The organism is Aminobacter sp. BE322, assembly GCF_050433525.1.
In the GTDB taxonomy this organism is placed as follows: Bacteria; Pseudomonadota; Alphaproteobacteria; order Rhizobiales; family Rhizobiaceae; genus Aminobacter.
Genome location: NZ_JBNPXB010000016.1, coordinates 55,770 through 112,900, shown reverse-complemented (window position 1 = coordinate 112,900; position 57,131 = coordinate 55,770). Strand labels below are relative to the sequence as shown.

Sequence of the window (57,131 nt, the reverse complement as noted above, 5' to 3'; positions counted from 1 at the left end):
GCGAGTGCCCGCGCGGCACGGTCGGCCGGTATCCGAACTGCCGTCCGGTCCGCCAGCCGCCGACGCTGCAGATCCCGATCAACCCGGATGTGTTCCGCGGCCTCATTCCGCAACGGCGTGAGCAGCCGAGGACCAACAACATCATTCCGCAGTGATCGGCCGACCTTGCGGAACCCCGCCGGATTTTTCCGGCGGGGTTCTGCTTTTCGGGCCGCCGCGGCGAAAAGGGCGGCATTCCTTTCTCGACATTCGCGCCGCGCGCTATTAGGCAGTCCAAAAAATCGCTCTGCCGCTGAAAGGCCTGGACGTGACCAACAAAACCCTGATCGCCCCTTCGGTGCTGTCGTCCGACTTCTCCAAGCTCGGCGACGAGGTCGAGGCCATCGTCGCCGCCGGCGCCGACTGGATCCATCTCGACGTGATGGACGGCCACTTCGTCCCCAACATCACCTTCGGCCCGCCGGTCATCAAGGCGATCCGCAACCGCACCGACAAGGTGTTCGACTGCCACCTGATGATCCAGCCCGCAGACCCGTATCTCGCGGCCTTCGCCGATGCCGGCTGCGACATCATCACGGTGCATGCCGAGGCCGGCCCGCATCTCGACCGCTCGCTGCAGACGATCAGGAATCTCGGCAAGAAGGCCGGCGTGTCGCTCAACCCGTCGACGCCGGAATCGGTGATCGAATACGTACTCGACCGCCTCGACCTGGTGCTCCTGATGACGGTGAACCCGGGCTTCGGCGGCCAGGCCTTCATCTCGGCGGTCATCGACAAGGTCAAGCGCGTCAGGGCGCTGATCGGCAACCGCCCGATCGACATCGAGATCGACGGCGGCGTGACGCCCGAGACCGCACCGCTGGTCACCGCCGCCGGCGCCAACGTGCTGGTCGCCGGCAATGCCGTGTTCAAGGGCGGACCGTCGGCCTATGCCGCGAACATCGAGGCGATCCGGGCCGCGGCGGACAAGGCTGCGATCTGAACTGACCAAACAGAAATTGCCCCTCACCCTTACCCTCTCCCCGTGAAGAACGGGGAGAGGGGGGCGTCGGCGTTGGAGCTTCGTCCTTCTCCCCGTCACTACGGGGAGAAGGTCCGGCAGGGGATGAGGGGCGGCGGCGAAATTTGGCGGGCTTGTGTGCCGGCACCAGCAGAGTGCAGGACAGTTTGCTAAAGTACCCCCACCCCTGACCCCTCCCACAAGGGGGAGGGGGACCTCGCGGCACGACCTCTCCAAAACTTGAGGGCCTTCGCTACAACGCAGGCGGAATCGCCCCCTTGTGGGGGGGGTGGGGTGTGGACAAAGCCGCGTGCCCGCTCGCTGACCTAAGCCGAAAACACCTTCTTGCCGTCGATCCAGGTGCCCGAGACGTCGAGCCCGTCGGTCAACTGCACGGCGTTCGCGGCATAACCCTTGGCCAGCCGCCCGAGACGGTGGTCCTGCTTCACCGATTCCGCCGGATAGAGCGACGCCATGCGGATCGCCTCGCCGAGGTCGTAGCCGATCTTTTCGTGCATGAAGCGGATGGCCGAGATCATGTCGAGGTCGGCGCCGGCGAGCGTGCCGTCCTCCAGCGTCAGCCGTCCGTTCTCGCGCCTGATGGTGCGGCCGTTGAGCTGGAACGATTTCAGGTCGGTGCCGATGGTCGCCATGGCGTCGGTGACGAGGAAGATGCGCGCCGGGCCATTCTTGGCCTTGAGCGCGATCTGCATCGTCGCCGGGTCGACGTGGACGCCGTCGGCGATCAGCCCGGCCGAGAAGGTCGGGGTCTCGATGGCGGCACCGGCAAGCCCCGGCTCGCGGTTGCCGATCTGGCTCATGGCGTTGAACAGGTGCGTCGCCATCGTGGCGCCCGCCTCGGCATAGGCCCGCGCCGTGCGGTAGCTGGTGTCGGTGTGGCCGAGGCTGACGACGATGCCGGCCTTCGCCAGCGCCTTGACCTGCTCGGCCGTGACCGACTCGGTCGCCACCGTCGTGAGCAGCACCGGCATGGCCTTGCGCGCGGCGACGAGCGCCGCCTGGTCGTCGTCGTCCATCGGCCGGATCAGCTTGGGATCGTGCGCGCCCTTGCGGGCGAGCGACAGGTGCGGACCCTCGAAATGCAGGCCGAGGAAGCCGGGCATCTTGCGCTTCGCCGCTTCCGCGCCCGCCGCGATGGTGGCACGGGTGATCTCGCGGGTGTCGGTGATCAGCGTCGGCAGCACCGCCGTCGTGCCGAAGGGCATCTGCGCCTTGCAGATGACCTCCAGCGTGTCGACGTCGGGCTTGTCGTTGAGCATCAGCCCGCCGCCGCCATTGACCTGCAGGTCGATGAAGCCGGGGACGAGCATGGCGCCCGCCTCCGCCACCTTCACGCCGGCGGGAACATCGCTGCGTGCGACGATGCCCTCGACCAGCCCGTCTGCGACCAGAAGCGCGGCATCCTCGTGCCAGGCGTCACCGTCGAAGATGCGCCCGGCAGCAATGGCAAGACGTTCGCTCATATCGTTTCGGTCACTTTGCGCAGGTTGGGCGGGCTGTCGGGGTTGAGGCCGCGGTGGCGGGCAAAGGTCTCGACGAAGCCGTAGAACGAGGCGATCAGCATCAGCGGATCGGTGAGCGGGTGGCCGGTGGCGACATGCTCCAGCACGCGTGCCTTCCTGGCCAGCGACGAGGTGATGTAGATCGCAGCACCGCGGTCGGCGAGGCCGTCGGCGGCCTCGGCGATCGACGGCTCGGAGGCGTCGCGGGCGGCCAGCGCCAGCACCGGGAAGCCGGGACGCACCAGCGCCAGCGGGCCGTGCATGACCTCGGCCGCGCTGTAGGACTCGGCGTGCATGGCGCAGGTTTCCTTGAACTTCAGCGCCGCCTCGTTGGCGATGGCGAAGGACGGGCCGCGGCCGAGGATGAACAGCGAGTTGCCGTCGGTCAGGGCTTCCGCGATGCTCATCCAGTCGCAGTCGACCGCCTTGGCGAAATGCTCGGGCAGGGCCTTCAGCGCCGCGAGCAGCTTGTCGTCGCCGGTCCAGTGGCCGAGCACGGCGAGGCCTGCGACCGCCGAATTGACGAAGGTCTTGGTGGCGGCAACGCTCTTCTCTACGCCGGCGCGGATGTCGATGGCGTGCTCCGAGGCGACCGCCAGCGGCGAGCCGGCGGTGTTGGTGAGTGCGACCGTCAGCGCGCCGCCAGCGCGGGCGCCCTCGGCCATGGCGACGATGTCGGGGCTCTTGCCCGACTGCGAGATGGCCAGGCAGGCGGAATCGGCGAGCTTCAGCTTGGCGCCGTAGATCGACGAGATCGACGGGCCGATGGAAGCGACCGGCAGGCCGGCGGTCAGCTCGATGGCATATTTCAGGAAGGAGGCGGCGTGATCCGAGGAGCCGCGGGCGACGGTGGTGACGAAGCGGGGCTGGGCGCGCTTCAGGTGCAGGCCGGTTTCGGCCAGTTCCTTGGCCGACCCTTCGAGCAGGCGCGCGGTGGCCTCGGGGATTTCGGCGATCTCGCGCCGCATATGGGTAGTCGCGTTCAAGTACTTTCTCCTTCTGGCCCTTCCGCCCCGGACAGCCTCAGTTCGGCGACGAAGTCGTAGGCGTCGCCGCGATAGACCGACTTGGTGAACTCGATCACCTTGCCGGTGGCGAGATAGGATATGCGCTCGATCTGCAAACAGGCCGAGCCCGCCGGCACGTCGAGCAGCCTGGCGTCCGCTTCGCCCAGGTTGACGGCCGAAATGCGCTGCACGGCGCGCACCGGCCGATGGCCGGTCTTGCCAAGAGCCATATAGAGCGAAGATGTCACTTCGTGAGGGTCTGGCAGCACGGAAGCCGAAATAGTTGCGCGCTCGATGGCCAGCGGCGTCTCGTCGGCGATGCGCAGGCGGCTGAGCCGCGACACCAGCTCGCTCGCCGACAGGCCGAGCACCATCATCTCGTCCGGCGAGGCGGTGTAGATGCCGCGGTCGAGCCATTGCGAGCGTGCCGTCATGCCGCGCCGCGCCATGTCTTCGCTGAACGAGGTGAGCCGCGACAGCGACTGCTCGACGCGCTCCATGCGCGGGGCGACGAAGGTACCGGAGCCGTGCCGCTGCACCAGGACACCGCTCTTGACCAGGTCCTGCACCGCCTTGCGCACGGTGACGCGCGAAATGTCGGCGCGGGCGGCGATCTCGCGTTCGGCCGGCAGCGCGTCGCCGGGGCCGATCAGGCCGCGCCGGATGGCTTCCTCGATGTTGCGCTTGAGCTGCAGGTAGAGCGGCGCGCCGCTCTGGCCGACCTCGCGCAAGGTCTCGAAGATGCGTTCGGCGGCATCATCCATGGCCGCCTCCCGGCTTGCCGAATTTCCTGACCGCCATCTGCACGGCGCCGGCGATGGCATCGCCGAGCGGCGGATGCAGGATCGCCCGGTAGCGTTCCGAGAGCAGCGGCGCATAGAGGCCGGCGAGCCCGCCCAGAAGGCACAGGCGCTCGGGTGCCGCCAGGTCGAAGACGGCAAGCGTTTCCTCGACCTCCGCCACCACGCGGTCCACCAGGCGCCCGGCGACCGCGTCGCCCTCGGCTGCCGCCGCGAAGACCATGGGTGCGAAGGCGCCGTAGTCGACCGGCTTGGCCGCGGTGGTGAATTCGACCATCTCGCCGGGATTGCCGTTGAAGCGCTTCAGAATGGCGTCGCTCAGGGCGGAGCCGCGGCGGATGCCGTCATGGGCAAGCAGGGTTTCCTGCAAGAGGTCGCGGCCGATGCGGGCGCCGCTGCCGAGGTCGCCGATCTGGAAGCCCCAGCCGCCGACCGGGTGCAGCCTGCCGCGCCGTCGCGCCAGATAGACGGTGCCGGTGCCGAGTGCCGCGATGGCGCCGTCATGGTCGCCGAGCGCGCCTTCGAGCGAGATCAGGGAATCGTTTTCGACGTCGCTGTTGCGGAAGGGCAGGATCGCTTCCAGCCGCTGCCTGTAGTCGCCGACATTGGCGCCGGCGAGGCCGAGCACGGCATCGGTCGAACTGAACAGCGCCGGGTCGACGCCGGCGTCGGCGAAGGCCAGGCGGGCGGCCTCGACGACGTTGTCGCGCGAGCCTTCGAGGTCCGTGCGGATGTTCGCCGGCCCGCCTTTGCCGCGACCCAGAACGGCGCCGGCAGGGGTGGCCACAGCCGCCCGGCAGCCGGTTCCGCCACCATCTATCCCGAGCACAAGATCCACGGCGTTGTCTCCTCGCCATCGATAATACCAATAAAATACCAATAGCCAAGCCTTAAATTCCCGCGACTGGTATCGCGCCGCCATTCTGTTGAGTTTTATCGATTTTTTGGCCTGGCTAGCGTTGCGGTAAAGGAATTTGTTAACGCGTCTGGACAAGTGGTATTTTTTTGGTATTGTCGAGATCAAGGGAGAGATGGAATGGCGCCACGGCGTACGGAAGCGGTGCACAAAGATGCCTCGGGGATCGATGCCCGGGCACCCGAAGCCGTTCTGGCGCTGCTCGCCGACGCCCAGCTCGAAGCCGCCGCCGTCGTGCGCGCCGCAATCCCCGAAATCGCCGAGGCCGCCGACAAGATCGCCGCCAGCCTCGCGGCGGGCGGACGTCTCGTCTATGCCGCGGCCGGCAGCTCCGGCCTGATGGCGCTGGCCGACGCGCTCGAGCTGCCCGGCACTTACGGCATCCCGCGCGATCGCGTCTTCATCCTGCTTGCGGGCGGCGCGGACGCGCTCGTCAATCTCGCCGGCGCGCCCGAGGATGATGCCGGCCAGGCCGTGCGTGACGTCGCCGCGACCGGGCTCGGCGCGGATGACTGCCTGATCGCGATCTCGGCAAGCGGCTCGACGCCCTTCGCCATGGCCGCTCTCGAAGAGGCTCGCCGCTGCGGCGCGGCGACCATCGCCGTCGCCAACAACGCCGGCGCGCCGATGTTCGGCATCGCCGGCACCTCGGTGCTTTTGGCGACGCCGCCGGAGGTCGTCGCCGGCTCGACCCGCATGGGCGCCGGCACGGCGCAGAAGATCGCGCTCAACATGATGTCGACCATGGCCGCGATCCGGCTCGGCCACGTCCATGACGGCTACATGGTCAATCTGCTTGCAGACAACATCAAGCTGCACGAACGCGCCGCCCGCATGGTTTCGGCCATCGCCGGCTGCGACACGGCCGAGGCACAGGCGCTGCTCGAAAGGAGCGGCGGCTCGGTCAAGATTGCGATCCTGCTGGCTGCGGGGGCAGCGAGCCTGGAGGCGGCAAACCAACTTCTGGATGGGGCGGACCAGAAACTCAGGTCCGCACTGTCGAAGCTCGAGGGGAGCAAAGGCTCTCGTCAGTAGAGGCCTTGGAAGGTCAACAGGGAGAACGGAAATGAAATACAGGTTGCTTACTGGACTTCTGATGGCGTCCAGCATCCTCGGTTCCGCCGGGGTCGCTCTCGCTCAGGAAGCCACCCTCACCATCGAAAGCTGGCGCAACGACGACCTCGCCATCTGGCAGGAGAAGCTGATCCCGGCGTTCGAGAAAGCCAATCCGGGCATCAAGGTCACCTTCTCGCCGTCAGCGCCGACCGAATACAATGCCGCCCTCAACGCCAAGCTCGAAGCGGGTTCGGCCGGCGACCTCATCACCTGCCGTCCGTTCGACGCCTCGCTCGAACTCTACAACAAGGGTCAGCTGGCCGACCTGACCTCGCTGAAGGGCATGGAGAACTTCACCGACGTCGCCAAGTCGGCCTGGCAGACCGACGACGGCAAGGCCACCTTCTGCGTGCCGATGGCGTCCGTCATCCACGGCTTCATCTACAACAAGGACGCCTTCGAGAAGCTCGGCATCGCCGTGCCGGCCACCGAGGACGAGTTCTTCGCCGCCCTCGACAAGATCAAGGCCGACGGCACCTACATCCCGATGGCGATGGGCACCAAGGACCTCTGGGAAGCCGCGACCATGGGCTACCAGAACATCGGCCCGAACTACTGGAAGGGCGAGGAAGGCCGCCTGGCGCTGATCAAGGGAGAGCAGAAGCTGACCGACCCGCAGTGGGTCGAGCCGCTGGCGACGCTGGCCAAGTGGAAGCCCTATCTCGGCGACGGTTTCGAGGCGCAGACCTATCCGGACAGCCAGAACCTGTTCACCCTCGGCCGCGCCGCCATCTATCCGGCCGGCTCGTGGGAGATCTCGACCTTCAACGCCCAGGCGCAGTTCAAGATGGGCGCCTTCCCGCCGCCGGTGAAGAAGGCGGGCGACACCTGCTACATCTCCGACCACAACGACATCGGCATCGGCCTCAACTCCAAGAGCAAGAACGCCGAGGCCGCCAAGACCTTCCTGAGCTGGGTGGCGTCGCCCGAATTCGCCACCATCTACGCCAACGCGCTGCCGGGCTTCTTCAGCCTGAACTCGGCGCCGGTGAAGATGGAAGACCCGCTCGCCCAGGAATTCGTCTCGTGGCGCGAGAAGTGCAAGCCGACCATCCGCTCGACCTACCAGATCCTGTCGCGCGGCACCCCGAACCTCGAGAACGAGACCTGGGTGAAGTCGGCCAACGTCATCAACGGCACCGAGACCCCGGAAGCCGCTGCCGGCGCGCTGCAGAAGGGCCTCGACAGCTGGTACAAGCCGGCCAAGTGATGCGGCGGGCTTGATGCTCGCAGGAGCGCGCCGTTCGCGGCGCGCTCCATCCCCTCACGAATTCGGACCTCGCGGGTTCGTCAAGGGGCTTGAATTGGCGCACCTGAAGATGCGCTACTGCTTCCGGCGGCCATGATGGCGGGAAGCGCCGCCCGGGGGTACATCCTCGCCAGCCATTTCAACGGCCCCTCGGGGCCGGACCAAGGAACTCGACATGTCGGAGCAAAGCCTGGTGCATAGCCAAGACAGACGGCCGACGCGGTGGCATATCGCCGTATTCCTGGCGCCCGCCGTACTGGTCTACACCGCCGTGATGATCCTGCCGCTGTTCGGCACGCTGCAGCTTTCGCTGTTCCGCAACGTCGCCAACAGCCCGGTTTTCGTCGGGCTCGACAATTTCCGCACGCTGTTCGGCGATCCGCGCTGGTCGGCCTCGTTCTGGAACGCGCTCGGCAACAACACCTGGTTCTTCATCATCCACATGCTGGTGCAGAATCCGGTCGGCGTCGTGCTCGCAGCCCTTCTGTCGAGCCCGAAGCTGCGCTTCTCGGCCTTCTACCGCACGGCGATCTTCATCCCGACCATCCTGTCCTTCGTCATCGTCGGCTTCGCCTGGAAGCTGATCCTGAGCCCGCTCTGGGGAGTTGCGCCCAACCTGCTCGACCTCGTCGGCCTCAAGAGCCTGTTCGTGCCGTGGCTCGGCAAGGAGGAATACGCGCTCACAGCGCTCAGCCTGATCTCGGTGTGGCAGTTCGTCGGCATCCCGATGATGCTGATCTATGCCGCCATGCTGTCGATCCCCGACGAGGTGATCGAGGCCGCCGAATGCGACGGCATCACCGGCATGTCGCAGTTCTGGAAGATCAAGCTGCCGCTGATCCTGCCGTCGATCGGCATCATCTCGATCCTCACCTTCGTCGGCAACTTCAACGCCTTCGACCTGATCTATTCGGCGCAAGGGGCGCTTGCCGGCCCGAACTACGCGACCGACATCCTCGGCACGTTCCTCTATCGCACCTTCTTCGGCTTCCAGCTGCAGATCGGCGATCCCAACATGGGCGCCACCATCGCCTCGATGATGTTCTTCATCATCCTCGCCGGCGTGTGCCTCTACCTCTTCCTCATCCAGACGCGGCTTCGCCGCTACCAGTTCTGAGGGTGTCATGAGCAAGGCTGCCTCCTCCCTGCCGCGCACCGTCGGCGCACATGCGATCCTGCTGGCCTACACGGTCATCGCGCTGTTCCCGGTGATCGTCATCGTCGTCAACTCGTTCAAGTCGCGCAACGCGATCTTCCGCTCGCCGCTCACGCTGCCGACGGCGGAGACCTTCGACCTCATCGGCTACAAGACGGTGATGGCCCAGGGCGATTTCGTCCAGTATTTCCAGAACAGCCTGACGGTCACCGTCGCCTCGCTGTTCTTCGTGCTCCTGTTCGGCGCCATGGCGGCCTTCGCCCTGTCGGAATACCGCTTCAAGGGCAACACCATGATGGGCCTCTACCTGGCGCTGGGCATCATGATCCCGATCCGCCTCGGCACGGTCGCGATCCTGCAGCTGATGGTGGCTTCGGGCCTGGTCAACACGCTGACGGCGCTGATCCTGGTCTATACGGCGCAAGGCCTGCCGCTCGCGGTCTTCATCCTGTCCGAATTCATGAAGCAGGTGTCGGACGACCTCAAGAACGCCGGCCGCATCGACGGGCTTTCGGAATACCGCATCTTCTTCCGCCTCGTCCTGCCACTGGTGCGCCCGGCGATGGCGACGGTCGCGGTCTTCACCATGATCCCGATCTGGAACGACCTGTGGTTCCCGCTGATTCTCGCCCCGTCCGAGCAGACCAAGACCATCACGCTCGGCGCCCAGGTGTTCATCGGCCAGTTCGTCACCAACTGGAACGCGGTGCTGGCAGCGCTTTCGCTCGCCATCCTGCCGGTGCTGGTCCTCTATCTCTTCTTCTCGCGGCAGCTCATCCGCGGCATCACTTCCGGAGCAGTCAAGTGACCACTGAAAAGCCCCTTCGAGTCGTCGTCGCCGGCCTCGGCAACATGGGCCGCAGCCACGCGCTCGCCTACCACAACAACCCGGGCTTCGAGATCGCGGCGCTCGTCAACCGCTCCGACGTGCCGCTGCCCGCGGGCATGGAAGGCTACGGCATCCAGCGCTCCTTCGAGGGTGCGATCCGCGAGCTGAAGCCCGACGTCGCCTCGATCAACACCTATTCCGACAGCCATGCCGACTATGCGGTGATGGCCATGGAGGCGGGTTGCCACGTCTTCCTCGAGAAGCCGCTGGCGACCACGGTGGCGGATGCCGAACGCGTCGTCGCCTGCGCCAAGGCCAACGGCCGCAAGCTGGTGATCGGCTACATCCTGCGCCACCACCCCTCGTGGATCCGGCTGATCGGCGAGGCGCGCGGGCTCGGCGGGCCGTATGTCTTCCGCATGAACCTCAACCAGCAGTCATCCGCCCACAAGTGGGACACCCACAAGCAGCTGATGAAGACGACCTCGCCGATCGTCGACTGCGGCGTGCACTATCTCGACGTCATGTGCCAGATCACCGACGCCGAGCCGGTCGAGGTGCGCGGCATGGGCCTGCGCATGACCGACGAGATCGCGCCCGACATGTACAACTACGGCCACCTGCAGGTGCTTTTCGCCGACGGGTCCATCGGCTGGTACGAGGCCGGCTGGGGCCCGATGATGTCGGAGACGGCCTTCTTCGTGAAGGACGTGATCTCGCCCAGGGGCTGCGTGTCGATCGTCGTCAACGAGGCTGCCACCAGGTCCGACGACGTCGATTCCCACACCAAGACCAACATGATCCGGGTGCACCGCGCAGATCTCGGGGCGGACGGCAATTTCCTCCACGCCGACCAGGATCTGTCGATGAAGGACGAGCCCGGCCATCAGGGCCTGTGCGACCGCGAGCAGGCCTTCGTGCTGAAGGCCATCCGCGAGGACATCGACCTCACCCGCCACATGGCGGACGCCGTCAAATCGCTGCGCGTGTGCCTGGCCGCGGACGAAAGCGTCCGCACCGGCCGCCCCGTCAAGCTCTAACAGGAAGGAACTGCCTGTGGGATCTCTCAAGATCGAGAATGTGAAGAAGTCCTTCGGTCCGGTCGACGTGCTCAAGGGCATCGACCTCGACGTCAGGGACGGTGAGTTCGTCGTCTTCGTCGGCCCGTCCGGCTGCGGGAAGTCGACGCTGCTGCGCATCATCGCCGGCCTCGAAGACGCGACCTCCGGCGATCTCCTGATCGACGGCCAGCGGGTCAACGCCGTACCGCCTGCCAAGCGCGGCATCGCCATGGTGTTCCAGACCTATGCGCTCTACCCGCATTTGACCGTGCGCGACAACATGGGCCTCGGCCTCAAGCAGGCCGGCGCGCCGGCGGCCGAGATCGACAAGCGCATCGCCGCCTCCTCGGCCATGCTTTCGCTCGAACCCTATCTCAAGCGCCGTCCGGCCGAGCTGTCGGGCGGCCAGCGCCAGCGCGTCGCCATCGGCCGCGCCCTGGTGCGCGAACCCAAGCTGTTCCTGTTCGACGAGCCGCTGTCGAACCTCGATGCGGCGCTGCGCGTCAACACCCGCCTCGAGATCGCCCAGCTGCACAATCGCCTGAAGTCGACGATGATCTACGTCACCCACGACCAGGTCGAGGCGATGACGCTGGCCGACCGCATCGTCGTGCTCAATGCCGGCCGGGTCGAGCAGGTCGGCGCGCCGATGGAACTCTACAACAAGCCGGCCAACCTCTTCGTCGCCGGCTTCATCGGCTCGCCCAAGATGAACTTCATCGACGGCGCCCGCCTCGGCGAGACGGTCAAGACCGTCGGCGTCCGCCCCGAGCACATCGCCGTCAGCGACACCTCCGGTGCCTGGAAGGGCACGGTGGTGCATGCCGAGCATCTCGGCGCCGACACCAATGTCTTCCTCGAAACGGAAAAGGCCGGCCTGGTCACCATCCGCCTGTTCGGCGAATACCGGACCGGACCGGGCGCGACACTCTACGCCACGCCCGACGCGGCCCGGACCTACAGGTTCGATGCCGACGGCAAGGCGATGGCCTAGGCGCCTCCGAACGCAAGGCCGGTGGTCCCGAGGCTGCGGGGCCGCTTCAGCGCCGGCATGGGCCAGGCGCCGCTTTTTTGTCGCCAGACGCTTGATCGCCACTGCGCTATATCTCAAATCTAGCGACATGGTTGCGACACCCTCGCCATTGAGGGCGGTCGCGCCGAGGAGGGCAAGGGCAGCATGGCAAGGACCGACATCGCAAGAAGGGTGTACAACCACACCTGGAAGCTCGATCCGATCGTGCGCAGCCTGCTCGACACGGACTTCTACAAGCTTTTGATGCTGCAGATGATCTGGGGCATGCACCCCAAGGTCGACGCCACCTTCTCGCTGATCAACCGGGCGACCTCGGTCAAGCTCGCCGAAGAGATCGACGAGGGCGAGCTGCGCGAGCAGCTCGACCACGCCCGCACGCTGCGCTTCTCCAAGAAGGAGATGATCTGGCTGGGCGGCAACAACTTCTACGGCCGCAAGCAGATCTTCGAGCCGGAATTCCTGGCCTGGCTGGAGGATTTCCAGCTGCCCGAATACCATCTGGAAAAGCGCGACGGACAGTATGAGCTCACCTTCGCCGGGCCGTGGATGTATACCTCCATGTGGGAGATCCCGGCGCTCGCCATCATCAACGAGCTGCGCTCGCGCTCGGCGATGAAGGTCTTCGGCCAGTTTGCGCTCGACGTGCTCTATGCCCGCGCCAAGGCCAAGATGTGGGACAAGACGGAGCGGCTGAAGAAGCTGCCGGGCATCAAGATCTCCGACTTCGGCACGCGCCGCCGCCACTCCTTCCTGTGGCAGCGCTGGTGTGTCGAGGCGCTGAAGGAGGGCATCGGCAAGGCGTACACCGGCACCTCCAACGTGCTGCTCGCCATGGACACCGACCTCGAGGCGCTCGGCACCAACGCGCACGAGCTGCCGATGGTCTATGCCGCGCTGGCCAACAGCGTCGACGAGCTCAAGCAATCGCCCTACAAGGTGCTGCGCGACTGGCAGCGCTACTATGGCGGCAACCTGCTGATCGTGCTGCCCGATGCCTTCGGCACGGCGGCCTTCCTGCGCGACGCGCCCGACTGGGTCGCCGACTGGACCGGCTTCCGCCCAGACAGCGCCCCGCCCATCGAGGGCGGCGAGCGGATCGTCGAATGGTGGCGCAAGAAGGGCCAGGACCCGAGGTCCAAGCTCCTGATCTTCTCCGACGGCCTCGACGTCGACACCATCATCGAGACCTACCGCCATTTCGAGGGCAAGGTGCGCATGTCCTTCGGCTGGGGCACCAACCTCACCAACGACTTCGAAGGCTGCGCGCCGAGGGAAACCGACCGGCTCAACGCGATTTCGCTGGTCTGCAAGGTTACCGAAGCCAATGGCCGCCCGGCGGTGAAGCTCTCCGACAACCCGGCCAAGGCGACGGGCGACAGGCGAGAGATCGCCCGCTACCTGCGCATCTTCGGCGAGAAGGACCGGGTGGAGCAGCTGGTGAAGGTGTAGGCCGCGGACGCTGGGCGATCGGATCGCGCCCGCAAGGGGAGATCGGCAGCTCCGGCGCAGGCGCCTGTCCTGCAGGGCCGCAGCGGAACTGCCGGCCCATTGCATAGCCGGCGCAGCATTGGGTCAGGCGGCGAAGATACTGGTGCTGGCGGCGCTACCGGGGCCGCGCTGGAGCCGCTCGCGGCGGGCTCTATTGCCACTCCTCCGGATTGGTGATCTAGTTTGTACACATGCGATTTTCAGCCCGGTCGCCAAGGCCGGGCAGGGCGTCAAACCCGCACGATCGTTGGTCAAAACGCGCGACAAGGGGACAGGCATGACTGACAGCAATCGCTTCTTCGACCTCGGCAAGAAAGGCATCTCGCGCCGCGGCGCGCTCAAGGGCATCGCCGCCGGCGCGGGCCTGATGGCCGCTCCCGGCTTCGTGCGCTATGCGCAGGCACAGTCCTCCACGCCGATCAGGATCGGCTTCCAGGCCCACCGCACCGGCATCGGCGCCGCCTATGGCCGCTGGTACGAGAAGACCACCAATGCGGCGGTGAAGCTGATCAACGACGCCGGCGGCATCAACGGGCGGCCGGTCGAGATCGTCGTCGAGGACGACGGCACCGACCCCAAGCGCGGCGCCGAAGTCGTCGGCAAGTTCGCCAGCCAGCACAAGACCGACGTCGTCTACGGAACGCTGTTCAGCCATGTCGTCGTCGGCTCCGCACCCACGGCCGGCGAGCTCAAGATCCCCTATTACGTGGTCAGCGAGGGCTACCACGTCGCCTCGGGCAAGCTGAACCGGTGGGTCTTCCAGCCCGGCATCACCGACGTCCGTTCGCAGGTCACCTCGGTCGCGCCCTGGGTCGCGGCCAACCTCGGCAAGAAGGTGACGATGATCTATCCCGACTATGCCTTCGGCTACGACCATCGCGACTACTTCACCCCGGCGATCAAGGCGCAGGGCGGCGACGTGGTCGCCCAGATCCCGATCCCGCCGACCGAGAGCTCTTTCACCAAATACCTGCCGCAGATCCCCGCCGACACCGAGGTGCTCTACCACGTCATGGTCGGCCCCGGCGTGCTCACCTTCGTCAAGGAACTCGGCGAGTTCTACGGCTCGAACAAGCCGCAGCTGTTCGGCTTCATCGACTCGCTCGAGGCCGTCGACATCAACAGCCCGGGGTTGGAGTTCCTCGACGGCAGCCACTTCTGGGAAGGTTCGCCGCGCTATGCCCAGGAAAACGACAGCGAGGCGCAGAAGGCCTACCGCAAGGCCGTCGGCATCGACGACAACGGCGCCTCGGTGAGCGACCCCAAGGACATATCGACGGCGGCCCACATGTTCGGCTGCTGGGAAACGCTCTACGTCATCAAGAAGGCGATGGAGGATTCGGGCTACAAGGGCCCCGAGGACCGCGCCAAGCTGGTCGAGGCGACCGAGGCGCTGAAGGAGTTCAAGGAAGGGCCGGAGCATCCGCAGGGCGACAAGATCTTCAACGGCAAGATCCACCAGGTCTTCGGCCACCAGAACATCTCCAGGGTCGAGGGCGGCAAGCTCAAGGTCGTGCATCGCACCTCGATCGAGGACGGCATGTACCAGCCGGAGGCGGACTACACGACGCAGCCGTTGTGATCAGCGCTGCCGAATGTGCCATAGGTTGAGTTCCTTCACACCCCCCTCTGGCCTGCCGGCCGTCTCCCCCGCAAGGGGGGAGATCGGCTTTCATCTGCCTGCCAGCCAATCGCGGACGTTGCAGACTGGCTGCGAGACCGCAGTTGCCGATCTCCCCCCTTGTGGGGGAGATGGCCGGCAGGCCAGAGGGGGGCGCGACAGAGCGCATCCTCTCACCAGAGGCCGCACCTGAATGGCCTTCGGACCCCACCTCCTGCTCGCCACGCTCGAAGGCCTCGTCACCGCCGCGGTGCTGGCGCTGACCGCGCTCGGCCTGTCGCTGGTGTTCGGCGTCATGCGCATCGTCAATGTCGCTCATGGCGAGTTCTTCATGCTGGGCGCGGTGCTCGCCTGGGCGATCACCACCACCGTCGGCGGCAACCCGGCGCTCGGCTTCGCGGCTGCCCTGGTGCTGGCGCCACTCATCGTCGGCGCCATTGCCTGGGTGTCGGAGCGGCTGGTGCTCAGCCGCATCGAATACAATCCGGAGGCGACGATCGTCGCCACCATCGGCCTGCTCTACATCATCCAGCAGCTCGCGCTCACCTTCTACGGCCCCGAGGCGCGGCCGGTGGCGCCGCCCTTCAACTACCGCATCCAGCTGCCGTGGTTCGGCTATTCCGGCTACAAGCTGTCGATCATCGCAGCCTCGGCACTCCTGCTGCTCGCCACCTGGTTCGTGCTGACCCGCACCCGCATCGGCCTGGTGATGCGCGCGACCCAGTATGACCGCGAGACCGCGCAGGCCTTCGGCATCCCTGTCGGCCGCGTCTACGGCGCGGTGTTCGCGCTCGGCGCCATGCTCGCGGCCGTCGCCGCCGTGCTGATCGTGCCGATCAGCCAAGCGCATTACCTCATGGGGCTCGACCCGCTGCTCCTGTCCTTCATCGTCGTCATCATCGGCGGGCTCGGCTCGCTGCGCGGCACGGTGGTGGCGGCGCTGCTGATCGGCGTGTCCGACGGTATCGTCTCGGTGTTCTTCTCGCCGACGCTGGCCAAGATCATCGCCACCCTCGTCGTCGCCATGGTGCTGGTATTCCGGCCGCAGGGCCTGTTCGGAACGGCGGCGAAATGACCGAAGCTTCGACGGCAAAGATCTACGGCCTGCATGTCGCCGTGGTGGCGGCGCTGCTGGCGCTCAACTTCGTGCTCCCCGAATACCACCACGCCGTGCTGGCGCGCGTGCTGGTGCTCGCCGTCTTCGCCATGGGCTACAACCTCTTGTTCGGCTATGCCGGGCTGCTCAGCCTCGGCCACGCCATGTTCTTCGCCGCCGGGCTCTATGGCGCCGGCCTGCCGCTCTATCACCTTGGCTGGGGCGTGCCGGCGGCCTTCGCTTCGGGCATCGCCGCAGGGTTGGTGGTCTCGGCCGTCATCGGCCTGCTTGCGCTCAGGACCACCGGCGTCGCCTTCATGATCGTCACCATGATGTTCGCGCAGGTGTTCTACCTGGTGACGCTCTATTTCGGCGAATGGACGCGCGGCGACGAGGGCCTGGTGCTGCCGCAGCAGGCGCGGCAGGTGACGCTCGGCGCGGCCACGCTCGACCTCACCAATCCCGGCACGCGCTACCTCCTGGCGGTGGCGCTCTTCGCCGTCGCCCTCTTCGCCACACTCGCCATCGTGCGCTCGCGCCATGGCCGCGTTCTGGTGGCGATCCGCGAGAACGAGGAGCGCACGCGCATGCTCGGCTACGACACCTTCGCCAACAAGCTGGCGGCAGTTGTGGCCTCGGGCGTCATCTGCGCGGCGGCGGGGGCGGCCTACGCGCTGCTGTTCGGCTATGTCGGCTCGACCTTCGCCTCGGTGCAATACTCGATCCTGCCGCTGCTCTGGGTGCTGCTCGGCGGTGCCGCCACCACCCTCGGCCCGCTCGTCGGCACGCTGTTCATGTATTACGTCGTCGACATCACCAGCGGCTACACCTCGGCCTACATGCTGGTGGTCGGCGCGGTGCTGATCCTGCTCGTGCTGTTCTTCCGCAAGGGCCTGCTCGGCAGCATGCGCGAGCGCTGGGCGAGGTGGCTGCCATGACGCCGTTGCTGGTCACCAGGGGCCTTTCGCGCCATTTCGGCGGCCTGCGCGCCGTGGACGGCGTCGACTTCTCGATCGAGCCCGGCGAGATCAGGGCGGTGATCGGGCCCAATGGCGCCGGCAAGACAACCTTCGTCAGCCTCGTCTGCGGCCGCTACGAGCCGAGCGCCGGAGCCATCGTCTTCGATGGCGAGGACATCACGAAAATGCCGGCGCATCTCAGGGTCCGGCGCGGCATCGCCTACACCTTCCAGATCACCAGCGTCTTCGCCAACCTCTCGGCCTACGACAACGTCGCGCTGCCGGTGCAGCGCACGCTGACCGACGGCCGCTCGCGCGGCGCCGTGCGGCACGGCGTCATGGAGGCGCTGGATCGGGTCGGGCTGGCGTCGCGCGCCGGCGTGCAGGCAGGCGCGCTCGCCTACGGCCACCAGCGGCTGCTGGAGGTCGCCATGGGGCTGGCGCTCAAACCGCGGCTGCTCGTCCTCGACGAGCCGACGCAAGGCCTGTCGGACGGCGAGATCGACGAATTCATCGGCCTCGTCCGCGAGATCGCGAGTGACGCGACCGTGCTGCTGATCGAGCACAACATGCCGGTGGTGATGGAACTCGCCCACCGCATCACCGTCTTCAACGCCGGCAGGATCTTGGCCGAAGGCACGCCGGCCGAGATCCGCGCGAACGCGGACGTGCAGGACGCCTATCTCGGCACGGCGCAGGAGGCGGGCGCATGAGTGCCGCGCTGACAATCGAGGGCCTCGACTGCTTCTATGGCGAGGTGCAGGTGCTGCATGGGCTCGACCTCGAACTGCGCAGCGGCGAGGTACTGTGCCTGCTCGGCCGCAACGGCGCCGGCAAGACCACGACGCTGAAGGCGATCATGGGGCTGGTGCGGGCGCGGTCGGGATCGATAAGGCTGGGCGGGCGGGAACTCACCGAATTGCCGGCCCATGAGGTGCCCAGGGCCGGCGTCGCCTACGTGCCGCAGGGCAGGCGGCTGTTCGCCGAACTCACCGTCGCCGAGAACATCGAGATCGGGCTGAACGCGCGCAACAAGGGCGCATCGACCCGCAAGGCCGTGCTGGACCTCTTCCCGGTGCTGCGCGAGCGGCTGAGCCAGCGTTCGGGGACGCTGTCGGGCGGCGAGCAGCAGATGCTCGCCATGGCGCGTGCGCTCTGCCTCGAGCCCGAGGTGCTGTTGCTCGACGAGCCGACCGAGGGGCTGATGCCGTCGATGATCGCCAGGGTCCGCGAGACTGTCGGCAGGCTGTGCGGGCTCGGCGTCTCGACCATCCTGGTCGAGCAGCGCGTCGATGCAGTGCTGCCGGTCGCCGACCGGGTGGCTTTCATCGAGAACGGCCGCAACCGCGAGACCGTCGATGTCGCGCGGCTGCGCGAGGATCCGGCACTCGTCAGGCGCTATGTGGGGGTGGGGTAGGGGAGGAACTGCCTTCAACCGAAGCTGAGTTTATCCAGCGGCAGGTGCGCCTGCGAGCTTACCCCCACCCCTGACCCCTCCCCACAAGGGGGAGGGGGACGGCAAGCGCCTCGGTCCGACTGCCACAGGCAGGGCGCACAGACGCATTGGCGGCCCCCCGGTGCGGCAGCCGGGGTGGAATCCCCCTCCCCCTTGTGGGGAGGGGTCAGGGGTGGGGGTGCAGGCCCTCACGTCCTGGCTCACCGGAAGAACACGAACCCCGCGATCAGGAAGGTCGGGATCAGCACCGCGCCCGACCACAGCATGTAGCCGAAGAAGCCGGGCATCTTCACTCCGCGCTCGCGGGCGATGGCGTAGACCATGAAGTTGGGCGCGTTGCCGATATAGGTGTTGGCGCCCATGAACACCGCGCCCGCCGAGATCGCCACCAGCGTTGAGGCGAAGCTCGTCATCAGCGCCTGCGGTTTGCCGCCGGCGAGCTCGAAGAAGACGAGATAGGTCGGCGCGTTGTCGAGGAAGGACGACAGCGCCCCGGTCAGCCAGAAATAGGCGAGGTCGTTGGGCGCGCCGGAGGCCGTGGTCACCATCGACACCAGCGGGCCGAAGGCGCCGTCGAGCCCGGCGCGCAGGATGGCGATGACCGGCACGATGCAGACGAAGATGCCGGCGAAGAGCTTGCCCACCTCCAGGATCGGCCCCCAGGAGAAGCCGTTGGCGGCGCGGTATTCTTTCCGCGTCACCCGCAGCGAGACGACGGCGAGCACGAGGATGATCGCGTCGCGCACCAGGTTCTGCCATTCGAGTTCGACGCCCTGGATGGTGAAGGCGACGCCCGGCTTCCACGACGCCGACAACAGGATCGCCCCGATCACCCCGGCGAGCAGGATGAAATTGGCGCGGCCGCGGATGCGCACCTTGGAATCCGGCGTCGGGTCCTTGATCTTCGGCTGGCCCTTCTCGCGGATGTGCAGGATCCAGTCCAGCGCCAGGAAGGCGGCAAGCACGATGCCGCCGACAAGCAGCGTCTCGCGCCAGAGATTGGCCGTCGTCCAGAAGAAGTCGACGCCGCGCAGGAAGCCGACGAAGAGCGGCGGATCGCCGAGCGGGGTCAGCGAGCCGCCGATGTTGGACACCAGGAAGATGAAGAAGACGACCACGTGGGCGTTGAACGGCCTGTTGTCGTTGGCGCGGATCACCGGCCGGATCATGATCATCGAGGCTCCGGTGGTGCCGACCACCGAGGCGAGCAGCGCGCCGATCAGCAGCAGTGCCGCGTTGACCAGCGGCGTGCCGTGGATGTTGCCGGCCACCAATATGCCGCCGGCGATGGTGAACAGTGCAAACAGAAGGATGATGAAGGACATGTATTCGAGCAAAAGCGTGTGCAGCACCGCCTCGGCCGAGATGCCGACGCCGAACACCGCCATCAGCGGCAGGATGACCAGTGCCGCCCAGGCGGCGGTGACCTTGCCGTAGTGGTGCTCCCAGAAATGCGCGTAGAGCAGCGGGCCGGTGGCGATGGAGATGAGCAGCCCGACGAAGGGCAACGCCCACCACAGCGACATGGCGGCGCCCGGCAGTCCGTCCTCCGCCGCCAGCGCAGGGCCGGCACCCAGATAGAGACCGGCCGCACCCACGGCAGCCAATCGCAGCAATTTCATGAATGTCCCCTCAGTCCCGGCGCGGACGCCGCTTGCCCCACAAAAGCGGTTGTTCAAATCAGCGTGACGCCGGCGTCGCGCATCTTGCCGATCATCGTGTCCAGCGAGCCGCTTAGGTCGATCGCGCGGCAGGCGTCGAGCCGGACGGTGGTGGCAAAGCCCTGCTTCACCGCGTCGAGCGCCGAATAGGCGACGCAGAAGTCGGTCGCCAGGCCGACCAGCGTGACCGCGCCGATGCCGCGCTCGCGCAGGTAGCCGGCGAGGCCGGTCGGGGTCAGGCGATCGTTCTCGAAGAAGGCTGAGTAGCTGTCGATGCCGGGGCGAAAGCCCTTGCGGATGACGAGCTCGGCCTTGCTCCAGGCCAGCCCGGTGTGGAATGCGGCGCCCTTGCTGCCCTGGATGCAATGGTCGGGCCACAGCGTCTGCTGGCCGTAGGGCATGTCGATGCTCTCGAACGCCTGCCGCCCGGGATGGCTGGAGGCGAAGCTCGAATGGCCGGCCGGATGCCAGTCCTGCGTCAGGAGCACGTGCTCGGTGTGGCGGATCAGGTCGTTGACCAGCGGCACGATCTCGTCGCCGCCGGCCACCGCGAGCGCGCCGCCCGGGCAAAAGTCGTTCTGCAGGTCGACGACGATGAGTGCGTCCGCTGCCATGGAGCCTCCTCGGTATTCGCTATGGTCGGGGCGCCGAAACTGGGTCAGATGCCGCCGCCCGTCAACCCTCCAACTCGCCAGGACGCCCTCCGGGCCTTGCCGCGAAAGGCTGCTTTGACAAAAGGTCGCGGCGGATTATCATTTGCATGCGAATGAATTGACCGGCCCGGGCCGGGAGGCATTGCGTGACCCGCTACGCGAGACCCACGACGCTCGACGAAGCACTCGCCCTCTTGGGCGAGGGGGCATGGCGGGTCGTGGCCGGCGCCACGGATTTCTATCCCGCGCTCGGAAGTTCCCCCATCCGGCAGAACATACTCGACGTCAATTCCATCGCCGAACTGCGCGGCATCGCAGCCACCGAAACGCATGTCGTCATCGGCGCCCGCACCACCTGGACGGAGGTTCGGCAGGCGCCGCTGCCGCCCGCCTTCGACGCGCTGAAGCAGGCCGCGCGCGAGGTGGGGTCGGTGCAGATCCAGAACGTCGCCTCGGTGGCCGGCAATCTGTGCAACGCCTCGCCGGCGGCGGACGGCGTTCCGGCGCTGATGGTGCTCGATGCCGAAGTGGAGCTGCGCTCGTCTCTGGCGACGCGCCATCTGGCGCTGCCGGACTTCATCCTGGGCAACCGCCGCACCGCGCTGCAGCCCGGCGAGATGATGACCGCCGTCCGGGTGCCCAAGGCTGCGACCGGTGGCCGTTCGGCCTTCCTCAAGCTCGGCGCGCGGCGCTATCTCGTCATCTCCATCGCCATGGTGGCGGCGAGGGTGACGCTTGATCGTGACGGCCGGATCGAGGCCGCGGCCGTCGCGGTCGGCGCCTGCTCGGCGGTCGCGCAGCGGCTGCGGGTGCTGGAAGCGGAGCTGCAGGGCAAGCGGCCGGATGACATCGAGGACGTGGTCGCCAGGGCGGCTCTCGACGAGCTTGTACCGATCGACGACGTGCGCGGCAGCGCGCACTACCGGCGGTCCGCGGCGCGCGAGATCGTCGCCCGCGCCCTGCTCGCGGCGGCAGCCGATCCGCAACGGCGGGTCGCCGCATGAAACCCGACCGCGTGCCGATCAGCTTCACGGTCAACGGCGCGCCGGCGTCGGTCTCGGCCGCCCCGATGCGGCGGCTGTCGTCCATCCTGCGCGAGGAACTCGGCCTCACCGGCACCAAGGTCGGCTGCGATGCCGGCGATTGCGGTGCCTGCACCGTGCTGCTCGACGGCACCCCCGTCTGCGCCTGCCTTGTGCCCCTGGCCTCGGCCGAAGGCGGCTCGATCCGCACGGTCGAGGGCCTCGGCGGCGCCGGCCTGTCGGCGCTGCAGGCCTCGTTCCTTGCGCATGGCGCGGCCCAATGCGGCATCTGCACGCCGGGCATGCTGATGGCGGCCACGGCGCTGCTCGAAAGCTGCCCGAAGCCGAGCGAGGAGGAGGTGCAGGAGGCGCTCGGCGGCGTGCTGTGCCGCTGCACCGGATATCGCAAGATCATCGAGGCGGTGATGGAGGCGCATCGCTTCGTCTTGCCCGCCTGCCCTGAGCCTGTCGGGCATACGGCCGGCCTCATACCACCACCCCTAACCCCTCCCCACAAGGGGGAGGGGGACCAAATCGCCGCCCTTGCCACCAAAATCGCCGACGGTTGGCGCGTGACGGCCGTGCCACAAAATCCCCCTCCCCCTTGTGGGGAGGGGTCAGGGGTGGGGGTGCCCTTGGCCTGGGAGTTGGGCAACTTCACCCTTCCCCCCGCCGGCAATGCGGTGGGCGCATCGCCGGTCAGGCTCGACGGCGTGGTGAAGGTGACGGGCGCGGACAGGTTCGGCGCCGATGCGTTCCCGGCCGATGCGCTGTCGGTGCTGGTCGTGCGTTCGCCGCACCATCGCGCGGCCTTCAGCTTCGGCGATCTCGGCGCCTATGTGGCGCGAAATGCCGGTGTCGCAGCCGTGTTCACCGCGGCGGATATCCCGGGCATCAACAGGTTCGGCGTCATCCCCGCCTTCGCCGACCAGCCGGCGCTGGCCGAGGGGGAAGCGCGGTTCCGCGGCGAGGCGGTGGCGCTGGTGGCCTGCGAGGGCTGGGCCGCGCGCGACATCGACCTGGCGGAATTCCCCATACGCTGGCGGGAACTGCCGGCTCTCCTTGCGCCGGAGCGGGCCGAGGAAGACAGAGCGCCGCTTGTCCATGCCGGGCGCGCCGGCAACATACTGGTGCGCGGCCATGTCGAGCGCGGCGACCCGGAGGCGGCACTCGCCGATGCCTCCGCCGTCGTCTCGGGCGAAATCGAGACGTCGTTCGTCGAGCACGCCTATATCGAGCCGGAGGCGGGTCATGCCGTCTTCGACGGCGACACGCTGACGGTCGTCGCCTGCACCCAGGCGCCCTACATGGACCGCGACGACACCGCGCGGGTTCTCGGCCTGCCGCCGGAGAAGGTGCGCATCGTGCCGACCGCCACCGGCGGCGGTTTCGGTTCCAAGCTCGACCTCTCGGTGCAGCCGCTGATCGGCCTGGTGGCGCTGAAGACGGGGCGGGCGGCGTCGCTGGCCTATAGCCGGCGGGACTCGATGGTGTCGACCACCAAGCGCCACCCCGCGCGGATGCGTGCGGCGCTGGGGGCCGGTGCGGACGGCGCCATCGCCGGCATGGTCTTCGACGGCGCGTTCGACACCGGCGCCTATGCCAGCTGGGGCCCGACGGTCGCGAACCGCGTGCCGGTCCATGCCTGCGGGCCCTATTCCACGCCGAACTATCGGGCGACGAGCCGCGCCGTCCACACCAACGGCCCGGTTTCCGGCGCCTTCCGCGGCTTCGGCGTGCCGCAGGCGGCGATCATGCAGGAGACGCTCTACGACGAGCTGGCCGATGCGCTCGCCATGGATCGCCTGCAATTCCGCCTGAAGAACGCGCTTCGGAACGGAGACGAAACGGTCACCGGCCAACTGCTCGAGGCCGGTGTCGGCATCGTCGCATGCCTCGAGGCGCTCGCGTCGCGGTGGACGCACGCCCTGGCGGAGGCCGCGTCGTTCAACGCCGGCAGCGTCGCGAGGAAACGCGGCGTCGGCATAGCCTCCTGCTGGTACGGCTGCGGCAACACCTCGCTCCCCAACCCGTCGACCATCAGGCTCGGCATCGCGCCCGCTGGCAAGGTCGTCCTCTACCAGGGGGCGGTGGACATCGGGCAGGGCTCGAACACTGTGATCGCACAGATCGTCGCCGACGCGCTGGGGCTGTCGCTTGCGGATGTCGAACTTAGAAGCGCCGACACCGCATCCACTCCCGACGCCGGCAAGACATCGGCCTCGCGCCAGACCTATGTCTCGGGCAGGGCAGCGGAAAAGGCGGCGCACAGGCTGCGCGACGAGATCCTGCGCTTCGCCAACGTTTCGCCCGCCGCGCGGCTGCATCTCGAAGCCGGCGTGCTGACGGTGTGGGAGGGCGAAATGCGCCGCCACATCGACCTCACGCAATTGCAGGCCGATGGCCGCGGCCTCGTGTTCGCAGCCGAGGCGACCTACGATCCGCCGACCACGCCGCTCGATGCGAAAGGCCAGGGGCGGCCCTACGCGGTCTACGGCTTCGGCGCCCAGATCGCCGAACTCGAGGTCGACATGGCCCTTGGCACGGTGCAGCTGGTGAGATTCACCGCCGCCCATGACGTCGGCAAGGCGATCAATCCGCTGCTGGCCGAAGGGCAGATCCAGGGTGGCATCGCCCAGGGCATCGGCATGGCGCTGATGGAGGAATACATCCCCGGCCGCAGCGAGAACCTGCATGACTACCTGATCCCGACCATCGGCGACGTGCCGCCCATCGAGACCATCCTGGTGGAAGTTCCGGATCCGGAAGGACCCTTCGGCGCCAAGGGTTTGGGCGAGCACGTGCTGATCCCGACGGCGCCGGCGATCCTGAATGCCATCCGCCACGCCACCGGCGTTTCGGTGCGCAGGCTGCCGGCGACGCCGTCGCGCATCCTTGCCGCCATCCGCGGGGAAAGCCGATGAGCGCGCTGTCCAAACGCTTCGAGACCCACGATCCCGGCGACAAGCAGGCCGGTGAGAAGCTGCGCTGCGATGCCTGCCCGGTGATGTGCTACATCGCCGAGGGGCGTACCGGCGCCTGCGACCGCTATGGCAATTTCGGCGGCCGCATCGTGCGTTGCGATCCCGTGCGGGTGCTCGACTATGCGGTCGAGAGCGGCACGGCCGTCGTGCCTTTTTCGGTCGAGCCCTGGGACGGCGAACTCGTCAACACCGGCCGCCGCTTCGTCACCGCCATCGGCGCCGGCACCACCTATCCCGACTACAAGCCGGCGCCCTTCATCGTCAGCCAGGAGGTCGAGGGCGTCGACCTGGTGACCGTCGTCACCGAGGGCATCTTCTCCTATTGCGGCGTCAAGGTGAAGATCGACACCGACCGCCATATCGGACCTGAAGCGGCGACGGTGCGCGCCCAGGGCGAGGCGGTCGGCCATGTGACCACGGGCGAATACGGTTCGCAGATGCTGTCGCTCGGCGGCGTCAACCATCTCACCGGCGGCTCCAAGCCGGAAGGCCGCGTCACCTGCGGGACGCTGATGGACCTGTGCAACAGGAAGCCGGTGGAACTCGCCATCGACGGCGGCGCAACCGTGGTGGTCGAGGCCGGCAGGCCGCCGGTGATCGACGGCACGACTGAGCACAGGATGCGCGTCGGCTGCGGCTCGGCAACGATCGGCATGTTCGCCAGCCAATGGCGCGGGCTGGTCGACGAAGTGGTGGTGGTCGACGACCACATCACCGGCGTGGTCTCCGAGCACCAGGCCGGCAAGGTGCTGGGCTGGGAAGACACGGGGATAAGGATCCTCGGCCGGCGCTCGACGCCGGGGCGCTATTTCAAGGTGTCCGAACCGGGGCTGGGCTGGGGTGGCACCACCATCTCCGATCCGCTGGCGATCCTCGGCGACTGGAACCCGAAGAAGGGCGCGCGGCCGGGGCTGTCGCTGCTGATGGTGTCGACCACGGGCGAACAGTTCGCCTATTACGAACTCGACGGCGACCTGCGCCCGGTCGAGAAACCCTTCCCCGACAGGCTCAGGAAATCGGTCGGCCTGATCGAGGACAATTGCGAGCCGGCGCTGTGCACGGTGCTGTTCGTCGGCGGCGCCGGCGGCAGCCTCAGGGCCGGCGTCACCGAGAATCCGGTCAACCTGACGCGCTCGGTGCATCGGCTCGAGACCTATGTCACGGTCGGCGGCGCGCCGGTCTATGTCTGGCCGGGCGGCGGCATCACGCTGATGGTCGACGTCTTGCGCGTGCCCGACGGCGCTTTCGGCTACGTGCCGACGCCGGCGCTGGTAGCGCCCATCGAGTTCACCCTGCGCAAGGACCACTATCTGGCGCTCGGCGGCTACGAGGCCGAGATCAGGACCGTCGCGGACGTGCTCGGACGCGGCGGCGAATATTTCAACGACCGCGCCACCGGCCCGGCCGCTTCCGCCAATCCCTGGCCGCCGATGGCGCAGCTGCGGCGCATGCGGAGCACCGAACGATGAGCGGCCCGCAGGCCAACTGGCTGCCCGACGGACGGCGGCTGCATCTCAACCACGGGCCGATCGACCTGATCGTCGAGGCATTCGGCGAGGCCGCCGAGCTGCGGGCGGCTTACCGCCAATGCGTGGCGCGCTTCGAGACGATTTTGACGGAACTGGTGGACGAGTTGCCTGAGCTCCGCCGGCCGGCATGCCGGCAGCCGCGCCCATTTGCCGGCGCGACGGCACGGCGCATGGAGGCCGCGGTGGTGCCGCTGGCCGATGTCTTCATCACGCCGATGGCGGCGGTCGCCGGTTCTGTAGCCGACGAAATGCTTGCGGCGACGGTTCTGGGTCGCGACCTCGAACGCGCCTACGTCAACGACGGCGGCGACATCGCGCTGTTCATCGCGCCGGGCGGGGGGATCGACGCGGCCATCGCCGGCACCGGCCGAGCCGACCGGCTGACGATCCGCGCCGAGGACCGTGTGCGCGGCATCGCCACCAGCGGCTGGCACGGCCGCAGCTTTTCGCTCGGCATCGCCGATGCGGTGACCGTCCTGGCCGATAACGCTGCGGCGGCCGACGCGGCGGCGACGCTGATCGCCAATGCGGTCGACCTGCCCGGCCACCCGGCAATCGGGCGCCGGCCGGCGCGGCAACTGGCGCCCGACAGCGACCTCGGCGACCGGCTGGTGACGACGGCGGTCGCTCCGCTGGGCGCGGGCGAGGTTGCGGCGGCGCTGGATGCAGGGCTGCAGGCCGCGGAAGATTTCCGCCGGCGCGGCCTGATCGAGGCCGCGGCGCTGTTCCTGGATCGCGATGCGCGCTTCTCGGGGCTATTGCCCCCTCAGCTGGACCCCGATGGGGGAAGGGCAAAGCGCCGCGCCGACCCGCTCCTCTCCCGCCGGGGAGAAGTCGGCCGAGCACGGCCGGGGAAAGAGACCGTATCGATGCCAACCAAGGAAATTGACCATGCCTGAGTTTCCGGTCCGCAAGATCGCGGTGACGATCGAGGAGATTTTCCACGATGGTGGTTTGCCGGCAAAGGAGCCGCGCCGGCGGGCTGCTGCGCTTGCGGTGGTGAAGAACCCCTTCGCCGGCCGCTATGTCGAGGAACTGCAGGCGGCGATGGAGGACCTGAAGCCGCTCGGGCTGATGCTGTGCGACCGGCTGATCGCCGCCCTCGGCGGCGACGCCAAGGCCATCGACGGCTACGGCAAGGGTGCGATCGTTGGCTCCGCCGGCGAGCTGGAGCATGGGGCGCTATGGCACGTGCCCGGCGGCTATGCCATGCGCGAGCGCCTCGGCGAGGCCAAGGCGATCGTGCCGTCTGCCAAGAAGCTCGGCGGTTTCGGCGCGCGCATGGACGTGCCGGTCGGCCATGTGAATGCGGCCTATGTGCGCAGCCATTTCGATGCCATGGAGGTGGGCGTTCCCGACGGACCGCGGCCGGACGAGATCGTCTTCGCGCTGGTCATGACCTGCGGCCCGCGCATCCACAACCGCATGGGCGGGCTGAAGGCCGAGGACATCTCGGCCTGGGACGGATTGAGATGAGCCCGGACGATCCCGGCCATGACGGTTACCGCCTGCAGGACCAGGTCGGCTTCATCCTGCGCAAGGCGCACCAGCGCCATGTGGCGATCTTCGCCGCGCATATCGCCGACCTCACCCCGCCGCAGTTCGCCGCACTCGCCAAGCTGCGCGACGTCGGCGAGACCTCGCAGAACCAGCTCGGCGCGCTGATCGCCATGGATGCGGCGACGGTGAAGGGGGTGATCGACCGGCTGGCGGCGCGCGGGCTGGTGCGGCTCAGCAAGCACGAAATTGACAAGCGCCGGCTGCAGGTACGCCTGACCGAAGAAGGCCGGCGGTCCGTGGAAGAGCTGGTGCCGCTGGCGCAGAAGATCACCGAAGAGACGCTCGCGCCGCTGTCGCCGAAGGATGCGGCGACGCTCGTGGCACTGCTTGCGAAGATAAGTTAGGGGAGTAAGGCAGTAAGGCAGTATGGTTTTCTCCTTACTGCCTTACTGCCTTACTGCCTTACTGCCTTACTGCCCTACTGCCTTACTGCCCTACTGCCCTACTGCCTTACTGCCTTACTGCCCTATTCCCTCAGTCCCCGTACGGGACCCAGACGTTCTTGACCTCTGTGGCGCGGCGGAGGAAGGCGTCGCCTTGGGCGGTCGGCCAGTCGAGGCTGCGGCCATGGCCGGTCCAGACGCGCTTGAGGTTGCCGATGGATTCCGCTTCCGCCCTGGCACAGATATCGGCCTCGGCGACGACCCAGAGGCCGTCGACGTCGTCGTGCTTGGCGAGCACGGCCGCAAGCTCCGCCGCATGGCCGGTGACGATGTTGATCGCGCCGGCCGGGACGTCGGAATATTCGATCACCTGGTAGAGGTCGGTGGCGACGAGCGGGGCGGTGGCCGAGGGCACCAGCACCACCGTGTTGCCCATGGCGAGCGCCGGGGCGACCAGCGAGACCAGCCCGAGCAGCGGCGCCTCGTCGGGGGCTATGATGCCGATGACGCCGACGGGTTCGTTGAGCGCCAAGGTCACCGTGCGCGCCGGCGGCTGGTGCACCCGGCCCTCGAACTTGTCGGCCATGCCGGCATACCAGAACAGCCGCTCGATCGAGGCTTCGACCTCGGCCTTGGCGGCCTTGTGGCTGGCACCGGTCAGTTCCGAGATGCGGGCGGCGAATTCTTCCGTGCGGCCGGAGAGGTTTTCCGCCAGGTAGTAAAGCACCTGGGCGCGGTTGTAGGCGGTCGCCTCCGGCCAGGCCTTGCAGGCGCGCGCCGCCGACACCGCGTCGCGGATGTCCTTGCGGCTGCCCAGGCCGACCTCGCCCGCGAGCTTGCCCTTCGGCGTCAGCACGGGAAGCGCGTAGTTGCCGTCGGGGCGCACCTGCTTGCCGCCGATGAACAGCTTTGCCGTGCGGTCGATGCCGTGGCTTTCGCCATTGTCGCGCGCGGCAGCCTTTGGCGCCGCCGCCGGCTTGATCACCGGGCCATGCGGTTCGGAGGGCGCCAGGTACTCTTCCAGCCCCTCGCGCCCGCCCTCGCGACCAAAACCACTCTCGCGATAGCCGCCGAAGCCGCAGGCGGCGTCGAACATGTTGGTGCCGTTGACCCAGACGACGCCGGCCTTGAGCTGCGGGGCGACATGCAGGGCGAGGTTGATGGTCTCACTCCACACCGAGGCGGCCAGCCCGTAGCGGGTGTTGTTGGCGAGTTCGACCGCCTCCTCGCTGGTGCGGAAGCTCATGGTGGCGAGCACCGGGCCGAACACCTCCTCCTGGGCGAGGATGTTGGCGGGCGCCACGCCCGTCGCCAGCGTCGGCAGATGATAGTAGCCGGTCTCAGGCACCTCCTGGTCGGTCTGCCAGCAGACGGCCCCCTGTCTTGCGCCCTCCTCGACCAGCCGCCTGACCCGGTCGAGCTGGGTCCTGTCGACCAGCGGGCCGATGTCGGTGTTCTTGTCGAGCGGCGGACCGACACGCAGCCGGCCCATGCGCGTCTTGACCTTGGCGATGAAGGCCTCAGCGACGCTTTCCTGCACCAGGAGCCGCGAGCCGGCGCAGCAGACCTGGCCCTGGTTGAACCAGATGCCGTCGACAAGCCCCTCGACCGCGCTGTCGAGATCGGCGTCCTCGAAGACGATGAAGGCCGACTTGCCGCCGAGTTCCAAGGACAGCTTCTTGCCCGAGCCCGCCGTCGCCTTGCGGATGATCTTGCCGACCTCGGACGAGCCGGTGAAGGCGATCTTGTCGATGCCGGGATGGTTGACGATGGCAGCCCCTGCCTCGGGTCCGCCCTGGACGATGTTGACCACGCCCCTGGGCACGCCGGCGCGCTCGCAGATCTCGGCGAAGAGAATGGCCGTCAGCGGTGTGAACTCGGCCGGCTTCAGCACCACCGTGCAGCCGGTGGCGAGGGCGGGCGCGATCTTCCAGGCCAGCATCAACAGCGGAAAGTTCCACGGGATGATCTGGCCGACGACACCGGCGGCCTTGCGGCCGGGGAATTCCTTGTCGAGCGACTGGGCCCAGCCGGCATGGTGGATGAAGTGGCGGATCGCCAGGGGCACGTCGATGTCGCGGCTTTCGCGGATCGGCTTGCCGTTGTCGAGGGATTCCAGCACCGCAAACAGGCGCTGGTGGCGCTGCATGGCGCGGCCGATGGCATAGAGCACCCTGGCGCGCTCGTAGCCCGAGGCAGCGCTCCACTTGGGCAGCGCCTTGCGCGCGGCGGCCACCGCCGCCTCGATGTCGGCGGCACCCGCCTCGGAGACTTTTGCCAGGACCTTGCCAGTGGAAGGGTCGGCGGTGTCGAAGCTCCCGCCGTCGAAGCCGGCGCGCCAGTCGCCGGCGATGAACAGCGACCTGGAGAAGTCGCGGGCCGCCAGCCAGGCATCGGCTTCGCTGCGGGCCTCGGGTGCGGGGGCGTAGTCCATGGCGTGGTATCGTTCGAGGATGTTCATCGGGCTGTTCCCAGCAATTCGTTGCGAGGTCGGCGATCCTTCGCACCCCCCTCTGGCCTGCCGGCCATCTCCCCCACAAGGGGGGAGATCAGCCCGCGCTGACGTCGCCGCCAATCGCCGAGGTTGGAGGAAAGGCGTGGGGGACGAAGCTGCCGATCTCCCCCCTTGTGGGGGAGATGGCCGGCAGGCCAGAGGGGGGTGCGAAGAAGCTCCACGGCCATTGCTTTCGCGCCCATCGCCTCACGCCATGGCGTGGCGGTGGTTGGCCGAGTAGCGGCCGCTGACGTGGTGTTCGAGCTGGCGCTCGATGTCGGTCAATAGGCTCGACGCGCCGAAGCGGAACAGCTCGGGTTCGAGCCAGGGCCGGCCGAGCTCCTCCTTCATCAGGATAAGCCAGTCGAGCGATGCTTTCGCCGTCGAGATGCCGCCGGCCGGCTTGAAGCCGATGAGATGGCCGGTCTGCTCGTGATAGGCGCGGATGGCCCTGACCATGGCGAGGCCGACCGGCAGCGTCGCGTTGACGCTTTCCTTGCCGGTCGAGGTCTTGATGAAATCGGCGCCCGCCATCATCGCCACCATCGAGGCGAGCGTGACGTTGCGAAGGGTCGCGAGGTCGCCGGTGCCCAGGATGACCTTCAGATGCGCCTCGCCGCAGGCGGCGCGCATCTGCCTGATCTCGTCGTAGAGCTCCTGCCACTTCGCCCCGAACACCAGCCCGCGCGGAATGACGACGTCGATCTCGTCGGCGCCGTCGGCGACCGACGCCTCGATCTCGGCCAGCCGGGTCGAAAGCGGCGCCAGGCCGTGCGGAAAAGCCGTCGAGACGGCCGCGACATGGATGCCCGAGCCCTTCACCGCCTCGACGGCGGTGGCGACGAACGGATGGTAGACGCAGACCGCCGCCGGCCGGATCAGCGTGTCGCCCAGCCCCAGCGCCTCGGCCAGGTCGCGCCGCAGCGGGTTCAGCGCCTTGGCGCAGAGCCGGCGCACGCGCTCGTCGGTGTCGTTGGAATTGAGCGTCGTCAGGTCCATCAAGGAGATCGACCGCAACAGCCACGCCGCCTGGTTGTCGGCCTTGATCGAGCGCCGCTTGGTCAGCGTCGCCACCCGGCGCTCCAGCGCCGAGCGGTTGACGCTGCGCATCGATTCCAAAAACCCCAGATCCAGCGCCATCCCCGGATTGCGCACGATCCCGTGGCCCTCAACCGCATTCGCCGCCAGACGCGACGCCAACGGCGTGACGATGGCTGTAGATTGGGTCTCGGCTTCGCGCAGCTTGCCGCTCATCTGACTGCCTTTCCTCCGGACGCCCTGCCACCAGCGTGAGACTGTGGTCGGCGTAACATCTCAGGCACCGCCTGCAGCGGCACGACAAAGAATAGCCCGTGGCGCCAGGCACCACGAGTCCCCGAGGGCGGAAGATAGACGAAAATTCGGAAACGCGCAGCGCTATTTTGACCGGATGGTCAAGATCGGTTTGAGGCTTGATTCGGCATAACTGGAAGTCGCAACCTAACGAGAGTAAATTGCAGGCATGACGAAAGACGAACTCATAGCGAGGCTGCTTACCCTAAGACCTGCGCTGGAAGCGGAAGGTGTGCGCCACGTTGCTTTGTTCGGCTCACGTGCTCGCGGCGACCATGCCGACGACAGTGATGTCGACATACTGCTCGATGTCGCACCTTCCGCGCGGTTTTCGCTGCTCAATCTCGTTGGAGTGGAACAAATCGTCCTGGACGGCACCGGAATTCAGGCGAATGCAGTCATGCGGCGTGGGCTCGACGACGATTTCCGCGACACGATCCGCAAAGACTTGGTCGAAGTCTTTTGAGTCTCGCGGAGAACCGAGTTCTGCGCCGGCTTCGCGACATCGCTGACGCCATCGCGCAGATTGAGGTCATGCTGGACGGCAAGACCTACGATGATTTTCGTTCCGACCGGATTTTGAGGGCCGCCTACGAGCGGTTCATCGAGATCATCAGTGAGGCGTCGCGCCATATCCCTGCGGAATTGCAGGCCAAGGCACCGGAAGTTCCCTGGGCACGCGTGCGCGCCATCGGCAATCCGCTGAGGCACGCCTATCACGAGATCGACGGCGAGACTCTCTGGAACATCTATAGCAGTGGGGAACTCGCTATCCTCGGCAAGGCGGTCCGACAGCTCATTGAAATCGCCGGTCGTGGTGACGAGAACGATCGGCGATAAGGCCGGCCCAAATCACCCGACGAAGGCGCGTTCGACGACGAAGCTGCCCGGTTCGTTGAGCGAGCCTTCGACGAAGCCGAGGCTTTCGGCCAGTTCCTTGACGTCCTTGAGCATGTGCATCGAGCCGCAGATCATGATGCGGTCGGTTTCGGGGTCGAGCTTCTCGATGCCGAGATCGGTGTAGAACTTGCCCGACGAGATCAGCGCCGTGATGCGGCCCATGCACTCGGACTGTTCGCGCGTGGTCGAGTTGTACAGCGTGACGCGGCCCTGGGTCAGTTCGCCGATAAGCGGGTCGTTCTCGAGATCGGCCACCAGTTCGCGGCCGTAGTTGAGTTCGGCCACGTCGCGGCAGGTGTGGGTGAGGTAGACGTGCTCGTAGCGCTCGTAGGTGTCGGGGTCGCGCAGCAGGCTGGCGAAGGGGGCGATGCCGGTGCCCGTCGAGATCATGAACAGCCGCTTGCCAGGGGTCAGCGCGTCGAGCACCAGCGTGCCGGTGGCCTTCTGGCGGATCAGGATGGTGTCGCCCGGCTGGATCTTCTGCAGCTCCGAGGTCAGCGGACCGTCCGGCACCTTGATCGAGAAGAACTCGAGCTCGTCGTCCCAGGAGGGGCTGGCGACCGAATAGGCGCGGTAGACCGGCTTCTCGGCGTTCGGCAGGCCGATCATGACGAACTCGCCGGAGCGGAAGCGCAGCGTCTGCGGGCGGGTGACGCGGAAGGCGAACAGGCGGTCGGTATAGTGCTTCACCGATACCACGGTCTCGGCGTAGACATTCGCCGGGATGGGGAACTGAAGCGGCTTGGCTTCGGCCGTGTTCAGCGCAGCTTGGGTGTTCATCGATCAACCTCTCGCCAGCGGGCGGCAATCATGCTCGTCGGCGCGGCGGCGATTTTCATCCGGCGCGCTGCGGAAATGCGGGCAAATAGTGGGGCCTTGTCGAGGATATTAATTAGTATACAAATGATATGAACGTCAAGGTTTTGGCTTAAAACGCCTTTCCAAACTGGCACATGAACGTAGTCCGCGCGTTTCGGGTTTAGTCCATGGTCGAGAAAATTCCCGCTAAGGCGGGAGACGTGGTGGCGGGCATCGACGTCGGCGGGACGTTCACCGACCTGCTGCTCCTCGACGGCACCGACGGCGGCTCGGTCCGCATAGCAAAAACCCCCACCACCGTCGACAACCAGGCGCATGGCGTGATCGCGGCGCTCGACCAGGCCGGTTTCCCGATCGCCGGCATAGACCTCATCGTCCATGGCACCACCACCACCACCAACGCGGTTCTGGAGCGACGGCTCGCCCGCACCGGCATGATCACCACGCGCGGCTTCCGCGACGTGATCGAGCTCGGCCGCCGGACGCGGCCGCAGGCCTATGGCATGACCGGCACCTTCGTGCCCGTGATCCCGCGCGACCTCAGGCTGGAGGTCGGCGAACGCATCGAGGCCTCGGGCCGGGTGCGCGAGCCGCTCGACGAGGAGGGGATGCGCGCTGCGGTGCGGCTGCTGCTCGATGCCGGCTGCGAGGCGCTCGTCATCCATTTCCTGCATTCCTACGCCAATCCGGCGCATGAGCGCCGCGCCGCCGAGATCGCCGCCGAGACCTGGCCCAACGGCCACATCACCACCGGCCATTCGCTGCTCTCGGAGGCGCGCGAGTTCGAGCGCGGCGTCACCGCCTCGGTCAACGCCGCCGTGCAGCCGATCCTCGAACGCTACGTGGCGCGGCTGAGGCAGGAGCTCGGCGCGCGCGGCTACGGCCGCGAATTCCTGGTCATGAACGGCAATGGCGGCATGATCTCGGCGCGCTTCGTCACCGCCGAGTCGGCCAAGACGGTGATGTCCGGCCCGGCCTCGGGCGTCATCGCCGCCGCCTATACCGGCCGCCGCGCCGGCTACGACAACCTCGTCACCTACGACATGGGCGGCACCTCCACCGACGTGGCGCTGATCCGCAACGCCGAGCCCGCCGTTTCCAACGAGATCGAGATCGAATACGCGATGCCGATCCATGTGCCGATGGTGGCCGTGCACACGGTCGGCGCCGGCGGCGGCTCCATCGCCCGCGTCGACGCCTCGGGGCTGATCCAGGTCGGGCCGGAAAGTGCCGGCGCCAATCCCGGGCCGATCTGCTACGGCCGCGGCGGCACCGAACCCACCATCACCGACGCCAATCTGGTGCTCGGCCGGCTCGACCCGGCAACACTGCTTTCGGTCGAGAACCCCGTCACCGTCGAGGCCGTGCGCGCGGTGTTCGAAGAGAAGATCGGACGTGCCACCGGCCTCGACGGTGTCGCCGCGGCCGGTGCGGTGCTGAGGCTCGGCAACATCAAGATGGCGGGCGCGATCCGCATGGTGTCGGTGTCGCGCGGCCACGACCCGCGCGACTTCACGCTGTTCGCCTTCGGCGGCGCCGGCCCGCTGCACGCTTCCGCGCTCGCCCGCGAACTCGGCCTGCCGCGGGTGCTGGTGCCGGCGCGGCCGGGCATCACCAATGCGCTCGGCTGCGTTGTGGCCGACATGCGCCACGACTTCGTCAACACGGTCAACCAGCCTGTCGCGGCGCTCGACGAGGCGCGCATGCGCGCCGTGCTCGCCCGGCACAGGGCGGAAGGCGAGGCGCTGATCGCCAAGGAGGCGATCCGCCCGGCGCGCATCCGCGTCAGCCATTCCGCCGACATGCAATTTCTCGGCCAGACCCATCTCATCAACGTGCCGCTGCCGTCGGCCGAGATCAGCCGCACCATGCTGCAGGAGCTGTTCGAGAAGGCCTATTTCGCCCGCTTCAAGGTCGAGCTGCCCGAGATCCGCGCCAATCTCGTCAACCTCAATACCTCCGTCACCGGCGTGCGGCCGGCAATCGACCTTTCCAGGCTGATCGATCCGGCCGGGCGGGCAGGGGAACTCGCAGGTGCCTTGCGCGAGGTGAGGCCGGTCTGGTTCGACGGCACCTGGCACGACACGCCGGTCTATGCGCGCGAAAGGCTGCCGCTGGCGGCCGTGCTCGACGGGCCTGCCATCCTCGAACAGATGGACGCGACCACGGTGCTCGAGCCGGGTGACCGGGCGAAGTCGGACAAGGATGGGAACATTGTCGTCGAGGTGGGCTCGTCATGAGCGGCTTTCCGCGACCGGCTGAAGGTACCCCCACCCCTAACCCCTCCCCACAAGGGGGAGGGGAACGCCTTCGCCGCCGCTTCCTCTGGCCTTCGACGTTTAGGTGCAGTGACGGTACGGCAAAGTCCCCCTCCCCCTTGTGGGGAGGGGCTAGGGGTGGGGGTACCGGGACGGTAGAGCCTCCGCGAGCCTCTCCAGCCGGTCGCGTGGCGGCGCTGGGCCGGAGTACCCAAACCGGGGGTGGACCTCCCCTCCTCAGTCGGCCGGCCCCATGACCCTCGACGCCATCACCCTTTCCGTCATCCAGGCCGCGCTGCAGCAGACCTGCGACGAGATGGATTTGACCTTCTCGCGCGCAGCCTTCTCGCCGGTCATCGCCGAGGCCAACGACCGCTCCGACGGCATCTATTCCGCCGTCGACGGCGCGCTGATCGCGCAGGGCTCGGAAGGCCTGCCGGTGTTCGTCGGCGTCATGCAGCACTCGACCAAGACCATCATCGAGATGATCGCGGACGGCCGCGTGTTGCCGCCCGAGCCGGGCGACATCTACATCGTCAACGACCCCTATCTCGGCGGCACGCATCTGATGGACGTGCGTTTCGCCATGCCGGTGTGGCGGGACGGAAGGATCTTCTGCTGGCTGTCCAACACCGGCCATTGGCCCGACATCGGCGGCGCGGTGCCCGGCGGGTTCTCCGCCTCGGCGACGGCGGTCGAGCAGGAGGGGCTTCGGCTGCCGCCCGTAAAACTGTTCAAGAAGGGGGTGATGGACCCCGAGATATTCGCCATCATCTGTTCCAACATCCGCGTCGCCGACCAACGCATCGGCGATATCCGCGCCCAGGCCGCCGCCCTCCATGTCGGGCAGCAAAGACTGTTGCAGATCCTGGATCGTTACGGCGACGAAACCGTGGTTGCGGCGATCGCCGAGCTGCGCCGCCGCGCCGCCGAGCAGATGCGCGCCCATATCGCCGCGCTGCCCGAGGGCAGCTGGCGGTCGAAGGCCTATGTCGATTCCGACGGGGTGGTCGACGCGCCGCTGACCATCGCGCTCACCGTCGAGAAGCAGGGCGACACGCTGGTCTTCGACTTCGCCGGCTCGTCGAAACCCTGCGCCGGGCCGATGAACAGCGTGCTGGCGACGACGCTGTCGGCGGTCTACCTCGCCATGCGCCACATCTTCCCCGACGTGCCGATCAGTGCCGGGGCCTTCGAGCCGCTGATGGTCAGGCGACCTGAAGGCACGTTCCTCGACGCGAAATATCCACGCCCCGTCTCGGGCTGTGCGGCGGAAGTGTCGCAGCGCATCGCCGAGGCGGTGTTCGCGGCGATGGTCCAGGCAGCACCCGACAAGGTGACGGCAGCACCTGCCGGCTCGAGCGGCAATTTCGCGCTCGGCGGCCACGATCCGGCGCGCGGCCGCGACTACGTCATGTACCAGATCTCCGGCGGCGGCTATGGCGGCAATGCCGGCCATGACGGGCTGTCCAACGGCTGCTCGACCATCGGCATCTCCAAGTCGCCGCCGGTCGAGATCATGGAGCAGGCCTATCCGGTGCTCTACCGCCGATACGCCCTGCGCGAAGGCTCGGGTGGCGCCGGCCGCCGGCGCGGCGGCTTCGGCCTCGCCTACGAGATCGAGCTGCTGCGCGGCGAGGCCCGCGCCTCCTTCGTCATGGACCACGGCCGCTTCGGGCCGCAGGGCGCGCTCGGCGGCGCCGACGGCATGGTCAATTCGGTGACGGTGTTCCGCGACGGCGAGCCGCATGTGCCGCCGCATCTGTCGAAGGAGCAGGACATCCCGCTCCGGGCCGGCGACCGCGTCTTGGTCGGCACGCCCGGCGGCGGCGGCTATGGCGACCCGTTCAAGCGCGATCCCGAGCTGGTGCTGCGTGACGTGACGCTGGGCTACTACACCCCGGCCCAGGCGGCCGATATGTTCGGCGTGGCGATCGGCGACGGCAGCGTGGACGTCGCGGCGACCGAGCGGCTGCGGCGAGGCTGAGCGCGGCTCATCCGGCCGCCGTCGCCCTGGTTCCCCGGCGCTTGCGGATGCTGATCTGGCCGGTCACGGCCTGGTCGGGCCGTGCCGAAAGCTCCTCGCGCTGGGCGAACAGCCAGTCGATGAAGACCTGGACGATCGGCGCCGAGCGCACTTCGTTGCGGCAGACGACATAGAAGGCGTCGACTGCCGGCACCGACAGGTTGAAGGGCGTGACGAGCTGGCCCTTGGCGAGCATCGCCGAGGCGGTGACGCTGTCGCCGAGCGCCACGCCGTGGCCGTGGATCGCCGCCTCCGTGGCCAGCCGCGCGTCGGCCATGCGGTGCCGCTGCAGCGGCTTGACGTCGAGCGCGTCGGCCGCCGACAGCCAGGTCTGCCACTCGTGGCCGTCGTCGCCATGCAATTGCACGTGGTCGGCGAGGTCGCGCACGCTGCGGATCGGCCGGTTGTTGATGAGCGTCGGGCTGACCACGGGAAACAGTTCGATGCCCGACCACTTCTTCAGCCAGCAATCGGTCCAGCTGCCGTCGCCATAGAGCAGGCAGATGTCGACGTCGCCGTCGTGGATGTCGCGCGGATCGTTGGAGGCGTTGAAGGTCAGGCTGATGCCCGGATATTGCCCCATGAAGCTGCCGACCCGCGGGATGAGCCAGAGCGACAGCAGCGCCGGCACGCAGCTGATGGCGAGCTTGCCCGAGCTCGTCGGCCGCGTCATCCGCTCGGTGGCGGCGGCGATGCTCTCGAAGGCGCCGGATACCGCGGGCAAGAGTTCCGCGCCCTGCGGCGTCAGCTTGAGCCGGGCACCGGCGCGTTCCAGCAGCTTGACCTTCAGCGTCGCCTCGAGCGCGCGGATCTGGTGGCTGACCGCGCCGTGGGTGACGTTGAGCTCGCCGGCGGCCTTGGTCAGCGAGCCGTGGCGGGCCGTCGCCTCGAAGGCGCGCAGCGGGTTGAGCGGGGGCAGGCGCCTGGACATCGGGGGCTCCGGCGGATTGTCTTCTTGTGAGAATTCCTCACAGCCGGGAGCTTAACAATATCAATTGCCATTTCAACGGCACTGCCTGAAACTTGCGTCAAAACAACCATAAGCACACGGGGAACATTCAGCTGATCGGGCGCCGAACCGGGGCGGCCGACGAAACCGTTTCCCGATTGCTGCAGCTGAGCGCAGGAGGCGATCATGGGTTTCGACGTCAAAAAACTCGACGAGTTGCGCAAGAAATATGGCGAGGGCCATGGCGGCGATCTGTTCGATCCGAAGTTCCGCCGCGTCGCCGACAAGATCTTCACCAAGAGCGGCACGCGCCTCGCACCCTATTCCGGCATCCCGACCTTCCTGACCGCGCCCTATTTGCCGGTCGACAACGACAATCCCGACTTCGGCGACCTGCAGGTGGCGATGATCGGCATGCCGATGGATCTCGGCGTCACCAACCGCCCGGGCTCGCGCTTCGGCCCGCGCGCCCTGCGCGCCATCGAGCGCATCGGCCCCTACAACCACGTGCTCGAATGCGCTCCCGTGCAGGAGCTGCGCGTTGCTGACATCGGCGACGTGCCGTTCCGCAGCCGCTACCGCCTCGAGCTCAGCCATGAGGACATCGAGCGCCGCGTCGGTCAGGTCGTCGACGCCGGTGTGGTGCCGCTCTCGGTCGGCGGCGACCACTCGATCACCCACCCGATCCTCAAGGCCGTCGGCAAGAAGCGCCCCGTCGGCATGATCCACATCGACGCCCATTGCGACACCGGCGGCGCCTACGACCTCACCAAGTTCCATCACGGCGGGCCGTTCCGCAACGCCGTGCTCGACGGTGTGCTCGACCCGACCCGCGTCATCCAGATCGGCATCCGCGGCTCGGCCGAATATCTCTGGGAGTTCTCCTACGAGTCTGGCATGACCGTCATCCATGCCGAGGAGATCACCGGCATGGGCATTCCGGCGGTCATCGAGAAGGCGAAGAAGATCGTCGGCGACGGCCCGACCTACCTGTCCTTCGACGTCGACAGCCTCGACCCGGCATTCGCGCCCGGCACCGGCACGCCGGAGGTCGGCGGGCTCACCACGCGCGAGGTGCTGGAGATCATCCGCGGACTGAAGGGGCTCAACTTCGTCGGCGGCGACGTCGTCGAGGTGGCGCCACAATACGATTCGACCACCAACACCGCGCACGCCGGCGCCCAGGTCCTGTTCGAGATCCTGAGCCTGATGGTGTTCAGCCCCTTCGTTACCGGCAAGCGGGCGTGAGGTGATCGTCGCCAACCGGCCACCGCACGATTGCGATGGCCAAATGCCCTTGAGCGGTGCTTTGATGGGAGCCGACTTGAGTGTTGCGATTTCTGGAGGCCGAAACAGCCGCAGACACTGACCGCTGTACTTACCTCACGAAAATCAAAGGGAACAACCGGCACAAAGCCGGCAACAAATGAGGAGAACGAAGATGTCCAAGATACTCGATAGCCGGATGAGCCGCCGTGCCGTGCTGGGCGCAGGCGTCGCATCGGCCAGCCTGCTCGCCATGCCCTCGATCCTGAGGGCGCAGGAGAAGTCGATCAAGATCGGCGTCTATGGCGGCTACTTCAAGAAGTCCTTCGACGAGCACATCTTCCCCGAATTCACCAAGGCGACCGGCATCGCCGTCGAATCCGTCGCCGAGCCGACCGGCGAAGCCTGGCTGGTGCAGCTCGAGCAGGCCGCCAAGGCCGGGCAGGCGCCGGCCGACCTGTCGATGATGTCGCAGACCTCGCTGCTCAAGGGCCAGTCGACCGAACTCTGGGCGCCGCTCGACCTCGCCAAGATCAAGAACAGCGCCAACCTCATCGAGCACTTCGTCAACAAGTATCCGGACGGCCGTGTTGCCGGCATCGGGGCGGTGGCCTGGTACATCACGCTGGTCACCAACACCAACGTCTACCCGACCGCGCCTGACTCGTGGGCGGCCTTCTGGGACCCGGCCAACGCCGACAAGCTGGGGCTGCTGGCGCTCGCCTCGAACTCGTTCCTGCTCGAAGTGACGGCCAAGACCTTCATGGGCGGCACCAACGCGCTGGACACCGAGGAAGGCATCGAGAAGGCCTTCGCCAAGCTCGCCGAGGTCAAGCCCAACGTCAGGCTATGGTATCGCGACGAGGCGCAGTTCGAACAGGCGCTGAAGTCGGGCGAGATCCCGATGGGCCAGTATTATCACGACGTCACCGGCCTCGCGGCCGCCGACGGCCAGCCGGTGCGCTCGACCTTCCCGAAGGAAGGCGGGATCCAGGATTCCGGCTCCTGGGTGCTGTCGAAGGCCTCGAAGAAGACCGAGGAGGCGCATGCCTTCATCGACCACATGTGCCAGCCCGCCGTGCAGGCGCTGATGTCGCGCAAGGTCGGCACCTCGCCCACCGTCAAGCGCGAGCTGCTCGATCTCAAGCCGGAGGAGTTCGCCGCCGTGTCGTCGGACATTGCGCCGATCATCCCGCGCTACGACCTCTACACCACCAAGGCCGACTGGATTAACCAGAAGTGGACCGAGCTGATCGTCGGCTGATCAGGATTACCCTCCCCCTTGTGGGGAGGGTGGCCCGCAGGGCCGGGTGGGGGTACTCACGAAACTCGGAGTTCGCAGACCCCCACCCCGTCGCTTCGCGCCGACCCTCCCCACAAGGGGGAGGGTAGCACCGGCGCCCAGCCGTCCATCTCATCGCGAGTGCGGCAATTCTATTTCTTCCCTTAGGGGACACAATCAGGCGAGGGTCTCCCATGTCCGGACTCGAGATCAAGGACATCACCAAGTCATTCGGCAACTTCACCGCTGTCGACAACGCCAACCTGTCGGTGCCGCATGGCAAGTTCGTCTGCCTGCTCGGCCCGTCCGGCTGCGGCAAGACCACGCTGCTGCGCATGATCGCCGGCCTCGAGGATCCGTCCGGCGGCGCGATCCTGCTCGACGGGGAGGACATCACGCCGGTGCCGACCCACAAGCGCAACCTCGGCATGGTGTTCCAGTCGCTGGCGCTGTTTCCGCATCTTACGGTCGGCGACAACATCGCCTATCCGCTGCGCATCCGCGGCGCCTCGCGCGAGGAGCAGAAGAAGCGGGCCGGCGACCTGCTCAAGCTCATCCATCTGTCCGGCTACGAGGACCGGCCGGTGTCGAAGCTCTCCGGCGGCCAGCGCCAGCGCGTCGCCATCGCCCGTGCGCTGGCGCTGTCGCCGCGCCTGTTCCTGCTCGACGAGCCGCTCTCGGCGCTCGACGCCAAGCTGCGCGAGGCGATGCAGGTGGAGCTGCGCCAGCTGCAGCAGCGGCTCGGCATCACCACTTTCGTCGTCACCCACGACCAGCGCGAGGCGATGACCATGGCCGACCTCGTCGTGGTCATGGGCAACGGCAAGATCCTGCAGGCGGCACCCCCCATCGAGATCTACCGCAGGCCGGCCGATGCCTTCGTCGCCGACTTCATCGGCATGACCAACCTGCTCGACGCCACCACCGACGGCGCCGGGCGCGTCTCGGTGCTCGGCCAGGCGATCCCCGGCCTCGGCATGCCGGGCGGCACGACCAAGGCCACGCTGTCGATCCGCCCCGAGGACGTCCATCTCGGCCCCGCCGGCGGCAATGCCATCACCGGCACGGTGACCTTCGTGCGCGACCTGGGCGGCACCATCGAGACCTTCGTCGAAGCGGGCGGCAAGAGCATCATCGCGGTCGCCACGCCGCGGGAGCGCCCCGACGTCGCTGCCGGCCAAGAGGTCGGCGTGACGCTTCCGGCCGAAGCCTGCGTGGTGCTCAAGTCATGAAACGCGAGGCGCCGAAATCGCTGGCCGACTACAGCCCGCTGTTCTTCCCGGGGCTGATGCTCGTCGTCTTCTTCGTCATCCCGTTTTCGACGATGATTGCGGTGAGCTTCTTCCAGCGCGATCCGTCGGGCTTCTACACGCCCGACTTCGTGTTCTCGAACTACGCCCGCTTCCTCTCCGCCTTCTTCGGCAAGGTGCTCGGCTTCTCGCTGATGCTCGCGGTCATGGTGGCGATCGTCTGCGTGGCCATCGCCTTCCCCTTCACCTTCCTGCTCACCAAGCGGCCGCGCAAGGTCCAGACCGTGTGGCTGGTGTGCCTGCTATCGGTGCTGTCGCTTTCGGAAGTCATCATCGGCTTTGCCTGGTCGACGCTGTTCTCGCGCACCGCAGGCATCACCAACCTGTTCGTCGCCATCGGCCTGATGAAGGAGCCGGTGGCGCTGTTGCCGAGTTTTTGGGCGGTGCTCACCGGCATGGTCTACCAGGCGCTGCCCTACACCATCCTGGTGCTCTATCCCGCGCTGGTGCGCCTCGACCCGACGCTGACGGAAGCCGCCCGCACCCTTGGCGCCTCGCCGGTGAAGGCCTTCTTCAACGTCGTCGTGCCGGCGCTGCGCAACACCATCGTCGCAACCCTGATCATGGTCTTCGTCTTCGCGCTCGGCTCGTATCTGTTGCCGCAGATCCTCGGCCGGCCGTCGCACTGGACGCTTTCGGTGCTCATCACCGACCAGGCCATCTACCAGTCCAACATGCCTTTCGCCGCGGCGATGGCGGTGTTCCTGGTGCTGATGTCGCTGGCGCTGGTGGGGCTGACCCTGCTTGTCGGACGCAAGGAGAACGCGCTGTGAAAGAGGCTTTCCTTCGCCGGCTCTATTTCGTCGCCGTCGCCCTGTTCCTCGCGGCACCGCTGGTCGTCGTGGCCGGCGTCTCGGTCAACGAGAAGCAGGATCTCGCCTTCCCGCCGAAGGGCTTCTCGCTCGCCTGGTACGGCCAGATCTTCCTCGACGCGGAATGGCGGGCGGCCCTTTTCGCCTCCGTCACCCTCGCGGTCACGGCGGCCGCACTCGCGGTCGCCATCGCGCTGCCGCTGGCCTGGTTCCTGTGGCGGCGCATCGCGCCTTGGGCCAACGTCTTCCAGGTGCTCGGCCTGGCGCCCTTCATCCTGCCGCCGGTCATCACCGCGCTCGGCATGCTGACCTTCTGGGCGACGACCGGCTTCTACGGCCAGCCGTGGACGGCCGTCATCAGCCACGCGATCTTCTTCGTCACCCTGCCGCTGGTGACCCTGTCGCTCGGCTTCGCCTCGATCGACCGCTCGCTGGTCGAGGCCGCCGCGACCATGGGCGCCGACGAGCGCACGGTGCTGAAGACCGTCGTCTTGCCGCTGATCCGGCCCTATCTCGTCTCCGGCTATGCCTTTGCCTTCGTGCTGTCGCTCAACGAATACATCGTCGCCTACATGACGGTCGGCTTCACCATCGAGACGCTGCCGATCAAGATCTTCAACGCCCTGCGCTACGGCTACACGCCGACCATGGCCTCGGTGTCGGTGTTCTTCGTGGCGGTGGCGGCGCTCGTCTTCGGCCTGATCGCCAGGTTCGGCGACATCCGGCGGCTGCTGGGCGCGATGTCTTCCGAGACCTGAAACGAAGCGGCCGCGGGCCCGCGGCCTCGTCGTCAGATCACCGGCTTGTCCATCAGGCCGAGCTTCTCGCGCCTGAGCCAGCGCCACAGCAGGAGCAGCGCAACGGCGGCGAGGCCTGAGAACAGGCCGATCCAGATGCCGCGTCCCTCGAAGCCGAAGCGGAAGGCGAGCAGCACGCCGAACGGCAGGCCGATGCCCCAGTAGCCGATGGCCGCCAGGATCATCGGCACGGTCGTGTCCTGCAGCCCGCGCAGCATGCCCGACGCCACCGCCTGGGCGCCGTCGGCGACCTGGAACAGCGCGGCGAAGACCAGGAAGGTGACCGCCAGCGAAATCACTTCCGCATTGGCCTGGTCGTCGATGTCGATGAAGGCGCCGATCAGCACGCGCGGCCAGAACACCATCACCAGGGCCATCAGCGCCATGAAGGCGACGCCGAGCGCATAGGCGGTCCAGCCGGCGCGGGTGATGCCCTCGTGGTCCTTGGCGCCATAGGCCAGCCCGACGCGCACGGTGACCGCCTGTCCCAGGCCCATCGGGATCATGAAGGTAACCGAGCAGATCTGGATGGCGATGGCATGGGCGGCGAGCGAGGCCGAATTGATCAACCCCATCAGGAAGGCGGCGGCGTTGAAGATCGTCACCTCGAAGGCGAGGATGCCAGAGATCGGCGCGCCGAGCTTGAGCAGGGCCTTGAAGCGCGGCCAGTCGGCCCGCCAGAAGCGGCCGAACAGGTGGTAGCGGCGGAACTTCTTCTCCAGCGAGACCACGGCGACCATGCCGAAGAACATCAACGCGCTGGCAATGCTGGTGGCGAGGCCCGAGCCGGCGATGCCCATCTGCGGGAAACCCCACTTGCCGAACACCAGGAGCCAGTTGCCCACGGCGTTGACCACCACCGCCACGGCCATGATGACCAGCGCCCAGCCGGGACGCTCCAGCGCCGAGATGAAGGAGCGCAGCACGATGTAGCCGTAGAAGGGCAGCACCGCCCATTGCAGGTGGCGGACATAGATGCCGGCCTGCTCGGCGAGCTTCGGCTCCTGGCCCATGGCGAGCAGGATGGCCTCGGCGTTCCACAACAGGATCCAGATCGGGATGACCACGATGACGGCGAGCCAGAGGCCCTGGCGCACGGTGCGGCGCACGTCGCGCACCGAATGGCGCATGCGCCCGAGCTCGGCCGCCATCATCGGCGAGGTCGCATACATCAGGCCGAGGCCGAAGATCAGCGGCGCGAAATAGAGGTTCGAGCCGAGCGCGCCGGCAGCCAGCGAGTCCGGTCCGAGCCGGCCGATCATCATCACGTCGGTGGCCGTCATCGCCGTCTGCGCCAGGTTGGTCAGCACCATCGGCCAGGCAAGCGCCAGCATCGCGCGGAGCTCGCCACGCCAAGGAGTAGCCGGTGATTGCGCGCCGGTTTCGATCACAGACATCTTTCCGTCTTTCGGTGCGATACCGCGAATCCGAGCGCCGATATCGTGGGTTCTGGCCGCAAACTCCGCCGATTTGCCGCAGCCGTCCGGGTATTTGAATCAAAGCGCCCCAAGTGGCAAGCCGTCACAGCCGCCAAGGATTGTACCAGACCGGGCCGCAGGCTTCAGCCGATGGCGTCGAGCGCCTGCCGCTGGCGGTGCATCTCGAGGAACACCCGGTAGTCGCGGTCGAAGCGCGGCCGTGCCGCTTCGTTGGGCCGCCGCGCCCGGCCTTCCTGGCGCATTCCCGCGCAGGCCGCCTCGAGGCCGGGGTAGAGCCCGGCCGCGGCCGCCGCCGCCATCGCCGTGCCGAGCAGCACGGCGTCGCTGCCCATCGGTTCGACGACGGTGCAGCCGGTGGCGTCGGCATAGAGCTCCATCAACAGCGGGTTTCTGGTGTGGCCGCCGGTGACATGCAGCGTGTCGATGCCGTAGCCGTTGGCATTCAGCGCGTCGAGCACGTGGCGGATGCCGAGCGCGATCGCCACCGCCGTGCGCCAGTAGAGCCGGCACAGGCTGTCGAAGGAGGCGTCCAGCGTCAGCCCGCTGATCACGCCGAGCGCATGCGGATCGGCCAGCGGCGAGCGGTTGCCGTGGAAGTCGGGCAGCACGTGCAGCCGTCCGGCGAGGTCGAGGCCTTCGGCGGCGCGCAGCTGCATGATGCGATCGGTGATCCTGCGATGCATCGCAGCGTCTGGCTCCCCGCCGGCGCCGTGCCAGCGGATGATGTGGTCGAGCAGCGCGCCGGTGGCCGACTGGCCGCCTTCGCTCAGCCAGAGATCGGGCAGGGCGGCACCGTAGTACGGCCCCCACACGCCGGCGAAGGCGCGCGGCTCGGCCGACATCGCCATCAGGCAGCTCGACGTGCCGGCGATCAGCGCCAGGTGCCGCTCTATCCCCGGCCGGCCGCCGATCACGCCCAGCGCGCCGGCAAAGGCGTCGATCAGCCCGGCGCCGACCCTGCAATTGGTTGTCAGCCCCAGCGCCGCGGCGGCTTCGCGCGACAGCGGGCCGAGGTCCGAGCCGACCGGGCTGGCGCGGGCGGGCAGGGCGGCATGGTCGAAGATGTCGGCGAGGCCGACGGCTGTGAAGAAGTCGTGACGCCAGCCCTCGCGCTCATGCGCGAGATAGGTCCACTTGGCCGTCAGCGTGCATTGCGAGCGGGCGAGCGAGCCGCTGGCCTTGTGGGTGAGGAAGTCGGCGAGGTCGAACAGCTTGCCGGTGCGGGCCCAGCTTCTCGGCAGGTTGCGCTTCACCCACATCAGCTTCGGCGTCGCCATTTCAGGCGACATCACGCCGCCGACATAGTTCAGCACCTCGTGCCGGGTCCCGGTGCATTCGTCCGCCTCGGCGAGCGCCCGGTGGTCGAGCCAGACGATGGTGTCCCAGCGGTCGTCGCCGTCGCTCGACACCGAAACCTGCTCGCCGTCCTTGCCCCTGAACACGGTCGAGCAGGTGGCGTCGAACGAGATGCCGGCGACGTCGCCTGGCGCGATGCCGGCCGCGTCGCGTGCGGCGCGCACGGCCGCGCATGCGGCGGCCCAGATGTCCTCGGAATCGTGCTCGGCATGGCTCTCGGCCGAGCGGTTCATGGCGATCGGCCGTTCGGCCCGCCCCATGAGCTTGCCTTCGCGGTCGAAGATGCCGGCGCGCGCGCTTCCCGTTCCCACGTCGACGGCGCAGAGATGCTCAGCCATCAGGACGACTTCGCCCCCGTGGCGAGGCCGCGCCCGGCAAGGGTGGCAGGGCCGCGCTCGGCGGCCTGCAGGTTCGCTGTCGATCGGGGCGCCGCAATTGAGACCATGGCGCGCAGTCTATATGGGCGCCAGGGGCAATTCCAGCGCCCGCCCCCGCTCAGAGCGCGCCGTCCAGGTAGCGGGTCAGCGTTTCCCTGGTGCCGACGCTCCAGAGCGTGCGCAGGCCGTGCGCGAAGGCTGCGGCGAAGATCGGCGAGCGTCCGACCTCGCCGTAGATGTCCTCCATGCCGAGCCATGCCTGCGGGTCGTCCTTCGCGGCTTTGGCGGTTGCCTGCATCCGCTCCCAGTTGGGGTCGTTCGGCTCGATCGCGGCGCCGGAATCGGTGGTCCCGAAGCAGTAGCGGCACCACAGCGCCGATTCGAGCGCCAGGCCGTCGATGCCGGCGCCGGCCTTCAGCCGGTCGGCGATGGTCGGGATGATGAATTTCGGCTGGCGGTTCGAGCCGTCGAGGCAGAGCCGCCGCACCGTGTCGCCGATCTTGGGGTTGGCGAAGCGCCGCTCGATGAGCTTGCAGTAGTCCTCCAGCACCACGCCCGGCACCGGCGGCACGGTCGGCATGATCTCGGTGCGTTCCAGCTTGGCCAGGAAGGCGCTCACCAGCGGGTGCTGCATCGCCTCGTGGACGAAGTGGATGTCCATCAGCCCGGCGGGATAGGCGATCGTCGCATGCCCTCCGTTGAGGATCCTGATCTTCATCAGCTCGAAGGGGGCAACGTCGTCGACGAACTGCGCGCCGACCTTTTCCAGCGCCGGCCGGCCGTCGGGGAAACGGTCTTCCAGCACCCATTGCTTGAACGGCTCGCAGAACACCGGCCAGGCGTCGTCGACGCCGAACTGCTCGGCCAGGATCGCGCGCTCGCGGTCGGTAGTGGCCGGCGTGATGCGGTCGACCATGCTGTTGGGGAAGGCGACATGTTCCCTGACCCAGTCGGCGAGGCGCTCGTCGACCAGCCGCGCCAGGCCGATCACGGCGTCGGCAGTGACGCGGCCGTTGTGGGGGATGTTGTCGCAGGACATGACGGTGAACGGCACCGTGCCCTCGTCGCGGCGGCGCATCAGGCCCGCCAGGATCAGCCCGAACACGGTCCTGGGGGCGGCGATGTCGGCGGCGTCGGCGACGATCTGCGGGTGCGTCGGGTTGAACACCCCAGAGGCCGGGTCGATGAAATAGCCGCCCTCGGTGATGGTGAGCGACACGATGCGGATCGCGGGATCGGCGAGCCGGTCGATCACGGCCGCCGTGTCGCCCGGTCGGATGAAGTCGATCATCGCGCCGGTGACGCGCGCGCTCATGTGGCCGCTGTCCTGCTCGACCACCGTCGTCAGCCAGTCCTGCCCGGCGAGTTTCTGGCGGCCCGCCTCCTCGGCCGGGAAGACGCCCGCGCCGACGATCGCCCAGTCGTGGTCGAGACCGGCGCCGAACAGCTGGTCGAGATAGACCGCCTGGTGCGAGCGGTGAAAATTGCCGACGCCGAAATGCAGGATTCCGGCCCTGAGCGCGGCCCGGTCGTAGGCGGGGCGGGCGACGCCGGCGGGCAGGTTTGGCAGGTTCGCCTGGGAGAGTTTCATGGTCATGGTTCGACGCTTCCCTTTTGCTGTGCGAGCGCTGGCCTCTCCGACTCCCTTCGCCCCGTTTACGGGGAGAAGGTGGCCCGAAGGGCCGGATGAGGGGCGGCGCAGCCCCTTGGAACTCAGTTCTGCCCCTCACCTGCCTGCCGGCATCCTCTCCCCGTGAACGGGGAGAGGACCGCTGTCTTCAGCTCATCCACTGGCCGCCATCGACGTTGTAGGTCTGGGCGACGATGTATTCGGCCTCGTCGCTGGCGAGGAAGACGGCCATGCCGGTGAGGTCCTCGGCCCGCCCCATGCGGCCGTAGGGCACGGCCTCGCCGACGATCCGCTTCTTCTCGCCGAGCGGCCGGTCCTCGTATTTGGCGAACAGCGCGTCGACATGGTCCCAGTGCTCGCCGTCGACCACGCCGGGCGCGATGGCGTTGACGTTGATGCGGTGCTTGATGAGGTCGAGCCCGGCCGATTGGGTGAGCGAGATGACGGCGGCCTTGGTGGCGCAGTAGACGGCGACCAGCGCCTCGCCGCGCCGGCCGGCCTGGCTCGCCATGTTGATGATCCTGCCGCCCTGGCCGCGCGCGATCATCGCCTTCGCCGCCGCCTGCAGCGTGAACAGCGTGCCGGCGACATTGACCGCAAACAGCCTGTCGTAGCTCGCCTTGCCGATCTCGACGATCGGCGCGAGGTCGAACAGCGCCGCGTTGTTGACGAGGATGTCGAGCCCGCCGGTCCTGGCCTCGACGGTCCGCACCGCGGCCTCGATGGAATCGAGGTCGGTGACGTCGAGCCTGACGGCGTAGGCGCCGGGGCCGATCTCGCCGGCCGTGCGCTCGGCCGCTTCCAGGTTGATGTCGCCGATGGCAGCCGTCGCGCCCTCGCGCACATAGGCCTCGGCGAAGGCCCGGCCGATGCCGCGCGCCGCACCCGTGATCAGCGCCGACCTGCCTGCGAGCCTGCCGGTCAAAGCGCCCTCCCGTCGGCCCCGAAGCGGTGCAGCTTGGTCGGGTCGGGCGAGAGGTAGACCGTGTCGCCATGCTTGACCCCGACCTCGCCGCTGGCCCGCACGTTGAGGGTGCCGAGGCCGTTGGTGTGGACATGCAGGAAGGTGTCGGCGCCGAGATGTTCGGCGACGCCGACGGTGCCCTGCCAGTCGCCGGCCGTGGTCGAGATGTTGATGTGCTCGGGTCGCACGCCGATGGTGGCAGCCCCCTGCTTGGCGGCGGTCGCGCCCTCGATGAAGTTCATCTTCGGCGAGCCGATGAAGCCGGCGACGAAGAGGTTGCGCGGCGAGCGGTAGAGCTCCAGCGGCGAGCCGACCTGCTCGATGTTGCCGGCGTTCAGCACCACGATCTTGTCGGCCATGGTCATCGCCTCGACCTGGTCGTGGGTGACGTAGATCATCGTCGTCTTGAGCTGGTGGTGCAGTTCGCTGATCTCAAGCCGCATCGTGCCGCGCAGCGCGGCGTCGAGGTTGCTGAGCGGCTCGTCGAACAGGAAGGCCGAGGGCTGGCGCACGATGGCGCGGCCGATGGCGACGCGCTGGCGCTGGCCGCCCGACAGCTGGCCGGGCCGCCGGTCGAGATAGTTGGTGAGGTTGAGCACGCGGGCGGCGTCGTTGACCTTGCGGTCGATCGCCGCCTTGTCCTCGCCCGCCATCTTGAGCGGGAAGGCGATGTTGTTGCGCACCGTCATGTGCGGGTAGAGCGCGTAGGACTGGAACACCATGGCGAGCTTGCGCTTGGCCGGCGCCTCGGCGGTGACGTCGCGGCCGTCGATGCGGATGCTGCCGGCGGAGGTGTCCTCGAGCCCGGCGATCAGGCGCAGCAGCGTGGACTTGCCGCAGCCGGAGGGGCCGACGAAGACGACGAACTCGCCGTCCTCGATCTCCAGGTCGATCTTGGGGATGATCGTCGTCGTTCCGAACGACTTCGACACCTTGTCGAGAACTATGTTGCCCATCGTTTCCTCCCGGGGACTTTTCTATTTGACGGCGCCGAAGGTCAGGCCGCGGACGAGCTGGCGCTGCGAGAACCAGCCCATGATGAGGATCGGCGCGATCGCCAGCGTCGACGCCGCCGAAAGCTTCGCCCAGAACAGCCCCTGCGGGCTCGAGAACGAGGCGATGAAGGCGGTCAGCGGTGCTGCGTTCGCCGCCGAGAGCCGGATCGACCAGAACGCCTCGTTCCAGGCCAGGATGATGTTGAGCAAGAGGGTCGAGGCGATGCCCGGCACCGCCATCGGGGTCAGCACGTAGACGATCTCGTTGAACAGCGTGGCGCCGTCCATCCGCGCCGCTTCCAGGATCTCGCCGGGGATCTCGCGGAAATAGGTGTAGAGCATCCAGATGACGATCGGCAGGTTGATCAGCGTCAGGATGATCGTCAGGCCGAGCCGCGTGTCGAGCAGGCCGGTGTCGCGGAACAAGAGGTACATCGGCACCAGCACGCCGACCGCCGGCATCATCTTGGTCGACAGCATCCACATCAGCACGTCCTTGGTGCGCTTGGTCGGCGAGAACGCCATCGACCATGCCGACGGGATGGCGATGAGCAGCGCGATCAGCGTCGAGCCGACCGAGATCACCACCGAATTCATGAACGGCTTGAAGTAGTCGCGCTGCGACTGCACCTCGACGTAGTTCTCGAACGTTCCGGACGGCACCAGGCTGATGCCGGCGATGGCCTCGGACTCTGTCTTGAAGCTGGTGAGCACGGTGTAGAGGATCGGGAAGAAGATCACGAAGGCGACCGCCCACGCCGCGATGGTGAAGCCGATCTTGCGCCTGGTGGAGATTGCGCGTGCCATGATGCTCCTCCTACTTGTCGAGGTTCTTGCCGACGGCGCGCATCAGGAAGATGGCGACGATGTTGGCGAGGATGACGGCGATCACACCGCCCGCGGATGCCCCGCCCACGTCGTAGCCCAGCAGCGCCGTGCGGTAGATCAGGAAGGCGAGGTTGGTCGAGGCGTAGCCCGGGCCGCCATTGGTGGTGACCAGGATCTCCGCATAGACCCCGAGCAGGAAGATGGTCTGGATCAGGATGACGACGGTGATGGCGCGGGCCAGGTGCGGCAGCGTCAGGTACCAGAAGCGGTTGGCGAAGTTGGCGCCGTCCATCTCGGCCGCCTCCTTCTGCTCCTCGTCGAGCGACTGCAGCGCAGTGAGCAGGATCAGCGTCGCGAACGGCAGCCATTGCCAGGCGACGATGATGACGATCGACAGCAGCGGATATTGCGCGAACCAGTCGACCGGCCTCAGCCCGAAGAACTTGTTGATGTCGGCCAGCACCCCGTAGCCCGGGTGCATGATCATGTTCTTCCAGACGAGAGCCGCCACCGGCGGCATGACGAAGAAGGGCGAGATCACCAGGATGCGGACGATGCCCTGGCCGAACATCGGCTGGTCGAGCAGCATCGCCAGCGCGGTGCCGCCGACGACGGTGATGATGAGCACGCCGCCGACGATGACGAGCGTGTTCCAGATCGACTGGAAGAACGCCGGGTCGGTGTAGAAGAACTTGTAGTTGAACAGGCCGGCGAAGCTGACATTGGCTGGATTGAGCAGGTTGTAGTTCTGGAAGGAGAACCACAGCGTCATCACCAGCGGCACGATCATCCACACGAACAGCAGGATGACCGACGGCGCCATCATCAGGCGTGCCAGCGTCCGGGTTTGTCGAGTAGCCATGGGAGCACCCCTTCGGTCGAACCGGTCGGAAAAGGCGGCCGCCCGACTGGGAAACGGGCGGCCGAGGCTCCGGGAGGTTCTATTTGATGTAGCCGGCGCGGGTCATCTCGCGCACCGAGACCTGCTGCGCCTGGGCCAGCGCGTCGTCGACCGACATCTGGCCGGCAAGTGCCGCCGAGAACAGCTGGCCGACCGTCGTGCCCAGGCCCTGGAACTCGGGAATGGCCACGAACTGCACGCCGACGTAAGGAACCGGCTTGACGGTGGGCTTGGTCGGGTCGGCCGAGTTGATCGAATCCAGCGTCATCTTGGCGAACGGCGCGGCCTTCTGGTACTCGGGGTTGCCGTAGAGCGAGGTGCGCGTGCCGGGCGGCACGTTGGCCCAGCCTTCCTTCGAGGCGACGAGGTCGAGATAGCCCTTGCTGGTCGCCCAGGCGACGAACTTCTGCGCCGCTTCCGCCTTCTGCGTGCCGGCGGGGATGCCGAGCGACCAGGCCCACAGCCAGTTGCCGCGCTTGCCCAGGCCGTTGTCGGGCGCCAGCGCATAGCCGACCTTGTCGGCGACGGTCGAGTTCTTCGGGTCGGAGACGAAGGAGGCGGCGACGGTGGCGTCGATCCACATGCCGCACTTGCCCTGCTGGAACAGCGCCAGGTTCTCGTTGAAGCCGTTGGAGGAGGCGCCCTGCGGGCCGGCGTCGTTCATCAGCTTGACGTAGAAGTCGAGCGTCGACTTCCACTCCGGCTGGTCGAACTGCGGCTGCCACTTCTCGTCGAACCATCGCGCGCCGAACGAGTTCGAGGTGGCCGTCAGGAAGGCCATGTTCTCGCCCCAGCCGGCCTTGCCGCGCAGGCAGACGCCGTTGATGTCGTTGGCGCGGTCGGTCATCTTGCGCGCCGCGTCCGCAATGAACTCCCAGGTCGGCGCGTCGGGCATGGTGAGCCCCGCCTTCTCCATCAGGTCCTTGCGGTACATGACGAAGGAGCTCTCGCCGTAGAAGGGCGCGGCATAGAGCTTGCCGTCGGCCGAGAGGCCGCCCCTGATCGCCGGGATGATGTCGTCGACGTCGTAGTCGGCGCCGAGGTTGTCGAGCGGCAAGAGCCATTGCTGCTTGGCCCAGATCGGAACCTCGTAGGTGCCGATGGTGAGCACGTCGTACTGCCCGCCCTTGGTGGCGATGTCGGTGGTGACGCGCTCGCGCAGGACGTTCTCTTCCAGCGTCACCCATTGCAGGTCGATGTCGGGGTTCTTGGCTTTGAAATCGTCCGTCAGCTTCTGCATCCGGATCATGTCGCCGTTGTTGACGGTGGCAATCGTGATGGTCTCGGCATGCGCGGCGAACGCAAGCGCGCTCGCACCGCACAGGCCCAAAAAGAGCGTGGTCAGTTTCATCGAAATCCTCCCATGGACCAAGGTGAGCATTTGCCTTGGTTGTGAGCAATTATTCACTCGGCATGATTTATGTCAAGCGTGAATCTGTTCGGCCACGCCGCATCGCGCGGCGCGGGTTGCACCGGCGACGGTGGGGCAGGACTGAAGACGGAGGGGTGGAGGGGTGCGCCGCCTATCCGATCGAGCCGGGCCGTGCCAGCTCGGCCAGGATCCAGTCGCGGAAGGCGCGGATATTGGGCGCGTTGCGGCGGGCTTCGGGATAGACCAGCCAGTAGCCCTGGCCGTCGTCGCCGATCAGGTCGAAGGGCTGGATCAGCCGGCCCTCGGCGAGTTCGGAGGTGAAGAAGGCGCGGGTCAGGATGGCGACGCCCTGGCCGGCCATCGCGGCGCTTGCCTCATAGGCTTGGGAGCCCATGCTGGTGTCGGGCCGCCCCGAGAGGCTATCTGCCGGCAGGCCGGCGAGCGCGAACCATCGCGTCCACCAGATGTCGCCCGGATCGAGGATGTTCAGCTTGAGCAGGTCGGCCGGCTCCTTCACCCCGCCGATGCTTTCGGCCAGCTTCGGGCTGAGCATCGGCGTGTACTGGGCGCGGAACAGCCGATGCGCCACCAGCCCCGGCCACGTGCCGTCGCCCGAGCGGATGCCGACGTCGACGTCCTCGCGGGCGAAGTCGACCATCCGGCTCGACGTGTCGAGCCTCACCGCGATCCCCGGATGGCGCATCTGGAACGAGCCGATGTGGCGCGCCAGCCAGTTCGAGGCGAAGGTCAGGACGGTCGACACGCACAGCGTTCCCGCCGAGCCGCCGCGCGCCGCCGCATAGGCCTCTCCCAGGATCGCGAAGGCTTCGCTCGCCGCCGGAGCCAGCCGGCGGCCCACCTCCGTCAGGGCGACCTGGCGCGGGCGGCGCAGGAACAGCGGTGCGCCGACCCGTTCCTCGAGCAGCTTGATCTGGTAGCTCACCGCCGCCTGGGTCATGCCCAGCTCCGCCGCGGCCTTGGTGAAGCTCGCATGGCGCGCCGCCGCCTCGAACACCCGGATCGCCGTCAATGGCGGCAGTTGCAGGGCCATGATGCATAAGCTCTCTTAATGGGTCAAGATCGATATTCGATTGGAATTCAAGGCTTTCATGAACCAAATGTCTGGTCAACCCATCAGCGGGCTTAAGTATCAGCGGAGGTTCACGATCATGCGCGCAGCACAGGCGAGGCTCAGCCATTGCGAGCCGGCATCATGGGCCGAAAGGCTTGGCCTGGCGTTCGGTTGGCGCACCCGCTCCCGGCGCGTTCTCGATCCGCGCGACCTGTCGGATCATCTCAAGCGCGACATCGGCGTGCTCGACGGCAACGATCCCTGCGGCCGGCGTGCTTGACCGCCCGTGCATTCGAACGCACGCACGAGGACGCTCTAGGCTTTTTGAATCTCTGCATCGTGCCTTTCAAAAATCGATTCCGATTTTGAGCCGGCGCAGCTAGCTCGCCGCGAGCAGTCCGGCTGCGGTGCGCTCGTCGGTGATGAGGCCGTTGACCAGCCGTCGCGTGACGGCCGCCAGGATCCCCGGCAGTTTGCGCTCGCCCATGGCGAGCGCCACCACCAGCGACCTTTCGCGCGACGGCAGGGGGGCGGAAGCGACCCTGTCGTTGGTGATGCCCTCGATCAGCCGTCCGTCGCGATCGAAGGCCCAGCCGACGATCTCGCCCACCGCGCCCGCCTTCTGCAGCGCCTTCAGTTCCGTTTCGGTGATGAAGCCGTCCTCGTAGAGCGGCGCCTTCGGGCCCATGTCGCCGACGCCGACGAAAGTGACGTCGGCCTGTGCGGCCAGCGCCAGCGTCGGCTGGATCAGCGGCTGGCCGTGCAGCATGCGGCGCTCCTCGGCCGACGAGGCGATCGCCGGCAGCGGCATCGGGAAGCTGCGCGCCTTGATCGTATCGGCCATGGTGAAGATGACGTTGTAGAAGGCTGCCGAACCGTCGGGCGAGATGTTGCCGGTCAGCGAGACCACCTTGTGCTGCGGGCACTCCATCGGCGGCAGCTGCTCGATCGCCGCCTTCAGCGTGCGGCCGGTGCCGATCGCCATGACTATGGGCTCGGCCGAACGCAGCCATTTCTCGATCTCGGCGGCCGCCGCCTGGGCGATGCCGATCGTCGTCGACGACGAATCCGGGTCGCTCGGCGTCACCTCGACCAGGTCCAGGGCGAAGCGCGACCGCAGCCGGTCGGCGAGGTCGAGGCAGCTGGCGATGGGGTGGTCGACCCGCACCTTGATCAGCCCTTCCGACATGGCGAGCGACACCAGCCGCTGCGCCGTCTGGCGCGAGACGCCGAGCTTCGTGGCGATCTGGTCCTGGGTGTTGCCGGCGACGTAGTAGAGCCAGCCGGCGCGGGCGGCGTCGTCGAGCCTGGGATTGGCGCTTTCGTGCCGGGCGCTCATGCTTTATGCCTCTCAATCGACCTGCTTCGCCAGTTTCGCAGGGTTTTGCGGATTGCGCAATTGCCCGATTGATGCGTCATTTGTTCGTAAGGCGATTGCTGTGTTATGGTACGCTTGGCCTGACCGTCCTCGGCAATTGGCCGGTTCAAGTCGACTTCCGAAGCCTCTATGAACCAGACGAAAGGGCACGTTCGATGATTCCGAGGGCAGTGTACTGGGACATGGACGGCACGCTGATCGACAGCGAGCCGCTGCACGAGCGGTCGCTCGTCGCCGCACTCCGCAGCGTCGGCATCGAGCCGCCGGTCGACCTGCATGCGCGCGTCGTCGGCCAGGCGGCGCGGCCGGTCTACGAGGTGCTGCGCGACCAGTTCGGCCTGGCGCTCGAATTCGACGAATGGATCGCCCGCAAATACGACCACTATATGAGCCATGCCCCCGGCCTGCTGCCGCGCGAGGGCGCGATGGAGATCTTCGGCGATCTCAAGGCGCGCGGGACCGTGCAGGCCAT

General features: G+C 67.4%; 51 protein-coding genes (2 of these 51 cut by a window edge). 31 read left to right on the top strand and 20 right to left on the bottom strand.

The annotated features are described in order from the left end of the window. Both J2X50_RS20015 and rpe read left to right on the top strand, forming a co-directional pair. On the top strand, positions 1-155 hold the 3' end of the coding sequence (locus J2X50_RS20015) for a hypothetical protein (RefSeq protein WP_429097665.1). It extends 3,010 nt beyond the left edge of the window; 155 of the gene's 3,165 nt are visible here — the last part of the coding sequence; the start codon falls outside the window, past its left edge; its stop codon occupies positions 153-155. Positions 156-307: 152 nt separating this feature from the next. Then, entirely contained in the window at positions 308-982 is a 675-nt protein-coding gene (rpe, locus tag J2X50_RS20010) for a ribulose-phosphate 3-epimerase (RefSeq protein WP_429097664.1), read from the top strand. Positions 983-1,326: 344 nt separating this feature from the next. Here rpe and nagA read toward each other — a convergent pair whose 3' ends face one another. From nagA to J2X50_RS19990, 4 genes are read right to left on the bottom strand one after another with little or no spacing between them, the layout of a single operon-like run. Next, complete coding sequence (nagA, locus tag J2X50_RS20005; protein WP_429097663.1) at positions 1,327-2,484, bottom strand: N-acetylglucosamine-6-phosphate deacetylase; 1,158 nt, start codon at positions 2,482-2,484, stop codon at positions 1,327-1,329. Beyond that, positions 2,481-3,491, bottom strand: coding sequence for an SIS domain-containing protein (locus J2X50_RS20000; RefSeq protein ID WP_429097680.1), 1,011 nt, complete (start codon positions 3,489-3,491; stop codon positions 2,481-2,483). Before J2X50_RS20000 ends, nagA begins: the two co-directional genes overlap by 4 nt. 14 nt (positions 3,492-3,505) lie before the next feature. Beyond that, positions 3,506-4,294, bottom strand: a complete 789-nt coding sequence (locus J2X50_RS19995; RefSeq protein WP_429097662.1) for a GntR family transcriptional regulator — start codon at positions 4,292-4,294, stop codon at positions 3,506-3,508. Continuing rightward, a complete protein-coding gene (locus tag J2X50_RS19990) occupies positions 4,287-5,168 on the bottom strand; it encodes a BadF/BadG/BcrA/BcrD ATPase family protein (protein WP_429097661.1) in 882 nt (293 codons plus the stop codon). The genes J2X50_RS19995 and J2X50_RS19990 overlap by 8 nt, the downstream gene beginning before the upstream one ends. 198 nt (positions 5,169-5,366) lie before the next feature. Here J2X50_RS19990 and J2X50_RS19985 point away from each other — a divergent pair, with 198 nt between their 5' ends. The 12 genes from J2X50_RS19985 to J2X50_RS19930 all read left to right on the top strand — a co-directional run bounded on the left by J2X50_RS19985 (position 5,367) and on the right by J2X50_RS19930 (position 18,271). After that, positions 5,367-6,281, top strand: a complete 915-nt coding sequence (locus J2X50_RS19985) for an N-acetylmuramic acid 6-phosphate etherase (protein ID WP_429097660.1) — start codon at positions 5,367-5,369, stop codon at positions 6,279-6,281. Between the two features lie 31 nt (positions 6,282-6,312). Next, a complete protein-coding gene (locus tag J2X50_RS19980; RefSeq protein WP_429097659.1) occupies positions 6,313-7,572 on the top strand; it encodes an ABC transporter substrate-binding protein in 1,260 nt (419 codons plus the stop codon). Positions 7,573-7,786: 214 nt separating this feature from the next. Beyond that, a complete protein-coding gene (locus J2X50_RS19975) occupies positions 7,787-8,728 on the top strand; it encodes a carbohydrate ABC transporter permease (RefSeq protein ID WP_429097658.1) in 942 nt (313 codons plus the stop codon). A 7-nt stretch (positions 8,729-8,735) separates the two neighbouring features. Then, the gene (locus J2X50_RS19970) at positions 8,736-9,575 is read left to right on the top strand and encodes a carbohydrate ABC transporter permease (protein ID WP_429097657.1); all 840 of its coding nucleotides are present in this window, start codon (positions 8,736-8,738) and stop codon (positions 9,573-9,575) included. Beyond that, on the top strand, positions 9,572-10,636 hold the full coding sequence (locus J2X50_RS19965; protein WP_429097656.1) for a Gfo/Idh/MocA family protein: 1,065 nt from the start codon (positions 9,572-9,574) through the stop codon (positions 10,634-10,636). Before J2X50_RS19970 ends, J2X50_RS19965 begins: the two co-directional genes overlap by 4 nt. Positions 10,637-10,652: 16 nt before the next feature. After that, complete coding sequence (locus J2X50_RS19960; RefSeq protein ID WP_429097655.1) at positions 10,653-11,651, top strand: ABC transporter ATP-binding protein; 999 nt, start codon at positions 10,653-10,655, stop codon at positions 11,649-11,651. 183 nt (positions 11,652-11,834) lie between these two features. Then, positions 11,835-13,139, top strand: a complete 1,305-nt coding sequence (gene pncB, locus J2X50_RS19955; RefSeq protein ID WP_429097654.1) for a nicotinate phosphoribosyltransferase — start codon at positions 11,835-11,837, stop codon at positions 13,137-13,139. 316 nt (positions 13,140-13,455) lie between these two features. Continuing rightward, complete coding sequence (locus tag J2X50_RS19950; RefSeq protein ID WP_429097653.1) at positions 13,456-14,760, top strand: ABC transporter substrate-binding protein; 1,305 nt, start codon at positions 13,456-13,458, stop codon at positions 14,758-14,760. 232 nt (positions 14,761-14,992) lie between these two features. Further along, positions 14,993-15,874, top strand: a complete 882-nt coding sequence (locus J2X50_RS19945; RefSeq protein ID WP_429097651.1) for a branched-chain amino acid ABC transporter permease — start codon at positions 14,993-14,995, stop codon at positions 15,872-15,874. Further along, complete coding sequence (locus J2X50_RS19940; RefSeq protein ID WP_429097649.1) at positions 15,871-16,833, top strand: branched-chain amino acid ABC transporter permease; 963 nt, start codon at positions 15,871-15,873, stop codon at positions 16,831-16,833. Before J2X50_RS19945 ends, J2X50_RS19940 begins: the two co-directional genes overlap by 4 nt. Continuing rightward, a complete protein-coding gene (locus J2X50_RS19935) occupies positions 16,830-17,567 on the top strand; it encodes an ABC transporter ATP-binding protein (RefSeq protein ID WP_429097647.1) in 738 nt (245 codons plus the stop codon). The genes J2X50_RS19940 and J2X50_RS19935 overlap by 4 nt, the downstream gene beginning before the upstream one ends. Then, a complete protein-coding gene (locus J2X50_RS19930) occupies positions 17,564-18,271 on the top strand; it encodes an ABC transporter ATP-binding protein (protein ID WP_429097645.1) in 708 nt (235 codons plus the stop codon). Before J2X50_RS19935 ends, J2X50_RS19930 begins: the two co-directional genes overlap by 4 nt. Before the next feature lie 239 nt (positions 18,272-18,510). Here J2X50_RS19930 and J2X50_RS19925 read toward each other — a convergent pair whose 3' ends face one another. Next, on the bottom strand, positions 18,511-19,932 hold the full coding sequence (locus J2X50_RS19925; RefSeq protein WP_429097643.1) for a sodium:proton antiporter: 1,422 nt from the start codon (positions 19,930-19,932) through the stop codon (positions 18,511-18,513). Between the two features lie 53 nt (positions 19,933-19,985). Continuing rightward, complete coding sequence (gene pncA, locus J2X50_RS19920; RefSeq protein WP_429097641.1) at positions 19,986-20,585, bottom strand: bifunctional nicotinamidase/pyrazinamidase; 600 nt, start codon at positions 20,583-20,585, stop codon at positions 19,986-19,988. A 185-nt stretch (positions 20,586-20,770) separates the two neighbouring features. Here pncA and J2X50_RS19915 point away from each other — a divergent pair, with 185 nt between their 5' ends. From J2X50_RS19915 to J2X50_RS19890, 6 genes are read left to right on the top strand one after another with little or no spacing between them, the layout of a single operon-like run. Beyond that, entirely contained in the window at positions 20,771-21,628 is an 858-nt protein-coding gene (locus J2X50_RS19915) for an FAD binding domain-containing protein (RefSeq protein ID WP_429097639.1), read from the top strand. Further along, positions 21,625-24,570 (top strand): molybdopterin-dependent oxidoreductase, encoded by a 2,946-nt coding sequence (locus tag J2X50_RS19910; protein ID WP_429097637.1) that lies wholly within the window; start codon positions 21,625-21,627, stop codon positions 24,568-24,570. The genes J2X50_RS19915 and J2X50_RS19910 overlap by 4 nt, the downstream gene beginning before the upstream one ends. Further along, positions 24,567-26,099 carry a 6-hydroxynicotinate reductase gene (locus tag J2X50_RS19905; protein ID WP_429097635.1) on the top strand — a complete coding sequence of 511 codons (1,533 nt, stop codon included), beginning with the start codon at positions 24,567-24,569 and terminating at the stop codon, positions 26,097-26,099. The genes J2X50_RS19910 and J2X50_RS19905 overlap by 4 nt, the downstream gene beginning before the upstream one ends. Then, complete coding sequence (locus J2X50_RS19900; RefSeq protein ID WP_429097633.1) at positions 26,096-27,058, top strand: UPF0280 family protein; 963 nt, start codon at positions 26,096-26,098, stop codon at positions 27,056-27,058. The genes J2X50_RS19905 and J2X50_RS19900 overlap by 4 nt, the downstream gene beginning before the upstream one ends. After that, positions 27,051-27,635 (top strand): amino acid synthesis family protein, encoded by a 585-nt coding sequence (locus J2X50_RS19895; protein WP_429097631.1) that lies wholly within the window; start codon positions 27,051-27,053, stop codon positions 27,633-27,635. The genes J2X50_RS19900 and J2X50_RS19895 overlap by 8 nt, the downstream gene beginning before the upstream one ends. Further along, the gene (locus tag J2X50_RS19890) at positions 27,632-28,063 is read left to right on the top strand and encodes a MarR family winged helix-turn-helix transcriptional regulator (protein WP_347968857.1); all 432 of its coding nucleotides are present in this window, start codon (positions 27,632-27,634) and stop codon (positions 28,061-28,063) included. The genes J2X50_RS19895 and J2X50_RS19890 overlap by 4 nt, the downstream gene beginning before the upstream one ends. Before the next feature lie 130 nt (positions 28,064-28,193). Here J2X50_RS19890 and J2X50_RS19885 read toward each other — a convergent pair whose 3' ends face one another. Further along, entirely contained in the window at positions 28,194-30,563 is a 2,370-nt protein-coding gene (locus tag J2X50_RS19885; protein WP_429097629.1) for an aldehyde dehydrogenase family protein, read from the bottom strand. Between the two features lie 240 nt (positions 30,564-30,803). Beyond that, complete coding sequence (deoC, locus tag J2X50_RS19880; protein ID WP_429097627.1) at positions 30,804-31,850, bottom strand: deoxyribose-phosphate aldolase; 1,047 nt, start codon at positions 31,848-31,850, stop codon at positions 30,804-30,806. Between the two features lie 247 nt (positions 31,851-32,097). Between deoC and J2X50_RS19875 the strand changes: the two genes are divergently transcribed. Together J2X50_RS19875 and J2X50_RS19870 are read left to right on the top strand one after the other, a co-directional pair. Beyond that, on the top strand, positions 32,098-32,394 hold the full coding sequence (locus J2X50_RS19875; RefSeq protein WP_429097625.1) for a nucleotidyltransferase family protein: 297 nt from the start codon (positions 32,098-32,100) through the stop codon (positions 32,392-32,394). Further along, positions 32,391-32,768, top strand: a complete 378-nt coding sequence (locus J2X50_RS19870; protein ID WP_429097624.1) for a HepT-like ribonuclease domain-containing protein — start codon at positions 32,391-32,393, stop codon at positions 32,766-32,768. The genes J2X50_RS19875 and J2X50_RS19870 overlap by 4 nt, the downstream gene beginning before the upstream one ends. 12 nt (positions 32,769-32,780) lie before the next feature. Here J2X50_RS19870 and J2X50_RS19865 read toward each other — a convergent pair whose 3' ends face one another. Continuing rightward, on the bottom strand, positions 32,781-33,608 hold the full coding sequence (locus J2X50_RS19865; protein WP_429097622.1) for a ferredoxin--NADP reductase: 828 nt from the start codon (positions 33,606-33,608) through the stop codon (positions 32,781-32,783). Positions 33,609-33,814: 206 nt separating this feature from the next. Between J2X50_RS19865 and J2X50_RS19860 the strand changes: the two genes are divergently transcribed. Both J2X50_RS19860 and J2X50_RS19855 read left to right on the top strand, forming a co-directional pair. After that, positions 33,815-35,887: a hydantoinase/oxoprolinase family protein gene (locus tag J2X50_RS19860; RefSeq protein WP_429097620.1), complete on the top strand. Its 2,073-nt coding sequence runs from the start codon at positions 33,815-33,817 to the stop codon at positions 35,885-35,887. 271 nt (positions 35,888-36,158) lie between these two features. Continuing rightward, positions 36,159-37,892 carry a hydantoinase B/oxoprolinase family protein gene (locus tag J2X50_RS19855; RefSeq protein WP_429097618.1) on the top strand — a complete coding sequence of 578 codons (1,734 nt, stop codon included), beginning with the start codon at positions 36,159-36,161 and terminating at the stop codon, positions 37,890-37,892. Between the two features lie 7 nt (positions 37,893-37,899). On the opposite strand, the gene gcvA is transcribed toward J2X50_RS19855, so the two are convergent. Further along, the gene (gene gcvA / locus J2X50_RS19850) at positions 37,900-38,862 is read right to left on the bottom strand and encodes a transcriptional regulator GcvA (protein ID WP_429097616.1); all 963 of its coding nucleotides are present in this window, start codon (positions 38,860-38,862) and stop codon (positions 37,900-37,902) included. A 204-nt stretch (positions 38,863-39,066) separates the two neighbouring features. Here gcvA and speB point away from each other — a divergent pair, with 204 nt between their 5' ends. From speB to J2X50_RS19825, 5 genes are all read left to right on the top strand, one after another. Further along, positions 39,067-40,128, top strand: coding sequence for an agmatinase (speB, locus tag J2X50_RS19845; protein WP_429097615.1), 1,062 nt, complete (start codon positions 39,067-39,069; stop codon positions 40,126-40,128). 193 nt (positions 40,129-40,321) lie between these two features. Beyond that, complete coding sequence (locus J2X50_RS19840) at positions 40,322-41,410, top strand: ABC transporter substrate-binding protein (protein ID WP_429097613.1); 1,089 nt, start codon at positions 40,322-40,324, stop codon at positions 41,408-41,410. A 212-nt stretch (positions 41,411-41,622) separates the two neighbouring features. Further along, on the top strand, positions 41,623-42,660 hold the full coding sequence (locus tag J2X50_RS19835) for an ABC transporter ATP-binding protein (protein WP_429097612.1): 1,038 nt from the start codon (positions 41,623-41,625) through the stop codon (positions 42,658-42,660). Further along, entirely contained in the window at positions 42,657-43,511 is an 855-nt protein-coding gene (locus tag J2X50_RS19830; RefSeq protein ID WP_429097610.1) for an ABC transporter permease, read from the top strand. The genes J2X50_RS19835 and J2X50_RS19830 overlap by 4 nt, the downstream gene beginning before the upstream one ends. Then, a complete protein-coding gene (locus J2X50_RS19825; RefSeq protein WP_429097608.1) occupies positions 43,508-44,308 on the top strand; it encodes an ABC transporter permease in 801 nt (266 codons plus the stop codon). Before J2X50_RS19830 ends, J2X50_RS19825 begins: the two co-directional genes overlap by 4 nt. Positions 44,309-44,340: 32 nt before the next feature. On the opposite strand, the gene J2X50_RS19820 is transcribed toward J2X50_RS19825, so the two are convergent. From J2X50_RS19820 to J2X50_RS19780, 9 genes are all read right to left on the bottom strand, one after another. Continuing rightward, positions 44,341-45,744 carry an MATE family efflux transporter gene (locus J2X50_RS19820; protein ID WP_429097606.1) on the bottom strand — a complete coding sequence of 468 codons (1,404 nt, stop codon included), beginning with the start codon at positions 45,742-45,744 and terminating at the stop codon, positions 44,341-44,343. A 164-nt stretch (positions 45,745-45,908) separates the two neighbouring features. Then, positions 45,909-47,480 carry an FGGY-family carbohydrate kinase gene (locus J2X50_RS19815; protein WP_429097604.1) on the bottom strand — a complete coding sequence of 524 codons (1,572 nt, stop codon included), beginning with the start codon at positions 47,478-47,480 and terminating at the stop codon, positions 45,909-45,911. Between the two features lie 157 nt (positions 47,481-47,637). Further along, on the bottom strand, positions 47,638-49,116 hold the full coding sequence (locus tag J2X50_RS19810; protein WP_429097602.1) for a mannitol dehydrogenase family protein: 1,479 nt from the start codon (positions 49,114-49,116) through the stop codon (positions 47,638-47,640). 181 nt (positions 49,117-49,297) lie between these two features. Beyond that, on the bottom strand, positions 49,298-50,074 hold the full coding sequence (locus J2X50_RS19805; protein ID WP_429097600.1) for an L-iditol 2-dehydrogenase: 777 nt from the start codon (positions 50,072-50,074) through the stop codon (positions 49,298-49,300). Next, a complete protein-coding gene (locus J2X50_RS19800; RefSeq protein WP_429097598.1) occupies positions 50,071-51,069 on the bottom strand; it encodes an ABC transporter ATP-binding protein in 999 nt (332 codons plus the stop codon). The genes J2X50_RS19805 and J2X50_RS19800 overlap by 4 nt, the downstream gene beginning before the upstream one ends. Positions 51,070-51,090: 21 nt before the next feature. Beyond that, positions 51,091-51,915 (bottom strand): carbohydrate ABC transporter permease, encoded by an 825-nt coding sequence (locus J2X50_RS19795; protein ID WP_429097597.1) that lies wholly within the window; start codon positions 51,913-51,915, stop codon positions 51,091-51,093. Positions 51,916-51,925: 10 nt separating this feature from the next. After that, entirely contained in the window at positions 51,926-52,798 is an 873-nt protein-coding gene (locus J2X50_RS19790) for a carbohydrate ABC transporter permease (RefSeq protein ID WP_429097596.1), read from the bottom strand. A gap of 79 nt (positions 52,799-52,877) precedes the next feature. Beyond that, positions 52,878-54,188 carry an ABC transporter substrate-binding protein gene (locus J2X50_RS19785; RefSeq protein WP_429097594.1) on the bottom strand — a complete coding sequence of 437 codons (1,311 nt, stop codon included), beginning with the start codon at positions 54,186-54,188 and terminating at the stop codon, positions 52,878-52,880. A gap of 172 nt (positions 54,189-54,360) precedes the next feature. Beyond that, entirely contained in the window at positions 54,361-55,260 is a 900-nt protein-coding gene (locus tag J2X50_RS19780; RefSeq protein WP_429097592.1) for a LysR substrate-binding domain-containing protein, read from the bottom strand. Between the two features lie 118 nt (positions 55,261-55,378). Between J2X50_RS19780 and J2X50_RS19775 the strand changes: the two genes are divergently transcribed. After that, positions 55,379-55,561, top strand: coding sequence for a hypothetical protein (locus J2X50_RS19775; RefSeq protein WP_429097590.1), 183 nt, complete (start codon positions 55,379-55,381; stop codon positions 55,559-55,561). 99 nt (positions 55,562-55,660) lie between these two features. Here J2X50_RS19775 and J2X50_RS19770 read toward each other — a convergent pair whose 3' ends face one another. Then, on the bottom strand, positions 55,661-56,620 hold the full coding sequence (locus J2X50_RS19770; protein WP_429097588.1) for a sugar-binding transcriptional regulator: 960 nt from the start codon (positions 56,618-56,620) through the stop codon (positions 55,661-55,663). A gap of 194 nt (positions 56,621-56,814) precedes the next feature. On the opposite strand from J2X50_RS19770, the gene J2X50_RS19765 reads away from it, so the two are divergent. Further along, positions 56,815-57,131, top strand: the beginning of a protein-coding gene (locus J2X50_RS19765) for an HAD family hydrolase (RefSeq protein WP_429097587.1). It continues 319 nt past the right edge of the window; the window shows 317 of its 636 coding nt (coding positions 1-317); its start codon is at positions 56,815-56,817; its stop codon lies beyond the right edge, outside the window.

Excerpts from the sequence above, each read along its gene's own strand:
- nagA (WP_429097663.1), bottom strand. The coding sequence starts at position 2,484 with ATGAGCGAACGTCTTGCCATTGCTGCCGGGCGCATCTTCGACGGTGAC.
- J2X50_RS20000 (WP_429097680.1), bottom strand. The coding sequence starts at position 3,491 with ATGCGGCGCGAGATCGCCGAAATCCCCGAGGCCACCGCGCGCCTGCTC.
- J2X50_RS19995 (WP_429097662.1), bottom strand. The coding sequence starts at position 4,294 with ATGGATGATGCCGCCGAACGCATCTTCGAGACCTTGCGCGAGGTCGGC.
- J2X50_RS19985 (WP_429097660.1), top strand. The coding sequence starts at position 5,367 with ATGGCGCCACGGCGTACGGAAGCGGTGCACAAAGATGCCTCGGGGATC.
- J2X50_RS19980 (WP_429097659.1), top strand. The coding sequence starts at position 6,313 with ATGAAATACAGGTTGCTTACTGGACTTCTGATGGCGTCCAGCATCCTC.
- J2X50_RS19975 (WP_429097658.1), top strand. The coding sequence starts at position 7,787 with ATGTCGGAGCAAAGCCTGGTGCATAGCCAAGACAGACGGCCGACGCGG.
- J2X50_RS19970 (WP_429097657.1), top strand. The coding sequence starts at position 8,736 with ATGAGCAAGGCTGCCTCCTCCCTGCCGCGCACCGTCGGCGCACATGCG.
- pncB (WP_429097654.1), top strand. The coding sequence starts at position 11,835 with ATGGCAAGGACCGACATCGCAAGAAGGGTGTACAACCACACCTGGAAG.
- J2X50_RS19950 (WP_429097653.1), top strand. The coding sequence starts at position 13,456 with ATGACTGACAGCAATCGCTTCTTCGACCTCGGCAAGAAAGGCATCTCG.
- J2X50_RS19945 (WP_429097651.1), top strand. The coding sequence starts at position 14,993 with ATGGCCTTCGGACCCCACCTCCTGCTCGCCACGCTCGAAGGCCTCGTC.
- J2X50_RS19940 (WP_429097649.1), top strand. The coding sequence starts at position 15,871 with ATGACCGAAGCTTCGACGGCAAAGATCTACGGCCTGCATGTCGCCGTG.
- J2X50_RS19935 (WP_429097647.1), top strand. The coding sequence starts at position 16,830 with ATGACGCCGTTGCTGGTCACCAGGGGCCTTTCGCGCCATTTCGGCGGC.
- J2X50_RS19930 (WP_429097645.1), top strand. The coding sequence starts at position 17,564 with ATGAGTGCCGCGCTGACAATCGAGGGCCTCGACTGCTTCTATGGCGAG.
- J2X50_RS19925 (WP_429097643.1), bottom strand. The coding sequence starts at position 19,932 with ATGAAATTGCTGCGATTGGCTGCCGTGGGTGCGGCCGGTCTCTATCTG.
- pncA (WP_429097641.1), bottom strand. The coding sequence starts at position 20,585 with ATGGCAGCGGACGCACTCATCGTCGTCGACCTGCAGAACGACTTTTGC.
- J2X50_RS19910 (WP_429097637.1), top strand. The coding sequence starts at position 21,625 with ATGAAACCCGACCGCGTGCCGATCAGCTTCACGGTCAACGGCGCGCCG.
- J2X50_RS19905 (WP_429097635.1), top strand. The coding sequence starts at position 24,567 with ATGAGCGCGCTGTCCAAACGCTTCGAGACCCACGATCCCGGCGACAAG.
- J2X50_RS19900 (WP_429097633.1), top strand. The coding sequence starts at position 26,096 with ATGAGCGGCCCGCAGGCCAACTGGCTGCCCGACGGACGGCGGCTGCAT.
- J2X50_RS19895 (WP_429097631.1), top strand. The coding sequence starts at position 27,051 with ATGCCTGAGTTTCCGGTCCGCAAGATCGCGGTGACGATCGAGGAGATT.
- J2X50_RS19890 (WP_347968857.1), top strand. The coding sequence starts at position 27,632 with ATGAGCCCGGACGATCCCGGCCATGACGGTTACCGCCTGCAGGACCAG.
- J2X50_RS19885 (WP_429097629.1), bottom strand. The coding sequence starts at position 30,563 with ATGAACATCCTCGAACGATACCACGCCATGGACTACGCCCCCGCACCC.
- deoC (WP_429097627.1), bottom strand. The coding sequence starts at position 31,850 with ATGAGCGGCAAGCTGCGCGAAGCCGAGACCCAATCTACAGCCATCGTC.
- J2X50_RS19875 (WP_429097625.1), top strand. The coding sequence starts at position 32,098 with ATGACGAAAGACGAACTCATAGCGAGGCTGCTTACCCTAAGACCTGCG.
- J2X50_RS19865 (WP_429097622.1), bottom strand. The coding sequence starts at position 33,608 with ATGAACACCCAAGCTGCGCTGAACACGGCCGAAGCCAAGCCGCTTCAG.
- J2X50_RS19860 (WP_429097620.1), top strand. The coding sequence starts at position 33,815 with ATGGTCGAGAAAATTCCCGCTAAGGCGGGAGACGTGGTGGCGGGCATC.
- J2X50_RS19855 (WP_429097618.1), top strand. The coding sequence starts at position 36,159 with ATGACCCTCGACGCCATCACCCTTTCCGTCATCCAGGCCGCGCTGCAG.
- gcvA (WP_429097616.1), bottom strand. The coding sequence starts at position 38,862 with ATGTCCAGGCGCCTGCCCCCGCTCAACCCGCTGCGCGCCTTCGAGGCG.
- speB (WP_429097615.1), top strand. The coding sequence starts at position 39,067 with ATGGGTTTCGACGTCAAAAAACTCGACGAGTTGCGCAAGAAATATGGC.
- J2X50_RS19840 (WP_429097613.1), top strand. The coding sequence starts at position 40,322 with ATGTCCAAGATACTCGATAGCCGGATGAGCCGCCGTGCCGTGCTGGGC.
- J2X50_RS19835 (WP_429097612.1), top strand. The coding sequence starts at position 41,623 with ATGTCCGGACTCGAGATCAAGGACATCACCAAGTCATTCGGCAACTTC.
- J2X50_RS19830 (WP_429097610.1), top strand. The coding sequence starts at position 42,657 with ATGAAACGCGAGGCGCCGAAATCGCTGGCCGACTACAGCCCGCTGTTC.
- J2X50_RS19820 (WP_429097606.1), bottom strand. The coding sequence starts at position 45,744 with ATGTCTGTGATCGAAACCGGCGCGCAATCACCGGCTACTCCTTGGCGT.
- J2X50_RS19815 (WP_429097604.1), bottom strand. The coding sequence starts at position 47,480 with ATGGCTGAGCATCTCTGCGCCGTCGACGTGGGAACGGGAAGCGCGCGC.
- J2X50_RS19810 (WP_429097602.1), bottom strand. The coding sequence starts at position 49,116 with ATGACCATGAAACTCTCCCAGGCGAACCTGCCAAACCTGCCCGCCGGC.
- J2X50_RS19800 (WP_429097598.1), bottom strand. The coding sequence starts at position 51,069 with ATGGGCAACATAGTTCTCGACAAGGTGTCGAAGTCGTTCGGAACGACG.
- J2X50_RS19795 (WP_429097597.1), bottom strand. The coding sequence starts at position 51,915 with ATGGCACGCGCAATCTCCACCAGGCGCAAGATCGGCTTCACCATCGCG.
- J2X50_RS19790 (WP_429097596.1), bottom strand. The coding sequence starts at position 52,798 with ATGGCTACTCGACAAACCCGGACGCTGGCACGCCTGATGATGGCGCCG.
- J2X50_RS19785 (WP_429097594.1), bottom strand. The coding sequence starts at position 54,188 with ATGAAACTGACCACGCTCTTTTTGGGCCTGTGCGGTGCGAGCGCGCTT.
- J2X50_RS19780 (WP_429097592.1), bottom strand. The coding sequence starts at position 55,260 with ATGGCCCTGCAACTGCCGCCATTGACGGCGATCCGGGTGTTCGAGGCG.
- J2X50_RS19775 (WP_429097590.1), top strand. The coding sequence starts at position 55,379 with ATGCGCGCAGCACAGGCGAGGCTCAGCCATTGCGAGCCGGCATCATGG.
- J2X50_RS19770 (WP_429097588.1), bottom strand. The coding sequence starts at position 56,620 with ATGAGCGCCCGGCACGAAAGCGCCAATCCCAGGCTCGACGACGCCGCC.